Raw genomic sequence first — 46,048 nt, 5'->3', positions numbered from 1 at the left:
CCACCCGCCCTCCCCCCCCCCACCCCCCCCCCCCCCCCCCCCCCCCCCCCCCCCCCCCCCCCCCCTCTCCCCCCCCCCCCCCCCCCCCAACCCCCCCCCCCCCCCCCCCCCCCCCCCCTCGAGGACAACGCTTGAGGACGCCGAGCGGCCGTAGGGCCCCGCACTCCCGGAGGAGTGCGGGGCCCTACGCATGTCTGCCGGGGCGGCGAGCCCTACCGCAACCGAGCCATCAGCGCATGCTCCACCAGCGTGATCAGCGCACTCTTCGCATCCGCGCGGTGCCGCGCGTCCGTCGTGAGAATCGGGGTGTCGGGTCCGATCTGGAGCGCTTCGCGGACCTCGTCGGGGGTGTAGGGCTGGTGTCCGTCGAAGCCGTTGAGGGCGATGACGAAGGGGAGTCCGCTGTTCTCGAAGTAGTCGACGGCGGGGAAGCAGTCGGCGAGGCGGCGGGTGTCGACGAGGACGACGGCGCCGATGGCACCGCGGACCAGGTCGTCCCACATGAACCAGAAGCGGTCCTGTCCCGGCGTACCGAAGAGGTACAGGATCAGGTCCTGGTCCAGCGTGATGCGGCCGAAGTCCATCGCCACCGTCGTGGTGGTTTTGTCCCCGGTGTGCGTCAGGTCGTCGATGCCCGCGGATGCGGACGTCATCACGGCTTCGGTGCGCAGCGGATTGATCTCCGAAACGGCACCGACGAACGTGGTCTTACCCACGCCGAAGCCCCCTGCCACCACGATCTTCGCGGAGGTAGTGGAGCGGGCTGCTCCGCCGCTAGAGCTTGCGAAGTCCACTGAGCACCCTTTCGAGCAGTGTCACATCTGGCTGGCCGCCGGCGGACTCTTCGCCGCCGGGCTGATGGATAGCGACGAGTCCGGCCTCTGCCAAGTCGGCTACGAGGATCCGGGCAACGCCGAGCGGGATCGAGAGCAGTGCCGAAATCTCGGCGACCGACTTGATCTCGATGCACAGCCGGCAGATCCGCTGGTGCTCGGGCAACTGCCCTTGCAGCCGGGACGGATCGGCCGTGGTACTGACCAACGCCTCAATGGCGAGTTGGTAGCGCGGTCGGGTCCGGCCGCCGGTCATGGCGTACGGACGGACCAGCGGATTGTGCGCGGCCGGTGCGGCCGGCTCGGGGGCCTGCCGCGGCTGTACGGGCTGAATGCGGGGCGACTGGGGCGAGTCGTAGCGGTGCGGCCGCTGCGGAGGCCACCCGGGACCCTGCTGGGCGCTTTGCGGCGGCTGCGAAAAGGGCTGATACGGCTGGTACGGCTGCTGTGCGCCCTGCCTGCTGGGTGTGGAGGGGAAGTTGAAACGATTGTCCCCGTGCTCACCCGGCACGTTCTGGCCACCGTCGTACCGGTGTCCGCCTTGGGGTGTTGCCACGATTCCTCCTCCGCTTGCCGGTCCCGATTCCAGTGGGTCCGCGCCACCGCACCTTATGACTCGGTGGCGCGAAACGCACTGTCCGTCTACTAGTTAAGAAGACTTCCCTGAAGTTCGGCGCGGAGGTCCGGGGTGAGGACGGTGCCCGCACGGTCGACAAGAAGGGCCATTTCGTACCCGACCAGACCGATATCGGCGTCCGGGTGGGAGAGAACGGCCAGCGAAGATCCGTCGGAGATGGACATGATGAAGAGGAACCCGCGCTCCATCTCCACAACTGTCTGATTCACGGCGCCGCCTTCGAAGATCCGCGAGGCGCCCGCGGTCAGCGAGGTCAGACCGGAGGCGACAGCCGCCAGCTGGTCCGCGCGGTCGCGCGGAAATCCTTCGGACATGGCCAGCAGGAGTCCGTCGGCGGAGACCACCACCGTGTGCGACACCCCGGGGGTGTTGTCCACGAAGTTGGTGATCAACCAGTTCAGATTCTGCGCCGCCTGGCTCATCGGGCTCACACTAACGCTCCTGGTTGTAGGTATTACTTGTGTCCGAACCCGCGTTACGTCCCCGCAGCACGCCCCGCCGCAGGTTGCTCAACCTGCCGCGGACGTCCTCCGGGGCGCGGGAGACCTGAGGGCCGTCCTGCCGGGTCTGCTCCGCCGTGCCCTCGACCAGATTGGCCTTGGGCACCCGCCGGGGAAGTCCGGACGGGGTGACCCCGCCCGCCTTCGGCTCCCGGAGCTTCTCGGCCCGCTCCCAGCGCTCGTCGTTCGCCGAGCGCCAGTCGTCGGAGCCGTTCCCGTCCTGCTGCGCAGACGACTGCCGCTGCAGCGCTTCCTGCTGCGGCTGTTGCTGCTCGGCGACGGGCCGGTTGTTCCCGCGGCCGGTGGGCTGCCAGTGCTGCTGACCGCCCCGGCGCGGCAGACCGGCTTCGGTCATCTCGTGGCCGGGGTTCGGGGTGGGCCCGGGACGGTCGAAGCCTACGCGTTCCTGCGGCTCGGCGGGGGCGCTCGGGGCAGATTCCGCTTCGACCTCTGCCGACGGCTCGTACGCGCGCTGGTAGGCGCTCTGATCCGCCCACTCGTCCTGGTGGGGCTGGGGGGCGAACTGCTCCTCGTACGACGGCTGCGGGACCTCGCCGGCCGCATAGGCAGCCTCCGCATAGCCGCCCTGATGAGCGTGGTCGGGCTGTTCGGCAAAGCCCGCGTCGCCGCGGTAGGGGTCGTAGCCGCCCTCGTACGAAGCCTGCTCGTACTGCTCCTGCTGCGGCTCCTGGGCGTACCCGCTCTCGGCGTAACCGTTGTTGGCGTACTCGTTCCCGACGGGCTGGTTCGCGGCGTACTGCTCCTGCGGGAACTGCGGGCGCTCGCCGGCCGTCTGTGCCTCCAGCGCGGCCCGGCGCTCCTCACGCATCAGCGAGCGGCCCACCGGGTCCAGCTGCGCGGCGTCCACCGACTGCTGCTCATAGCGCGAGTCGTCGAAGCCGAGCTCCGCCGCCGTGCGCATCTGGGGCTGGTGCGGCAGCTGATCGAAGGTCTGCTGCTGCGGAATGATCGAGGAGACGGTGAAGTCGTCCTGCGCGGCGACCGGTTCGCCACCGCCACCATGGGTGATGGCGTCCGGCAACATGACCAGCGAGGTCGTTCCGGCCTGCTCGCCCGAGGGGCGCAGCTGGACCCGGATGCCGTGCCGGTCGGAGAGCCGGCCGACCACGAACAGACCCATCCGCTGGGACACCGCGGCGTCCACGGTCGGCGGGTTGGCCAGCTTGTGGTTGATGTCGGCGAAGTCTTCGGCGGTGAGGCCGATGCCCTTGTCGTGGATCTCGATCATCACGCGGCTGTCGGGCAGCCGGGTCGCCGTGACCCGCACCTTGGTCTGCGGCGAGGAGAACGTGGTGGCGTTCTCCAGCAGCTCGGCCAGCAGGTGCACGAGGTCGGTGACGGACTGGCCGTGGATCTCGGTCTCCGGTACCCCGGAGAGCTCGATGCGCTCGTACGACTCCACCTCGGAGGAGGCAGCCCGCAACACGTCGACCAGCGGGACCGGCTGGTTCCAGCGGCGGCCCGGCTCCTCGCCGGCGAGGACGAGGAGGTTCTCGCCGTTGCGGCGCATACGGGTGGCCAGGTGGTCCAGCCGGAAGAGGTTCTCCAGCTGGTCCGGGTCGGCCTCGTTGTTCTCCAGGTCGGTGATGAGGGTCAGCTGGCCCTCGATCAGCGACTGGTTGCGACGCGACAGGTTGGTGAAGATCGCGTTGACGTTGCCCCGCAGCATGGCCTGCTCGGCTGCCAGCCGGACCGCCTCGCGGTGCACCTGGTCGAAGGCGCGGGCGACCTCACCGATCTCGTCGCGGCTGTCGATCGGGATCGGCTGGACGCGGGTGTCGACCCGGCCCGGATCGGTCCTGGAGAGCTGGTCGACCAGCATCGGCAGCCGCTGCTCGGCGATCCCGAAGGCGGCCGTACGCAGCCGGCGCATCGAGCGGCTCATCTGCTGGGCCATCAGCCCGGCCAGGATGAAGGCGGCCAGCAGGGCGACGATCACGACGGCGGCGTTGATGACGGCGTCGTTCCTGGCGCTGGACGAGATGCCCGCGGCTTCGGTCACGGCCTTGTCGACGAGCTCGTCCTCGACGGTGGTGTAGCCGTCGAACTTGGCGGTGGCGGCCGCCATCCAGGTCTCGGGCGTGATGCCCTTCGCGGCCAGCTTCTCGGGCGACTTGCCCTGCCCGATCTGCTGGGCCATGCCGTCGAAGACCGAGCCGTCGACACTGGGGGGCGCGACGAACGGGACACCCGCGGCGTCGGCCTGCTCCTTCGCCTTCTTCAGCTTCTTCGCGCCGTCGGCCGACTTGGCGGCCATGACCTGCTTCAGCCGGGCTGCGTCGGCCTCCGTGCCACCGGAGACGAACTCGCCGAGCGCGATCTGCTCCAGGTAGTTGTACGAGCCGAAGGCCTTGACCTGGGCGTCGAACTTGGCGCCCTCCTGGCTCGGACGCACCAGCAGATGCATACCGATGGAGCGCTGAAGCGATTCTGCAGCCTTGGCGAGCTCGATCGCGTAGACGGTACGGCCGTAGCTGGTGACGTTGCCGGTGCCCAGCCCCAGCTCGTTGCAGAACTCCATCAGGGAGTGCTGCACCTGGATGTAGCCCTCTTCCGTCTTCACCGGGTCCATGGCCTCGGCGTAGGCGGCCTTGCGCAGCTCGGGGAGCTTGGGCTCCTCCAGCCGGAACAGCTGAAGACGCCGCTCCAGGCCCTGCTTCTTGGGCAGGTCCTTCACGGCGGTGTCGAACTTGGCCGCGGCCGCGTCGGTGGTGGCCCGGGCCTGGCTGACAACGGCGGCGTCACGCTTGTTCGACAGCAGGGGCTGAGCGGAGAGGTCACGCTCATTGAGGAGCGCCTGACCGTACACGGAGGCCGCGCGCACGATCAGCGCGGTCTTCTCGGCGTCCTGCGCCTCTCGCCAGGTGTCGACCGACCCCTTCACCTGGAAGCCGCCCATGACCAGGCCGACCAGCACCGGGATCAGGAGGATCGCGTTCAGCCGAGTGGGTACCCGCCAGTTGCGCGGTGACATCCGGCTGCTGCTTCCACCGGACGTCACTGCCGCGGACACATCGGCAGGCGACGCCGCGGCGCGCGGCGGCGGGGTGAAGTTGCCCCGCTCCTGCTGCGCCGCGGAGCCCTCGTTGCTTCGCCTCACTCGACCAACAACCTCTCGGCGTCGGCACCTACGTTGTGCCGTTTTTGTTCAGGGCCGTACTACTGGGGAGTTCGTCGAATTCCAGCACGGGGACCGGCCGCGTTCCAAACAGTCGGAACCAGCCATTCCGAGTGGTCCAGGCCTCAGATAAAACGGGCATAAAGAGCGAGCCCCGTCAAAAGGCGGGGCTCATGTGAGCGCAGCGGTACCAATCGAATGCATCGGGTGCTGAACGCGGGCCAATTCTCTGTCGAAACGTTATGAACACGGGGGCGGATCGTGTCAAAGGACACAGTCCGCCCCCGTTTGGCCACGGTAACTGCCCTAAATCAATACAGACTTGTGCCTACTTCAGCCGCGCCATCAGTGCGTGTTCCACGAGCGTGATGAGGCCGCTCTTCGCATCCGCGCGGTGCCGCGCGTCCGTCGTGATGATCGGGGTGTCGGGTCCGATCTGGAGCGCTTCGCGGACCTCGTCGGGGGTGTAGGGCTGGTGTCCGTCGAAGCCGTTGAGGGCGATGACGAAGGGGAGTCCGCTGTTCTCGAAGTAGTCGACGGCGGGGAAGCAGTCGGCGAGGCGGCGGGTGTCGACGAGGACGACGGCGCCGATGGCACCGCGGACCAGGTCGTCCCACATGAACCAGAAGCGGTCCTGTCCCGGCGTACCGAAGAGGTACAGGATCAGGTCCTGGTCCAGCGTGATGCGGCCGAAGTCCATGGCGACGGTCGTCGTCGTCTTGCCGCCGGTGTGCGTCAGATCGTCGATGCCCGCGGACGCGGACGTCATCACGGCTTCCGTACGCAACGGGTTGATCTCCGAAACGGCACCGACGAACGTGGTCTTACCCACGCCGAAGCCCCCCGCCACCACGATCTTCGCCGAGGTAGTGGAGCGGGCCGCTCCGCCGCTAGAGCTTGCGAAGTCCACTGAGCACCCTTTCGAGCAGCGTCACATCCGGCGCGCCGCCGGCCTCTCCATTGCCCGGCTGGTGGATGGCCACCATGCCGGCTTCCGCCAGGTCCGCGACAAGGATCCGGGCCACACCGAGCGGCATCGACAGCAGTGCCGAGACCTCGGCCACCGACTTGACCTCACGGCAGAGGTGGCAGATCCGCTGGTGCTCGGGGAGCAGCGTCCCCAGATGCGCGGGGTCGGCCGTGGTGGAGACCAGCGCCTCGATCGCGAGTTGGTAGCGCGGCCGGGTCCGGCCGCCGGTCATGGCATACGGACGGACCAGCGGCTGGTCGCCTTCACCGTCGTACGACGCGTGGTGCAGTGCGCCGTACGGATCGGATGAGGCGGGTGGCGGGGTCATGAATCCTCCGGGCGTGACAGCAAGGGGTCGGCCTGCAGTCTGAAGGGGCCGGTGGGGGGCTCTAAGCGGCCGAACGGGCTGGGGATGAGGGCGTTACCTGGGGCAATCGAGTCTGTCATCGATCCATGGCCGCCTAGTGGAGCAGGCTGCCTTGGAGCTCGGCGCGGAGGTCCGGGGTGAGGACGGTGCCCGCACGGTCGACCAGGAGGGCCATTTCGTACCCGACCAGACCGATGTCGGCGTCCGGGTGGGCGAGCACGGCCAGCGAGGAGCCGTCCGAAATGGACATCAGGAAGAGGAACCCGCGTTCCATCTCCACCACGGTCTGGCTGACGGCGCCGCCTTCGAAGATCCGCGAGGCGCCCGCGGTCAGCGAGGTCAGACCGGAGGCGACAGCCGCCAGCTGGTCCGCGCGGTCGCGCGGGAAACCTTCGGACATGGCCAGCAGGAGTCCGTCGGCGGAGACCACCACCGTGTGCGACACCCCGGGGGTGTTGTCCACGAAGTTGGTGATCAACCAGTTCAGATTCTGCGCGGCCTGACTCATCGGGCTCAACTAACGCTCCTGCTGGTGAGTGGGGCCGAGGGGAAAACTTCCGGTCGACTGGCCGTTGTTGGCCTGCCGTCCTTGCTGGATGCCCCGGCGGAGATTGGTCAACCGCCCGCGCACATCATCGGGCGCACGCGACACCTGAGGACCGGACTGATGGTTCTGCTGCTGGGCGGTGCCCGGCACCAGATTGGCGCGGGGTACCCGGCGAGGCAGTCCGGAGGTGGTCACTCCGCCTGCCGCGGGCTTCTTGGCCCGCTCCGCCTGCCGTACGAGTTCGTCGTTCGGCGAGGGGCGCCAGGAGCTTGTGGTGGCGCCCGTGTCGTCTCCGCCGCGGCGCGGCGCGGCGGGAGCAGGGCGCTCCTGGGCCGGCTGCTGCGGGAAGGCGGGCGCCTGCGGCTCGGCGGGCGGCTGCTGGCCGCTCTGCTGCGGGCCGTGGAACCAGTTCGTCTCGAGGTTGTCGTACAGCGGCGTACGACCGTCCCCGGGCCCGGCCGGAGGCAGCGCCTCGGGCTGCGGCTGCGGCGGCAGGACCGGGCGGTATTGCGCGTCACCGTTGGGCACGGCGGGCGGACGCGGGGCACCGAAGTCCCCGTTGTCCCGGCCGCGCTGACGCGGTGCCGGCAGGCCCTGGTCCTGCGCCCGAGCGGGCTGCGGCTGGCCGAAGTCGGGGCGGGCGAACTGCGCGGTGCTCGCCGGGTCCTGCGGAGCCGGGGCCTGCGGGGCCGGGGCCGAGAAGTCCGGGCGGGCGAACTCGGCGGTGGAGCCGGGGCCCTGCCGGTCGTCCATGGGCGGCCGCGGGGTGAGCGGCGGGCTCGTCGGCCGCTGGAAATGGCCGGTGGACTCGGGCTCCTCGTGGCCGCGCGGGGCGTCCAGCGGAGCACGCCGCGGCGCGGACGGCTCCTCGGTGCCCCAGCTGGTGGTCTGCGGGCGCTGCGGCTGCGGGTTGCCACCGGGCAGCTCGGCACGCGGACCGCCGACCGGGGGCAGCTGACGACCGGGGTCGACCGGGCCGCCGGACTGCTGGAAGCCGCCCTGGCCGCCCGGGTTCTGCCGGGCCTGCTGCGGCTGCGGGGACTGCCACGGGACCGGGCCGTTCGACCGGCCCTGCTGGTCGCCGCGGTCCTGGCGGCTGGAGCCGAACATGTCGGGCTGGGACGAGTCCGTACGGCCCGTTCCGTCGCCCTGGCCGCGGGCGCCGAGCCGGGCACCGTTGCCGAAGGCACCGGCGAGGCCGCCGCCCTGACGCTGCGGCTCCCGGCGCGAGGTGTCCTGCGGGCCGGTGTCGGACAGCCCGGCGGACTGGAAGCCGGCGTCCTGCTGGCCCTGCTGGCCCTGCTGGTTCTGCGGCCGGTGGGGGCCGCCGTCACGCGAGGGCAGCGCGGCACGCGGACCGGAGCCCGCGCCTACCTGACCGCGCGCGGCACCCGGGCCCGCGGCGAGCCGGCCGGCCGGGGCCGACGAAGCGCCTCCGAGGCCGGGACGGGAGCCGTTGCCCGCGCCCGTACCGCTGCCACCGCCGAGCAGACCGCCGGGGGCGGAGGGCTGCTGCCCCGGTCCCGGCTTGGGGGCCGGCTGCTTGCCACCGTGCGCGACATCGACGGGGAGCATGACCAGCGCGGTCGTGCCACCGGAGTCCGAGGGCCGCAACTGGATCCGGATGCCGTGACGCAGAGACAGCCGGCCGACCACGAACAGACCCATGCGGCGGGAGACCGAGACGTCCACGGTGGGCGGCGAGGCGAGCCGCTCGTTGATCGCCGCGAGGTCCTCGGGGGAGAGGCCGATGCCGGTGTCGTGGATCTCGACCAGCACCCGCCCGTCGGGCAGCGCGTGACCGGTGACCCGGACCTTCGTCTGCGGCGAGGAGAACGATGTGGCGTTCTCCAGCAGCTCGGCGAGCAGGTGCACGAGGTCATTGACGACGCGGCCCGCGACCTCGGTGGCGGGCACCGCGGCCAGTTCGATGCGCTCGTACTGCTCCACCTCGGAGGCGGCAGCACGGAGCACGTCGACCAGCGGGACGGGGCGGGTCCACCGGCGGCCCGGCTCCTCGCCCGCGAGAACGAGGAGGTTCTCGCCGTTACGGCGCATACGGGTCGCGAGGTGGTCGAGCTTGAAGAGCGAGGACAGCTGGTCCGGGTCGGCCTCGCGCGACTCCAGTTCGGAGATGAGCGAGAGCTGACGCTGGATGAGGCCCTGGCTGCGGCGTGAGAGGTTGGTGAACATCGCGTTGACGTTGCCCCGCAGGAGGGCCTGCTCGGCAGCGAGACGGACGGCCTCGCGGTGCACGTCGTCGAAGGCCGCGGCCACCTTGCCGATCTCGTCCCGGGAGTGCACACCGACCGACTCGACCGAGGTGTCGACGTCCTGCGGGTCGGCCTCGGAGAGCTGCTTGACGAGCTCGGGCAGCCGGTCCTGGGCGACGCGCGTAGCTGTGTCCTGCAGTCGCCGCAGCGAGCGGATCATCGACCGGGCGACGACGAAGGCGCCGACCAGCGAGACGCCGAGCACCAGCAGGATGAGCGCACCGCTGATGATCGCTTCGCGCTTCGACTGGTCGCGGAGCTCGCGGGCCTTGCCCTCCATGTCGCTGAGGAGGGTCTCCTCGATGGTCTTCATCGCCTGGATCTTGGTGGAGCTCTGGTCGTACCAGTCCAGATAGGAACGCCGAGGCATGCCTTCCATGCCCGAGGGGCTGTCCAGGACCTTCTTCGCATAGGTCTCGGAGGCCTTGATCTCCGGGTTGCCCTCCTGCAGCGTGGCCATCAGCTCTTCGGCGTTGTTGCCGGTCGCCGTGTAGACCGCCTTGAAGGAGCGGAGCGCAGAGTCTTCCTTGCGCAGCGCGGCGCGGCCGAACTGCTGGTCGTTCCGGTCGAGGTGCGACTGCTTGTCGTTGCCGCCGGGCAGTGCCGCGGCGATGACCGCCCGCTGGACCGAGGCGTACTCCTTGGCGGAGGAGAAGGCCGCCAGCGCCCGGGTCCGCTTGATCATCTCCGAGTTGCTGGTCGACTGAGCCATGTCCTGCGAGAGGCTCAGCAGCGAGGTGATCAGCTGGCTGTACTGGTCGACGGTCTGGAGGCTGGGGGAGCCCTTGGCGTACGCCGTCTTGCGGATCTCGCGGATCGAGGTCAGCTGGCTGGCGATGTGCTGGACGCTCGAGTAGATGCCCTCAAGGGCCTCGTCGCCCGACGGGTCGCCGATCGCGTCCGTCGCGTCCAAGAAGGCCGTCTTCGCCCGGTCGGTCTTCTTGCGGGGCTCGGTGACCTTGAAGTCGTCGGCCTTCACCCCGTTGGACAGCGGACCGGCCGAGCGGTCGCGCTCCTCCTGGAGCGCCTGGGCGAGCGTGGTCGCCTGCTTGGTCATCTTGGTCAGCAGCTGCATGTGATCCAGCTGCTGGATGTCGTTCATGGAGTCGTTGATCCGCAGTCCGCCCAGCGTGGTCGCGGCGACCACGGGAAGGGCGAGCAGGGAGACCAGACGCGTGCTGATCCGCCAGTTGCGAAGAGCCACTCGTGAGCCCGTGCTGACGGGGCCCCGGGGCTTGAGCGACGAGATCGGATCGGTGCCGCTGCTCGCCGTGGCACCGGGGTGCCGGTCGCGGTCACCGCTTTCGCCGGCCGAGGCCGGTCCGGGGTTCTGGGCGTGCTGGGGCGAGGAACCGCGGTCGGTCCCGCCGTGCGGCTCCTGTTCCGCCGCCGCGCTGCCATCCCTCTTGAAACGTCCCTGCACTAGCGTCGCAACCTCTGGACCAGGCGTCCCCTCCGCGCGAAGCGGGTGGGACGGTGTCGGCGTCGTGGGGCGTCGTGTCCGCCCCCTGGTGGTCGTTGAGCGACCGGCGCTTCTCCCCTTCCCGCCGCCACTCGGCGCTGCGTTGCGCCCCTGCGCGCCGGTTTGAAAACCCGCGGCGGTGCGTGGAATTCCAGCACAGTGCCGGATCTCCAACAAGGGCCCCCTGCCGGGCCGTGGCCTGAGTGACGCGTTGTGATGGCTGAGTAACAAGCCGTGGAGCGCGTTCGCGGGCAAAACGGATGATTGAGGGTGAATCGACAGAGGGTGGAGGGTGTCCCAGTCGACATGATCAGGAGCGGAATGGCTCATTCAGTGGCACAATGTCCGTTTCTGCCGGAGTGGTCGGCCGCCTGAATTGAGGCAATTGTCGATGCCGTCGTGAGGAAACTCACATGATGATCGTCGTCTCATCCGGGCTCCTGAAGGGAATTGGATGTTTAGCCTGACGCTTTACAGGGATGGCAAATCCGACAACCGGCGCCCCTCCGGGCGGCGCCCGTACCGACAGGGTCCGAACGGCAGATGAAGACGACGATGATGTTCCGCAACATTGCCAACCCCCGGCGCACCACGCTGGCGCACCTCAAGGACGCCGACGAGCTGCAGACGCCGGAACTGCCGGAGCGCACCGTCGAGCTGCCCACCCAGACGGCCAACCCCCGCCGCACCATCCTCATGGAAGCCCCGGTCACGGCCCCGGCCGCAGCAGCCGAGTAATGCGCGGTTGTCCCCCCTCGCCCGCGTTAGCCTGGAGCGTCAGTCTTCAGCCAGCCAGCAAGTGAGGGGCGACAGCATCCCGTGCGCATCGCCAGGTTCTCCATCGACGGCAATGTCGCCTTCGGCGCCGTCGAGGGCGAGGGGCCCGATGGTCTCGTCCTCGACATCATCAAAGGCATCCCGTACGCCGAGTTCGAGCTCTCCGGCACCAAGGTCCCGCTGAGCAAGGTCCGCCTCCTGCCGCCCGTGCTCCCCAACAAGGTCGTGGCCATCGGCCGTAACTACGCGGAGCACGCCGCGGAACTCGGCAACGAGGTACCGGACGTCCCCGTCGCCTTCTTCAAGCCCACCACCTCGGTGATCGGCTCCGGCGACGCCATCGAGTACCCCTCCTTCTCCAACGAACTCCACCACGAGGCCGAACTGGCCGTGGTCATCGGCCGCATGTGCCGCGAAGTGCCGCGTGAGCGCGTGAAGGACGTCATCTTCGGCTACACCTGCGCCAATGACGTCACCGCCCGCGATGCCCAGAAGCGCGAGAAGCAGTGGGCCCGGGCCAAGGGCTTCGACACGTCCTGCCCGCTCGGCCCCTGGGTGGAGACCGACCTCGACCCCAGCGACCTGACCATTCAGGCCACGGTCAACGGCGAGCAACGCCAGCTGGGCCGTACGAGCGACATGATCCGCTCGATCGAGGATCTGGTCGTCCACATCACGGAAGCCATGACGCTGCTCCCGGGCGATGTGATCCTCACCGGCACTCCCGCAGGGGTCGGACCCCTCCATGTCGGCGACGAGGTCGCCGTCACCATCGAAGGCATCGGCACTCTCACCAACAAGGTGATCAAGCGTGGTTAACGCACCCTCCCCCAAGCTCTCGGCTCCGCTCGAGCAGGTCCGCGTACGTTTCTGTCCCTCCCCGACCGGCAACCCCCATGTGGGCCTGGTCCGCACCGCCCTCTTCAACTGGGCCTTCGCCCGGCACCACGGCGGCACCCTGGTCTTCCGCATCGAGGACACCGATGCGGCCCGCGACTCCGAGGAGTCCTACAACCAGCTCCTGGAGTCGATGCGCTGGCTCGGCTTCGACTGGGACGAGGGCCCCGAGGTAGGCGGCCCGCACGCCCCGTACCGCCAGTCGCAGCGCATGGACATCTACAAGGATGTCGCCGAGAAGCTCCTCACAGGCGGGTACGCGTACCACTGCTACTGCACCACCGAGGAGCTCGACACCCGCCGCGACGCCGCCCGCGCCGCCGGTAAGCCGTCCGGCTACGACGGCCACTGCCGCGACCTCACGGCCGAGCAGATCGCCGCGTACGAGGCCGAGGGCCGCACCTCCATCGTCCGCTTCCGGATGCCCGACGAGGCGCTCACCTTCAACGACCTGGTCCGTGGCGAGCTGACCTTCCAGCCGGAGAACGTGCCGGACTACGGCATCGTCCGCGCCAACGGCGCCCCGCTCTACACGCTGGTCAACCCGGTCGACGACGCGCTGATGGAGATCACCCACGTCCTGCGCGGCGAGGACCTGCTCTCCTCCACCCCGCGTCAGATCGCCCTGTACAAGGCGCTCATCGAGCTGGGCATCGCCAAGGACACCCCCGCGTTCGGCCACCTCCCGTACGTCATGGGCGAGGGCAACAAGAAGCTCTCCAAGCGCGACCCGCAGGCCTCGCTCAACCTCTACCGCGAGCGCGGCTTCCTGCCGGAGGGGCTGCTCAACTACCTCTCCCTGCTGGGCTGGTCGATCGCCGAGGACCGCGACATCTTCTCGATCGAGGAGATGGTGGCCGCGTTCGACATCGAGGACGTCAACGCCAACCCGGCGCGCTTCGACCTGAAGAAGTGCGAGCACATCAACGCCGAGCACATCCGCAAGCTGGATGTGAAGACGTTCACCGAGGCGTGTGGCCCCTGGCTGAAGGCGCCGTTCGCCCCGTGGACCCCGGAGTCCTTCGACGCGGAGCAGTTCGCGGCGATCGCCCCGCACGCCCAGACCCGTGTCACGGTCCTCTCGGACATCACGGCCAACGTCGACTTCCTCTTCCTCGACGAGCCGGCCATCGACGAGGCGTCCTGGGCCAAGGCGATGAAGGAGGGCTCCGACGCCCTGCTCGTCACGGCCCGCGCCAAGCTGGCCGACGCCGAGTGGAACGCGGACGCCCTGAAGAACGCCATCCTCACTGCAGGCGAGGAGCACGGCCTGAAGCTCGGCAAGGCCCAGGCCCCGGTCCGCGTCGCGGTCACCGGCCGCACGATCGGCCTGCCGCTTTTCGAGTCCCTGGAGATCCTGGGCCGCGAGAAGACGATCGCCCGCATCGACGCGGCACTGGCCAAGCTGACCGCGTAACCGTCCAGATCACGCCTTGAGGGGGCGGCCACCGGTTCGCTCCGGGGGCCGCCCCCTCCGCCGTTTCTCGGTCATGAGAAGCGTTTCAGCCGGGGTGGGGTGCGGGATTCAGCCGAATGTCGCCGTTCGCTTACGGGAACCTCTGGCGCGACTAGGATCGGTCGCTATGGCCCGACAGGGGTGCGCGACGCAGGAATGAAGGGCAGATGGCAGAGGATCTCAACGTCTCCGTAACCGAGTTATACGCCTCCGCGGGCGCCGCAGACACGCTTGTCACAGATTTGCAGGGGCCTTTGCGGAAGGCGATCGATGACACGGCTGCGGCGGCTGCCGCATTCCGGGCATGGGACGACAAGGGCCGTGTCGAGGCTGTCGGTACCGGCTGGGGTGACGCCCTGACCACCCTGAAGGACCGTCTTGCGGAACACGCGAACGGCCTACGGCTGGTGGCCGATGGCCACAGCATCAACGAGGCGGACGTCCGCGACTGCTTCGAGGGCTGGTGAGCCCGGAATGCCAGAACTCTTCGCACAACTCTTCCGCCAGGACTTCTCCGACCTGGAAGCGGCCACCGGCTCGTGGCAGAAGCTGGCCGAGATCCTCGGCGACACCCGGATCGGCAGCGGGAAGCGCGTCTCGGGACCGCTGCACAAGGCAAGCTGGTCGGGCGTTGCCGCCCACTACGGCTTCAACGCGCTCGAAGCCACCGAGAGCAAACTGAAAACGGCGCAGACGAACGCGCAACTCATCCACACGGTCCTGGACACGCTCAGCACCCGGATGCAGGCCGCGCAGCGCAAACTGCGCCATGCGGTGTCGGATGCCGAGGCGGCCGGTCATACCGTCACGGAAGACGGCTGGGTCGAGCCGAAGCAGGCGGTCGACCCGAAGTATCACAACGACCCGGACTATCAGGGCGTTCAGCAGCAGGCCAACGCCGGGCTGGGAGGCTACCGGGCCCGAATCGACGAGGCGGTGGCGGAAGCGGAACGAGTCAGTAGCGACGCGACCGAACTCCTCCATCAGATCGATCCCTTCGACCTGGACAAGCAGTACGGCGGTGCCAACGCCGCAGAGGACGCCGCACGGATCGCCGAGTTCGCCGGGCTCGGCGGGAAGAACATTCCGGACGGGAAAGATCCGCAACACACCGCCGACTGGTGGGCGGGCCTCACCTCTGACCAGCGCGACTTCTACCTGGCGGCCTTCCCCGACCAGATCGGCAAACTGGACGGCCTTCCCACAGCCACCCGCGACGACGCGAACCGAGCGGTACTGGACATGCAGCTCAACGACTATGCGCTGCGCGAGGGCGACCTTGGCTACCACGAGCGCGACAGCTACCGCTCACTGAGCGCCCTCAAGGACCGCCTGGACAAAGAGGACGTGGCGCCCGCAAGCAAGCAGCTGTATCTGCTCGGCTTCGACACCTCGAAGGACGGCCGCGCGATCGTCGCCGTCGGCAACCCGGACACGGCTCGGCACACCGCGGTCCAGGTCCCGGGGACGAGTAACCAGCTGGACAACGTGGGGGATCAGATCAATCGTGTCAGTAAACTCCAGGACTCCGCCGCTGACTGGAACGGAGCTGCCGGGCCCGACGGCGTCTCGGTCATCTCCTGGCTCGACTACAACGCGCCGGAGGCGAACGGCGATTCCGTGGGGGAAGCGGAACTGAACCTGGGGATCGCCACTCAGGGCCGTGCCCAGAACGGGGCGGAGGACCTGCGTGACTTCACCCATGGTCTGCGAGCGGCTCATCAAGGTGAGCGGAGTCATCTCACGGTCCTGGCCCACAGCTACGGATCGACCACCGCCGGTGCGGCCGACGCCGGCGGGCGGGGACTGGACGCCGACGACATGGTGGTGGTCGGCAGCCCCGGACTGACGGTCGACCGCGCCGACCAACTGCACATAGATCCCAAGCACCTGTATGTGGGCGCGGCGGACAACGACTCGGTATCCAACGTGTTCTCTGACGCGACGCTCGGCGCGGACCCGAAGACATCAGAGTTCGGGGCGCAGCACATGTACGTGGACACCAAGGACCACGGCGGCTACTGGAACGACGGCAGCAAGAGTCTGGAGAACCAGGGCCGCATCATCGCCGGTCTCCGTCCACGGGACGGAGGGGCAGGCTGATGACGCGAATATCGACCGCATACGTGATTCCCCGGCGCCGGAGCATCGCGGCGCTGGCCCTGACGCTGCTGCTGGGAGGCTGCATGTCCGACGACGGAGTGAACGACCCGCTTCCGCGCATGAGCAGGGAGAAGGCGGAGAAGTGGGCCAAGCACTGGACCGATTCCATGGTCGGTACCGCGCATGCACGGCTCGACCCGAAGACGGCCCGCCCCACCGCGAGCTTCACGGATTGCACGGGTGAGAAGGGCGAGACGGCGGACGACGGCAGATTCACCCTGCGCTACTCGGTCCGGGGAACCCTTCCCCGGACCGCCCATGCCGGAGCGGTCACCGCCATCAAGGACACTCTCAAGGACAAGGGCTTCGAGATCCAGACCTTCGAAGTTGATCTGGACACAGAGCCGGCAAACGTGGTTGACGCCAAGCACCCGAAGGATCAGCAGTTCGTCTCTGTGGGGTCCGTGGACAAGGACCTCCTGGTCTTCATCGTCAGCACCCCCTGCCTCCTGCCGCCGGGTGTCGAGCAGCAGAAATTCTGAGTTGTGAACCCTTGGTCCTGGGACACCCTGGATACGGCGGCGGTGATCGAAGTCCACGGGCCGCCTCTTCCGCGTTCTAGAGGGCGTGTGGAGTGGTGCTGCTGTTCGTCTGCTGCCGTGGGATGACCCACGACAGTGGGGCGGCCTTGTGTGGCCCGGACATCAGGCTGGAGGGCTGTGCTGTGCGCCGGTCGGAGACCACGACCTGAAGATTGTCTTCATCGGTCTGCAGAGCACTGCGAAGCCCACCGCGTTCGCCGCGTAGGAACCTAAGCTGGGCCGCATGACGATCCGCGCGGTCCTCTGGGACATCGACGACACGATCTTCGACTACACGGGCGCCGACCGCGCCGGCATGAGCAAGCATCTCGAACACGAGGGCCTGCCCGACGGATACGACTCCGTCGAGCAGGCCCTCGCTGCGTGGCGGGCGATCACCGATGTGCACTGGGCGCGGTTCGCCGCCGGGGAGACGGACTTCCAGGGGCAGCGCCGGGACCGGGTCCGGGAGTTCCTCTCGCGGGCGCTGGACGACGTCGGGGCCGACGACTGGTTTGCTCGACACGCGGCCCACTACGAGGCCGCCTGGTCGCTCTTCCCGGATGTGCTGCCCGTACTGGATCTGCTGGCGGGCGGGTTCCGGCACGGGGTGCTGTCGAACTCCAGCATTCACAACCAGGACCGCAAGCTGCGCACGCTCGGGGTGCGGGACCGGTTCGAGGCCGTGGTGTGCGCCGTGGAGCTGGGCGTCTCCAAGCCCGAGGCCGGCGCCTTCCACGCCGCCTGCGACGCGCTGGCGCTGGAGCCGCAGGAGGTCGCGTACGTGGGGGATGAACCGGACATCGACGCGGTTGGCGCGGTCGCCGCAGGGCTGATGGGCATCTGGCTCGACCGGGGCGGCCGTGGTGGCCGCCCCGAGCTCGTCCGTATCAGCGGGCTCGATCAGCTGCCCGGCCTGCTGAGGCCTGCCCGACCCTGATCCGCCGGACAAGCCCTGGCGGGCAATACCCGTTTTGGAGCGCCGGACACCTTCGGGTAATGTTCTTCCTGCGCCGCCCGAGCGGGACGAAAGATCCGAACGGGAAGCGCAAACCGAACAAAACCCCTTCCGGGGGTTGAGTTTTGGTGGGCTATGGTGTAATTGGCAACACTACGGTTTCTGGTACCGTCATTCTAGGTTCGAGTCCTGGTAGCCCAGCGCAGAAATGCAACAGCAGTAACAAGCCCCCGTTGTGTAGCGGCCTAGCACGCTGCCCTCTCACGGCAGTAGCGCCGGTTCGAATCCGGTCGGGGGTACAGATCCTTCCCGCGAGATCATCTGGGTCGCACCCACGCTCTCGATGCAGGATCGCTAGGGCCCCCGTTGTGTAGCGGCCTAGCACGCTGCCCTCTCACGGCAGTAGCGCCGGTTCGAATCCGGTCGGGGGTACTTGTAACACCATGGGCTATGGTGTAATTGGCAACACTACGGTTTCTGGTACCGTCATTCTAGGTTCGAGTCCTGGTAGCCCAGCGCAGAAATGCAACAGCAGTAACAAGCCCCCGTTGTGTAGCGGCCTAGCACGCTGCCCTCTCACGGCAGTAGCGCCGGTTCGAATCCGGTCGGGGGTACAGCAGAGCGACAGACAAGGGCCCTTCACCTCGGTGAAGGGCCCTTCTGCTTATCCGTCAGAGTCCGTACCGCCGGGCCGACTTCTCCTCCTGAGCCATCCTGCGCAGCGCCATCAGCAGTGGCTCGCAGAGCACCGTCGATGTGACCGTCGTCTCCACGTGTTCCGCCTCCGTGCGGTACGCCTCCTCGTCATGACCAGCTCCTGGACGGCGACTTGGTGCATGAGGCGGGCCTGCTCGGATGCACGCTGCTGTCCGGCTCGCCGCGCACGTACTGCGTCGTCCAGTACTGGGAATCGAGGGAGAAGCCGTACGCGTACGCGAGTGCTCCCGACATGTTCCACCGCAAGGCCTGGGCGTGGGGCTGTGGCACGAGACGTACATAGTGCCCGAGAGCGGCTACGAATCGATCTACGCCGATATGCCGGCCTACGGGCTGGCCGCGGTGACCGGCGTACTGCCGATCGAGGGGCGGGGCCGCCGGGCGGCGGACCGTCTCGCGCACCGCTCGTCCGCGAAGTGAGGTGCTGAGAGGGGGCCGCCACGACGCTGGGGCGGCCGGAAGGTATTTCTTGGGTACGTCAGCCGTTGCGGCGCAGGGCCTCGCTGAGCCTGGCCGCCGAGTCGATGACCGCCTGGGCGTGCATCCGGCCCGGGTGCCGGGTCAGCCGCTCGATCGGTCCGGAGACCGAGACGGCGGCGACCACCCGGTTCGAGGGGCCGCGCACCGGCGCCGAGACCGACGCGACGCCCGGCTCGCGCTCGCCGATCGACTGGGCCCAGCCCCTGCGCCGTACGCCCGAGAGCGCCGTCGCCGTGAAACGGGCGCCCTGGAGGCCGCGGTGGAGGCGCTCCGGCTCCTCCCAGGCCATCAGGATCTGGGCCGACGAGCCGGCCTTCATGGTGAGCGTGGAGCCGACCGGCACGGTGTCCCGCAGGCCGGACAGCCGCTCCGCCGCTGCCACGCAGATCCGCATCTCGCCTTGTCGCCGGTAGAGCTGCGCGCTCTCGCCGGTGATGTCACGGAGGTGGGTGAGCACCGGTCCCGCCGTGGCCAGCAAGCGGTCCTCGCCCGCCGCCGCCGCCAGTTCCGCCAGTCGGGGGCCGAGAATGAAACGGCCCTGCATGTCCCTCGCCACCATGCGGTGGTGTTCGAGTGCCACGGCCAGCCGGTGAGCCGTGGGTCGTGCGAGCCCGGTCGCCGCGACCAGCCCGGCGAGGGTGGCCGGACCGGACTCCAGGGCGCTCAATACCAGAGCTGCCTTGTCGAGAACGCCGACGCCGCTAGAGTTGTCCATACGACGATACTCCCGTCTCACTCTGTGAAACGCAAGTTCAATTTTCGGCGGAAGTTGCGAACCTGTAGGGGCGGCCACACAACGGCCCGTAGCCACCGCCCCGCACGGGGGTCCGGACGGCGGCGCACCGAATCTCTAGTTGGGCCGGCGAAGACGCCGGCCGGAGGGAAAGCGATGGGTAGGACACTCGCGGAGAAGGTCTGGGACGACCATGTCGTCCGGCGCGCCGAAGGTGAGCCCGACCTCCTCTTCATCGATCTGCACCTGCTGCACGAGGTGACCAGCCCCCAGGCCTTCGACGGCCTCCGTCAGGCCGGACGCCGGGTGCGGCGCCTCGACCTCACCATCGCCACCGAGGATCACAACACCCCGACCCTCGACATCGACAAGCCCATCGCCGACCCGGTCTCCCGTGCCCAGTTGGAGACGCTGCGCAAGAACTGCGCGGAGTTCGGTGTACGGCTGCACCCGCTGGGCGACGTCGAGCAGGGCGTCGTGCACGTGGTCGGCCCGCAGCTGGGGCTGACCCAGCCCGGCACCACGGTCGTCTGCGGCGACTCCCACACCTCCACACACGGTGCGTTCGGCGCGCTGGCGTTCGGCATCGGCACCAGTCAGGTCGAGCACGTGCTGGCCACCCAGACGCTGCCGATGGCCCGCCCGAAGACGATGGCGATCACCATCGACGGCGAACTGCCCGACGGCGTCACGGCCAAGGACCTGATCCTCGCGATCATCGCCCGGATCGGCACCGGCGGCGGCCAGGGCTACATCCTCGAATACCGCGGCTCGGCCATCGAGAAGCTCTCGATGGAAGCCCGGATGACCATCTGCAACATGTCGATCGAGGCCGGTGCCCGGGCAGGCATGATCGCCCCGGACGGGACCACGTTCGACTATCTGAAGGGCCGCGACCACGCCCCGCAGGGCGAGGACTGGGACGCCGCCGTCGCGTACTGGAAGACGCTGCGCACGGACGACGACGCGGTCTTCGACGCCGAGGTCGTCATCGACGCCGCCGAACTGGCGCCGTTCGTCACCTGGGGCACCAACCCCGGCCAGGGCGCGCCCCTGTCGGCCAACGTCCCCGACCCGGCTTCGTACGAGGACGCCTCGGAGCGCAACGCCGCCGAAAAGGCCCTGGAATACATGGGGTTGACCGCCGGCCAGCCGCTGCGCGAGATCAACGTGGACACCGTCTTCGTAGGCTCCTGCACCAACGGCCGGATCGAGGACCTGCGTAACGCCGCCGCGATCCTGGACGGCCGCGAAGTCGCGAGAGGCGTACGGATGCTGGTCGTCCCGGGCTCGGTCCGGGTTGCCCTGCAGGCCGTCGAGGAGGGCCTGGACAAGGTCTTCACCGCCGCAGGCGCCGAATGGCGTCACGCGGGCTGCTCGATGTGTCTCGGCATGAACCCCGACCAGCTGGCCCCCGGCGAGCGCTCCGCCTCCACCTCGAACCGCAACTTCGAGGGGCGGCAGGGCAAGGGCGGCCGTACGCACCTGGTCTCCCCGCAGGTCGCCGCCGCCACCGCCGTGCTGGGCCACCTGGCCTCGCCGGCCGACCTGTCCGACGCCCGTACGCCCGCCGGAGTCTGAGAATCATGGAAGCTTTCACCGCACACACCGGCCGGGCCGTCCCGCTGCGCCGCAGCAACGTCGACACCGACCAGATCATCCCCGCCCACTGGCTGAAGAAGGTCACCCGCGACGGCTTCGAGGACGGACTCTTCGAGGCCTGGCGCAAGGACGAGAACTTCGTCCTCAACCGCCCGGAGCGCAGCGGCGCGACGGTGCTGGTGGCCGGTCCCGACTTCGGCACCGGATCATCCCGCGAACACGCCGTGTGGGCGCTGCAGAACTACGGTTTCAAGGCCGTCATCTCCTCCCGGTTCGCCGACATCTTCCGGGGCAACTCGCTGAAGAACGGGCTGTTGACCGTCGTCCTCGACCAGAAGGTCGTCGACGCGCTCTGGGAGCTGACCGAGGCAGACCCGACCGCCGAGATCACCGTCGACCTGGAGGCGCGCCAGGTCCGTGCCGAGGGCATCACGGCCGACTTCGAGCTCGACGAGAACGCGCGCTGGCGACTGCTGAACGGGCTGGACGACATCAGTCTCACCCTTCAGAACGAAGCGGACATCGCGACTTATGAGGTGGCAAGGCCGACCTTCAAGCCGCGTACAATTAACACCTGAGCAGCGCGTTTCCAGGACTGCGCCCCTTGCCATCTGGTAGGGGGCGCAGTCGCTTGTTGAGACCCCGTCGGGCGACAACTCGCCCCAGATGGCACAATCGGTGCATGGAACGCGACAGCCAACTCAAGCTTTACGGCCAAGTCGCCGACCGATTGAAGGAAGCGCACACAAGAGTGCGCGCACTGCAAGTCCCGGAGGGCGTAAGGATGGCGCTGTCCCGGAAGCTGTTGGTCATCACGGCCGCGGCTAAGCACGATCTCCCGGATGCGGCAAGGCGTCTGGACCGGTTGATGAAGGACCTCGATGAGGGCCGATTCCCCGAAGGTGACTGACTCTGCGGAACTGCGCAGCGGTCGACTTCGTTGCGGCACTAGGGTGATTAGCCCGTTTCGTGTTTGATTTGCGGTATATATCTGCCTAACGTGCGAAAACGCTTGAACACTTTCGTTCTGGCAATGTCTCCGAAGGGGAAGACGTGAACAAGGCGCAGCTCGTAGAAGCGATTGCCGACAAGGTCGGCGGCCGTCAGCAGGCCGCAGACGCCGTCGACGCGGTGCTCGACGCGATCGTCCGTGCGGTTGTCGCGGGGGACCGTGTATCGGTCACCGGCTTCGGCTCGTTCGAGAAGGTCGACCGCCCCGCCCGCTACGCCCGCAACCCGCAGACGGGTGAGCGGGTGCGGGTCAAGAAGACCTCGGTGCCCCGCTTCCGCGCGGGACAGGGCTTCAAGGACCTGGTGAGCGGCTCGAAGAAGCTCCCCAAGCACGATGTGGCCGTGAAGAAGGCGCCCAAGGGCAGCCTCTCGGGCGGTGTTGCCCGTACGACGGCCAAGGCCGCGGCCAAGAAGGCCACCGCCAAGAAGGCCGTTGCGAAGAAGGCCACCGCCAAGAAGGCCGTGACCGCCGCGAAGACCACCGCAGCCAAGAAGACCACCGCGAAGAAGACCACCGCGGCGGCCAAGAAGACCACGGCGGCGGCCGCTAAGAAGACCACCACCACCGCCGCGGCGGCGAAGAAGACGACGGTCGCCAAGAAGGCCGTCGCCGGCAAGACCGCGCCCGCCAAGAAGGCCACGGCGAAGAAGGCGCCCGCGAAGAAGGCCACGGCACGCAAGACCACGGCGAAGAAGGCCACTGCACGGAAGAAGTGAGGCCGAGCAGCGCAGGGCTACTCACGCGCCGGGCCGGGCTCCCCTCGGGGAGCCCGGCCCGCGGGCTGTTGTGGGCAGTGTGCGGAGTTGTTCAGAACGTCTGCAGCGTCACCAGCGTGATCCGTAGATCCGCGCCCTCGCCGGTGACCTCGATCCGCACCCGCTGCCCCGGACGCAACAGCCGCAGACCGCCGGCGTCGAAGGCCCGGGCGTCGAATTCCACCGGGGTGCCGTCGTCGAGCAGCACACTGCCGGTGCGGGTCTCGGGGTCGTACGTGTACGAGGTCGCCTGCATGAACGGCAGCCTATCGGTCCCCGAGGGGCGCTCCGGCGGCCCAGCGCCCCGTCGTGTGCGGGCCGACGCCCAGGGCCAGGGCCGCCCGCAGATCGTCGCCGGTGTCCACGTCCTGGCGGACCGAATCGATGCCGGTCAGGCTGATTTCCACCGCCCCCGAGTCCAGATGCCGGGCCCGGGAAGAACCGCCGAAAGCCGGTCGCAATTCCACTCCCGGCGCAGCCGACAGAAATGTTGTACCGATTCCCGCCGCATCGGTGACAAATGCGCGGGGAAACGCGGCGGAAAAATTGAGTACCCGGGACAATTCTCCGGGGCGCAGCGCGGGAAGATCCGCGTTGAGAGCGGCGAGAGCCGCCCCTGGCCGCTCGGCCCGCACGGTCCGCTCACCGTGCGCGAGGGCGGCGTTGAGCCCGTGGTCCGGTTCGTCGGGAACGATTCGCGCCCCGAGCGCCGCGAGAGCCGCCCCGGCCTCCGTGTCGTCCGTGACGACCACCACATCCCGTACCGCTGGGCAGGACAGGGCGGCGGCCACGGTGTCCCGGGCGAAGGCGAGGGCGAGCCGCGGGCGCAGCGCGGCGCCCGTCGCAGGCGCGAGCCTGCTCTTGGCCCGTGCCAGGGGTTTCAACGGGACGACCAGCGACCAAGGACCGGCCGGGTCGGTGTTCGTGGCGATCTGCCTCTCGATGCGCATCGCCGCTTATTCTCGCCTGCCGGTGCGAGAACCCGGGGGTTCGGTCCCGAAAGCGGGGCGTACGGTGTTCTCGACAGAGCAGGGGCCTGGGGCGAGACTTGACCGTCGGTAGCCAGGCAGCAGTCAGGTCCTTAGAGGAAGGTGTCCGAGTGTCCCGCCGCAGAATCGGCTTCTGGTACCGCCTGGCGGCGGTCATCGTGAAACCGCCGTTGGTGGTTCTGTTCAAGCGTGACTGGCGGGGAATGGAACACATTCCGGCCGACGGCGGATTCATCACTGCGGTCAATCACAACTCGTATCTGGACCCGCTTTCCTACGGTCACTTCCAGTACAACACCGGCCGGGTGCCGCGGCTTCTCGCGAAGGCGGGCCTCTTCAAGACCCCCTTTGTCGGAATGATGCTGCGCGGTACCGGACAGATCCCCGTATACCGCGAGACGACCAATGCGCTGGACGCCTTCAGGGCCGCCGTCGACGCCATCGGGCGCGGTGAATGCGTCGCCTTCTACCCGGAGGGCACCCTCACCCGCGACCCCGACATGTGGCCGATGGCCGGCAAGACCGGTGCGGCCCGCGTCGCGTTGATGACGAAGGCCCCGGTCATCCCGGTCGCCCAGTGGGGCGCCAACCTGGTCATGCCGCCGTACGCCAAGGAGAGCAAGCTCCGGCTCTTCCCCCGCAAGACCCTTCAGGTGCGGGCCGGACCGCCCGTCGACCTCTCCCGGTTCTACGACAAGGATCCGACGCCGGACATCCTGCGCGAGGCGACCGAGGCCATCATGGCTGCGGTGACCGCGCAGCTGGAGATCGTGCGGGGCGAGGAGGCGCCCGCGGAGCCGTACGACCACCGCAAGGCCCGTGCAGAACAGCGGCGCAAGGCCGAAGGAAAGGAACCCAAGTGACGCACCCCGCAAAGGCAGCCGTCTTCGGAACCGGCTCATGGGGTACGGCCTTCGGCGTGGTTCTCGCCGACGCCGGCTGCGAGGTCACCCTCTGGGGCCGTCGCGCCGAAGTCGCCGAGGCCGTCAACACGACCCGTACCAACCCGGACTATCTGCCGGGAATTGAGCTCCCCGAATCCATCAGGGCCACCACCGACGCCGCCGAGGCGCTGCGTGGCGCCGACTTCGCCGTGCTCGTCGTGCCGTCGCAGACGCTGCGTGCCAACCTCGCCGACTGGACCCCGCACCTCGGCTCCGACACCGTCCTCGTCTCGATGATGAAAGGCGTCGAACTCGGTACCGCGAAGCGGATGAGCGAGGTCATCGAGGACGTCACCAAGGTCTCCGCGGACCGCGTCGCCGTCATCACCGGCCCCAACCTGGCCAAGGAGATCGCCGAACGCCGCCCCGCCGCGGCCGTTGTCGCCTGCCAGGACGAGTCGGTGGCCCGTCGCCTCCAGGCCGCCTGCCACACCTCGTACTTCCGCCCGTACACCATCACCGATGTGGTCGGAGCCGAACTCGGCGGCGCGGTCAAGAACGTCATCGGTCTCGCCGTGGGTATCGCCGACGGCATGGGTCTCGGTGACAACGCCAAGGGCTCGCTCATCACCCGCGGTCTCGCCGAGACGACCCGTCTCGGCCTCGCCATGGGCGCCGACCCGCTGACCTTCTCCGGACTCGCGGGCCTCGGCGACCTGGTGGCGACCTGCTCCTCGCCGCTGTCGCGCAACCACACCTTCGGTACCAACCTCGGCCGCGGCATGACGCTGGAAGAGACCATCGCCGTCACCAAGCAGACCGCCGAGGGCGTCAAGTCCTGTGAATCAGTGCTCGATCTGGCGCGCAGGCACGGCGTCGACATGCCCATCACCGAGACGGTCGTCGGCATCGTTCATGAGGGCAAGCCGCCGATGGTCGCACTGGGCGAGCTGATGTCGCGCAGCGCGAAACCCGAGCGACGCTGACGGGTTCGCCGGGGGAGGACCTGAAGGGGGCGCAGGCCGGTGAACGTTCGCGGTCGTCGCTCCAGCGGCCCCGGCCACGCTGACGCGAGTGGTACCAGCAGGTACGCTCAACGCGATATGAGCAGCGAGAACCTCCCCCAGAGCCCGGAGCAGCAGCTCCGCAAGCCGCGCGTGGCCGTCGTGTTCGGCGGCCGCAGCTCCGAACACGGCATCTCGGTCGTCACGGCGGGTGCCGTCCTGAACGCCATCGACCGGACGAAGTACGACGTCCTGCCGATCGGCATCACGACGGACGGCCGCTGGGCGCTCACCGCCGACGAGCCCGAGCGCATGGCCATCACGGACCGGAAGATGCCGGATGTGGCCCAGCTGGCCGAGTCCACCGAGGGCGGCGTGGTGCTCTCCGTCGACCCCGGCAGCCGTGAAGTGGTGTACAGCGAGCCCGGCTCGGTCCCCAAGGCGCTCGGCGAGGTCGACGTCGTCTTCCCCGTGCTGCACGGCCCGTACGGCGAGGACGGCACCCTTCAGGGTCTCCTGGAGCTCTCCGGCGTGCCGTACGTCGGCGCCGGGGTGCTCGCCTCGGCGGTCGGCCAGGACAAGGAGTACATGAAGCGGGTCTTCACCTCGTTCGGGCTGCCGGTCGGCCCGTACGTCGTGGTACGTCCCCGCGAATGGGACACGGACCCCTCCGCTGCCCGCAAGCGCATCGTGGACTTCGCCGGTGACCACGGCTGGCCGCTCTTCATCAAGCCCGCCCGGGCCGGCTCGTCGATCGGCATCACCAAGGTCGACGATCTCTCCGGTCTCGACGAGGCGATCGAGGAAGCCCGCCGCCACGACCCCAAGTTCCTGGTCGAGTCGCTGCTGCGCGGCCGCGAGATCGAGTGCGGGGTGCTGGAGTTCGAGGACGGACCGCGCGCCAGTGTGCCCGCCGAGATCCCGCCGGTGACCTCGCACGACTTCTACGACTTCGAGGCCAAGTACATCGACTCGGCCTCCGGGATCGTGCCCGCCCCGCTCACCGAGGAGCAGACGGCCGAGGTTCAGCGGCTGGCGGTCGACGCCTTCGAAGCCGTGTCCTGCGAGGGCCTGGTGCGGGCCGACTTCTTCCTCACCGAGGACGGCAGCTTCGTGATCAACGAGATCAATACCCTGCCGGGCTTCACCCCGATCTCCATGTACCCGCGGATGTGGCAGGAGAGCGGCGTGAGCTACCAGGAGCTGGTGGACCGGCTGATCCAGGCCGCGTTGAACCGGCCGACCGGCCTGCGCTGAGAAGACGCGAACCGGGCCGTAGGGCGTGCGCTCCCGGGCGGGAGCGCACGCCCTACGGGCTGCTGGGAACTGTCTTGCGGACGGCCGGGCCGAACGCGGCCAACGGGCTCGCGTCGTGCGCGTACGCCGTGGACAGGCTCACCTCGACGTACGCCTTGCGGTAGGTCGTCGTAAAACGCGGACCGGCGTCTTCCGGCTGCTCCAGCAGCCAGTTGACGCCGTCCGCCTCGACCCCCTTCGCCATGGGGTCGTCCATCTTCGCGGGCCGGGGGACACCGCAGCGCAGTACGATCGCTCCGTCCCCCCACTCGGCGGTCAGTTCGGACTTCGTCCCGGTGTCACCGCGGTCGAGTCCGGCAACGGTCTTCGGCAGCTCCTTGTGCAGTGCACGGCAGTAGGCTGCGGCTTCCGGTGACGGCGTGGGAACCGTGATCGACGCCGCGGCGTCCGTTGAGGAGCAGCCCGCCGCGGCCAGCAGCAGCGCGGCAACGGACGGACCGAGAAACACGGGGTGGCGGAACCGGCGCAATGATGTCACCGGCCCAGCGTAGACGGGGACTACAGATGAACGACCGGGCAGGTCAGGGTTCTGGTGATGCCTTCCACTTGCTGGACCTTGGCGACCACCATGCGGCCGAGTTCATCGACCGTGTCGGCCTGGGCGCGCACGATCACGTCATAGGGGCCGGTGACGTCCTCTGCCTGGATCACTCCCGGAACTTTGGCGATGGTCTCGGCGACGGTCGACGCCTTGCCCACCTCGGTCTGAATAAGGATGTACGCCTGTACCACGGAACCTCCAGGGCGGCCACGAGGATCATGTGGGGGAAAGGGACGCCACGGTATCGCGTTGCCGCGGGCCGCGGGGAGACCTACGGGGCGGTTGACGTCCACAGCGTGGCGCACGCAAGACACAAGTTGACGTATCTCTTGACAGTACCGACAGCAGTGACGGCCCGCGACCGCGAGCGCAGCGGTGCGAAAGGGGGACAGACATGCCGATGAGAACCGGTGCAGACTGCTCCCTGCGGCGGCGGCCGGTCCACGATCCGGACCCCCGGCCGCTGAAGCAGCCCGGACGAACGTCCGGGGCGATAGATGAGAGGTGAGACTCGGTGAAGGGAACCGTGGGCGAGTTGGGGGAGTTCGGGCTCATCAGGGAGCTCACTTCCCGGCTCACCACCACTCCGGCGGTACGGCTCGGCCCCGGCGACGACGCCGCGGTCGTGTCCGCTCCCGACCGCAGGGTCGTGGCCAGTACGGACATCCTGTTGGAGGGACGGCACTTCCGTCGCGACTGGTCGACGGCGTACGACGTCGGCCGCAAGGCCGCCGCCCAGAATCTCGCCGACATCGCCGCCATGGGCGCCGTGCCCACCGCGCTGCTGCTCGGCCTGGTCGTCCCCGCCGAACTCCCGGTCACCTGGGCCGGCGAGCTGATGGACGGCATCCGTGACGAGTGCCAGGTCGCCGGCGCGGCCGTGGTCGGCGGCGATGTGGTGCGCGGCGAGACGATCACCGTCTCGATCACCGCACTCGGCGATCTGCGCAACCATGAACCGGTCACCCGGTCCGGCGCCCAGCCCGGCGACGTCGTCGCCGTCACCGGCTGGCTCGGCTGGTCCGCTGCCGGATACGCCGTGCTCTCCCGCGGCTTCCGCTCGCCCCGCGCCTTCGTCGAGGCCCACCGGCGCCCCGAACCGCCGTACCACGCAGGCCCCGCGGCCGCCGGACTCGGCGCCACCGCGATGACGGACGTGAGCGACGGACTCGTCGCCGACCTCGGGCACATCGCCGAGGCCAGCAAGGTCCGGATCGACCTGCGCTCCGGACTCATCGACATCCCCTCGCAGATGTCCGACATCGGGCAGGCCGTCGGTGTGGACCCGCTGCAGTGGGTGCTGACCGGGGGAGAGGACCACGCGATCGTCGCCACTTTCCCGCCGGACGTGAAGCTGCCCGCCCGCTGGAAGGTGATCGGCGAAGTCCTCAATCCCTCGGCGCTGCCGCAGGTGACGGTCGACGGGGCGCCCTGGACCAGCAAGGGCGGCTGGGATCATTTCGGGGACATCGAGGACGCTCAGTAGATTTCGGCGTATGCCCATATCCGCTGCTGTACCCGCCCGTGTACTCACCGTCGCCGGTTCCGATTCCGGCGGCGGTGCGGACATTCCGGCCGACCCGAAGACGATGCCGGCGCTCGGTGTGCACGGAACGAGCGTGCTGACCGCCGCCACAGCAAGCGGTGAAGACCGGCTTGCTGTCGTCGGCCGCCCTGGGTCCTCATCAAGGGCGGGCACCCGCCCGGCGAGCCCGTCGAACTGCTGACGGATGGCACCGAGGCACGACAACCACCACACCCGCGGCACCGGTTGCACGCTCGCCTCGGCGATCGCCTGCTCACCGGCCCTGGGCCAGGACGTACCCACGGCGGTACGGGGCGCGAGGTGTATGTCACCGGGGCGATCGAAGCAGGCCCCCCGCTGGGCGCCGGAATCGGCCCCGTCGACCACGTCGGCGGACGCGCACCGTGTGAGGGCCCAGGAGCACAGCAAAAAGCCGGTCCACCGAGGTGGACCGGCTTTTTGGGCAACCGGAAGGCTGCGCTACGACGGGAACGTCAGCGCGCGACCTTGCCGGCCTTGATGCACGAGGTGCAGACGTTGAGCCGCTTCGGCGTCCGACCGACCACGGCACGCACGCGCTGGATGTTGGGATTCCAGCGACGGGACGTACGGCGGTGCGAGTGCGAAATGTTGTTGCCGAAGCCCGGCCCCTTGCCGCAGACGTCGCAGTTGGCAGCCACGGGTCACTCCAAAGACTTCAGGTGCACTTACAGTGAATTCCGGCGCGCCGGATTCATTTGACTGAAGTGGCGGCACCGGAGGAATGGCCCGACTCTCATCGGGCAACCGCAGCAGCATACAACGGCTGCTTCGGTAGAACGAAACTACCATGGGTTCCGCCGCCCCCTGTCCCGCCCCTGTCCCCGACGGACCCGGCGCACGGGGCTACTCTGCGGTGCAGCCGGCCACCCACGGCCGATTTCGAGGAGGACCGACAGGTGCCGCAGACCGCCGACGACATGGACGCCGTCGCGGTGCGTACCTGGTGCTCACTGGCCCTGGAGGCACTGGGCCGGGAGCGCGAGGCGATCGACGCGATCAACGTCTACCCCGTCGCCGACGGGGACACCGGTACGAACCTCTATCTCACCGTGGAGTCCGCGACCCAGGCCGTCGAAGCGGTCTTCGCCGCCCATGAGACCGGTACGACCGTGCCCGTCGCCGCCGACGCGGTACGGGCCATGGCGCACGGAGCGCTGATCGGTGCGCGCGGAAACTCCGGCACGATCCTGGCCCAGCTGTTGCGCGGGATGGCAGGGGTGCTGGCCGACGGGCACGACGCGGACCATCTTCGCCGGGCGCTCACCAGGGCCGCCGCAGCCGCCCGGCAGGCCGTCGCCCACCCCGTCGAGGGCACCGTGCTGACCGTGGCCACCGCAGCCGCCGAGGCCGCCGGGCGCACGGCGGACGACGCCGGAACCGCGGCGGTCGCACGGGCGGCGTACGAGGGGGCGCGGACGGCCCTGGAGGCAACCCCCGGACAGCTCGCCGTCCTCGGACGGGCGGGCGTCGTGGACGCCGGTGGACGGGGCCTGGTGACGGTGCTCGGGGCGCTCGTCGAAGCGGCCTCCGGGCGGGCTCCCGAGCGCACATACGTGGCCGTGCCCGCGGCCGTGGTCCCTGTGCCGCAGGACTGCGCGGAGGGCGGACCGGCCTTCGAGGTCATCTACCTGCTGGAGGCCACGGACGACGCCGTGGACCGGCTGCGGACCCGGCTCGACGGGCTCGGCGACTCGCTCGTGGTGGTGGGCGGCGACGGGCTGTGGAACGTCCATGTGCATGTCGACGACGCGGGTGCGGCGGTGGAGGCCGGTGTCGAGGCGGGGCGGCCGTACCGCATCCGGATCACCCACTTCGGCGCGGACCGGGTGCACCCCCACACCGAACCCGTGCAGCGCGCGGTCGTGGTGGTGGTCCCCGGCGACGGGCTCCGCGGCCTGTGCAAGGAGGCCGGGGCGACGACGGTCCTGGCGCGCCCCGGGGAGCCGCCTGCCAGCGGCGAACTGGTCGACGCGATCCGCCGGGCGCACGCCCGCGAGGTGGTTCTGCTGCCCAACGACGCGGAGCTGCGCCACACCGCCGCTGCCGCCGCCGATCAGGCCCGCGCGGAGGGTGTCCGGGTCGCCCTGATCCCGACCCGGGCAGCCGTCCAGGGCATCGCGGCCCTCGCCGTCCACGAACCCGACCGCAGCTTCGACGAGGACGTGGTGGCGATGACCGCCGCGGCCGGTGCCACCCGCTACGCCGAACTGGCCGTCGCCGAGCGGCAGTCCTGGACCATGGCGGGTATCTGCCAGGCCGGCGACATCCTGGGCCTGATCGACGGCGATGTCGCGGTCATCGGCGAGGACGTACCGGAAACGGCCCGGAACGTGCTGGACCGCATGCTGGCGGCGGGCGGCGAACTGGTCACCCTGGTCCTCGGCGAGGACGTCCCCGACAGCCTGGCCGACGAGCTGGAGGAGCACGTACGCGAGGGCTATCTGGCGGTCGACACGGTGGTGTACCGGGGCGGCCTCCAGTGCGCTCCGCTGCTGATCGGGGTGGAGTAGGCCGGCGTGCGGCCGGCGCGGGTGTCCTCAAGTGCCGGGCGGGCCTGATTTCTGCATCTGTGCGTCGGGCGCGCGGGTCGGAGACTGTCCTCTCCGACCGGCCGATTCCGGTGTTCCGCGTGGTGCCCGGCGGACATCTGTCAGTGGTGTGGTGTGCAATGGATCGCGTGTCTGCGTTCGATGAACCCCTCAAGAAGCTGCTCGGCGGAGCCACCGCGAAGGTGATGGCCGAACACCTCGACCTGCACACGGTCGGTGATCTGTTGCACCACTACCCGCGGCGGTACGAGGAGCGCGGTCGGCTCACGGCGCTGACCGACCTTCCGCTGGACGAGCATGTGACGGTGGTCGCCCAGGTCGCCGACGCACGCATCATGATGTTCAACAACGGCCGCGGCAAACGCCTCGAAGTGACCCTCACCGACGGCAACGGCCGCCTCCAGCTGGTCTTCTTCGGCCATGGCGTCCACAAACCGCACAAGGAGCTGTTGCCGGGCCGGCGGGCGATGTTCGCGGGCAAGGTCTCGGTCTTCAACCGGAAGATGCAGCTGGCCCACCCCACGTACCAGCTGCTGGACGCCGAGTCCATCGACGGGGACGAGGCCACGGAGGCGGTGGACGCATTCGCCGGGCGGCTGCTGCCGATCTACCCGGCCTGCAAGCAGCTGGACTCGTGGCGGATCGCCAAGGCCGTCGACACCGTGCTGCCCAGTGCGCGGGAGGCCGTCGACCCGCTGCCGCCGAGTCTGCGCGAGGGCCGCGGGTTCACCCCGCTCCCGGAAGCGCTGCTGAAGGTCCACCGCCCACAGACCAAGGCGGACATCGCACAGGCCAGGGACCGGCTGAAGTGGGACGAGGCCTTCGTCCTCCAGGTCGCGCTGGCCCGCCGCAGATACGCCGACACCCAGCTTCCGGCAGTGGCCCGCAGGTCCAGGCCCGGCGGACTGCTCGACGCCTTCGACGCCAAGCTGCCCTTCACCCTCACCGAGGGACAGCAGAAGGTCGCCAAGGAGATCTTCGACGACCTGGCGACCGAGCACCCGATGCACCGGCTCCTCCAGGGCGAGGTCGGGTCCGGGAAGACCATGGTCGCGCTGCGCGCGATGCTCGGCGTCGTCGACGCGGGCGGGCAGGCCGCCATGCTCGCGCCCACCGAAGTGCTCGCCCAGCAGCACCACCGCTCCATCACCGAAATGATGGGCGAGCTGGCCGACAATTGGGGACTGTGGGGCGAAGCGCCCTCTCAGGAGGGGCGGCGGTCGGGCGACGGGCGGGCGCCCGGCGGCTCCGAGCAGGGGACGAAGGTGGTGCTGCTCACCGGCTCCATGGGCGCCGCGGCCCGCCGCCAGGCCCTGCTCGACCTCGTCACAGGCGAGGCCGGGATCGTGATCGGTACACATGCGCTGATCGAGGACAAGGTGCAGTTCCACGACCTGGGCCTGGTCGTCGTCGACGAACAGCACCGCTTCGGGGTGGAACAGCGCGACGCCTTGCGCTCCAAGGGAAAGCAGCCGCCGCATCTGCTGGTCATGACCGCGACCCCCATTCCCCGTACGGTCGCCATGACCGTCTTCGGCGACCTGGAGACGTCCGTACTGGACCAGTTGCCGGCCGGCCGCTCGCCGATCGCCAGCCATGTCGTACCCGCCAAGGACAAGCCGCACTTCCTCAGCCGCGCCTGGGAACGGGTCCGCGAGGAAGTGGAGAACGGGCACCAGGCCTACGTGGTCTGCCCCCGCATCGGCGACGACGCCGAGGACGAGGCGGCGGGCAAGAAGGGGAAGAAGAAGGCGGCCGAGGACGACGGCGAGAAGCGCCCGCCACTCGCCGTCCTGGAGATCGCCGAACAGCTCGCCAAGGGCCCGCTCGCCGGTCTGCGCGTCGAGGTGCTGCACGGCAGGATGAACCCCGACGACAAGGACGACGTGATGCGCCGCTTCGCCGCGGGCCAGGTCGACGTCCTCGTCGCCACCACCGTCATCGAGGTCGGGGTCAACGTCCCCAACGCCACCGCCATGGTGATCATGGACGCCGACCGGTTCGGGGTCTCCCAGCTCCACCAGCTGCGCGGCCGGGTCGGCCGTGGCTCCGCCCCTGGACTCTGTCTGCTGGTCAGCGAGGCCCACGAGGCCAGCCCCGCCCGCGCCCGGCTCTCCGCCGTCGCCGCCACCCTCGACGGCTTCGAACTGTCCCGGATCGACCTCGAACAGCGCCGCGAGGGCGATGTCCTCGGCCAGGCCCAGTCCGGGGTCCGCTCCTCGCTGCGGATGCTCACCGTCATCGACGACGAGGAGGTCATCGCCGCCGCCCGCGAGGAGGCCGCCACGATCGTCGCAGCCGACCCGGAGCTGGAACACCTGCCCGAGCTGCGGATCGCGCTGGACGCGCTGCTCGACAAGGAGCGCGAACAGTACCTCGACAAGGGGTGACAGGTGCGCGGGCCCCATCCGCCGTGACGCCATATCGTGGGTGGCACGGCGCCGCAGCATCCTGTGGGCCACCCACGAACCGAGGATCAGACACCCATGACCCGCGTGATCGCCGGCTCGGCCGGCGGACGCCGCCTGGCCGTCCCGCCAGGCACCGGCACCCGCCCCACCTCCGACCGTGCACGCGAGGGCCTCTTCTCCACCTGGGAAGCCCTCCTGGGCAGCCTCCACGGCACCCGTATCGCGGATCTGTACGCGGGTTCCGGCGCCGTCGGCCTGGAGGCACTCTCCCGCGGCGCGGTCCACGCCCTGCTCGTCGAGGCCGACCCCAAGGCCGTGCGCACCGTCCGGGACAACGTCCGCACACTCGGCCTGCCCGGCGCCGAAGTCCGTACCGGCAAAGCAGAACAGATCGTGACGGGACCGGCGCCCGCGGAGCCGTACGACGTGGTGTTCCTGGACCCGCCGTACGCAGTGACCGACGACGATCTTGGCGAGATACTCCTCACACTCCGTGCCCAGGGGTGGCTCACGGCCGACGCCCTCGTCACCGTGGAACGCAGCACCAGAGGCGGAGAATTCAACTGGCCCAAGGGATTCGAGCCACTGCGGGCCCGTCGCTACGGCGAGGGAACGCTTTGGTACGGTCGCGCCGCCTCTACGTGTGAAGACGCACGATGACCGGACCGGAGAGCGAGGGAACCAAGTTGCGCCGCGCCGTCTGTCCGGGGTCATTCGACCCCATCACCAATGGACACCTCGACATCATTGGCCGTGCCTCGAAGCTGTACGACGTCGTACATGTCGCGGTGATGATCAACCAGTCCAAGAAGGGCCTGTTCACGGTCGACGAGCGGATCGACCTGATCCGCCAGGTCACCGCGGACTTCGGCAACGTCGAGGTCGAGTCCTTCCACGGTCTCCTGGTCGACTTCTGCAAGCAGCGCGACATCCCGGCGATCGTGAAGGGCCTGCGGGCTGTCAGCGACTTCGACTACGAGCTGCAGATGGCCCAGATGAACAACGGCCTCTCCGGCGTCGAAACGCTCTTCGTGCCGACCAATCCCACCTACAGCTTCCTGTCGTCCTCCCTGGTCAAGGAGGTCGCCACCTGGGGCGGCGACGTCTCCCACCTGCTGCCCCCGGTGGTCCATGAAGCCCTCACCGAACGCCTCGCCCAGCGCTGAAGAACTGACGGACCGTCAGCAGGTGTCGGGCGGGCGCCGACTGGCCGTACAGTCGTCCCGTCCGTCTCCAAATCGGCTGTAGAGAGTGGCGAGCACACGGTGGACGTGCAGAAGAAGCTCGACGAGATCGTCGAGTCGGTCGGGAGCGCCCGGTCCATGCCCATGTCGGCTTCGTGCGTGGTCAACCGCGCCGAGCTGCTTGCGATGCTCGAAGAGGTGCGTGAGGCCCTGCCCGGCTCGCTCGCCCATGCCCAGGAGCTCATCGGCGGCCGGGAGCAGATGGTCGAGCAGGCCCGTCAGGAGGCCGAGCGGATCATCGAGACCGCACATGCCGAACGCACCTCGCTGATCTCCGGGACCGAGATCGCCAGGCAGTCCCGCAGCGAGGCCGACCGCATCCTCGACGAGGCCCGTCGGGAGGCCGAGGAGGTCCGTACCGAGGCCGACGAGTACGTCGACAGCAAGCTCGCCAACTTCGAGGTCGTCCTCACCAAGACCATCGGCTCCGTCGACCGGGGCCGCGAGAAGCTCCTCGGCCGTGGCCAGGCCTTCGACGAGCAGGGATACGAGGACCCGGACTTCGCCGAGGCCCCCGAGCGCAGCACCGACCCGGCCACGCTCCAGCGCCGTGCGGACGAGTACGTCGACACCAAGCTCGGCGCCTTCGAGGCCGTGCTCGCCAAGACCCTGGAGGCGGTCGGCCGCGGCCGGCAGAAGCTGCACGGCCGGGTCGCCACCGACGAACTCGGCGCGCACGTGGCTGCCCAGGACGCGGCGGGCAATCAGGGGCACGTGAGCGACGAGGACCACTGGGCCGGACTCGCCGGGCTCGCCACCCCGGAGCCGCAGCCGGTGCACCAGCAGGTCCAGCCGGACTTCCCCGCCCAGGCCCAGCCGAGCTACGCGGAGACGTACGCGTACCAGGAGCAGCCGCAGCAGGACGTCTACGGGTACCAGCAGCAGCCGGACCCGTATGCCGCCTATCAGCAGCAGGGCTACGACCAGGGCCAGGCGCAGATCCCGGTCCAGGGGTACGACGGCTGGCAGCAGCAGCCCATGCAGCCCCAGCAGGCGCTCCAGCCGCAGGGTGAGAGCGCCCTCGACGAGACCAGCCTGTTCGACACCAGCATGATCGATCTGGACCAGCTCCGCCGGTACGAACAGGAGCGCTGACCGGGCGGTACGGAGGCGGGGCGGACCGGATTGGGACCTGGGCGGCGCGTCCAGTATCCTGGCTCTTCGGTCGCGCGTATGTCCGCGATCCCGGCTGCCCGTTTCGAATCCGAATCCGGACGGCCCTCCCCACGATGCGCGATGCACATGATCTCGAAAGCAGGAAAAGCCCTGAACGGCCACCTCGACCACCGAAACCCCCTCGTGTTCGATACGCACGAGCTGGGTCGGCGTCCCGGTGCCCTCCAGCGGCTGACCCGCTCGGTGGACGCACCCGGTTCACCGGCCCTCGGCATCGACGGGGTCATCGGTGTGCCGGAAGGCGCACCCTTGGAGCTGGACCTCCGTCTCGAGTCGGTCATGGAAGGGGTGCTTGTCACAGGCACCGCCCGTGCGTCGGCCGAGGGGGAGTGCGTAAGGTGTCTGGAGCCGCTGCGCCAAGAGGTTGTGGCGGACTTCCAGGAGATGTTCTCGTACCCTGACGCCGATGACCGGGGCCGCATCAAAGCGGAACCGGCCGACGACGCCGAGGACGACGAGGACAGGTTCTTCATCGAGGACGGCCTGTTCGACCTCGAACCAGTGCTGCGCGATGCGGTGGTGCTCGCACTGCCGATGCAGCCGGTGTGCCGGGAGTCCTGTGCCGGTCTGTGTTCCGAATGCGGAATCAGGCTGGACGAGAACCCCGGTCACCACCACGATGCCGTCGACATCCGTTGGGCGGCATTGCAAGGACTCGCCGAGACCGTTTCGGACGGCGAGAAGGACAACATGGGCGGCGCCGAAGCGGGCGTCGACGAGAAGCAGGAGAAGTAGCCGTGGCTGTTCCGAAGCGGAAGATGTCGCGCAGCAACACGCGCCACCGCCGGTCGCAGTGGAAGGCTGCGGTCCCCACCCTGGTTTCGTGTGAGCGTTGCCAGGAGCCGAAGCTGCAGCACATCGCGTGCCCCAGCTGCGGCACGTACAACAAGCGCCAGGTCCTCGAGGTCTGAGCGGCTGGTGAGAGGCCCGATGTCTGAGTTGTCCAACGCCAAGAAGCAGGCAGACAACGTCAACACAGCCTCGTCCCACACGCTTCTGGAAGGGCGGCTCGGGTATCACCTCGAGTCCGCCCTTCTGGTGCGTGCGCTGACCCATCGTTCGTACGCATACGAGAACGGCGGTCTGCCCACCAACGAACGGCTCGAATTCCTCGGGGATTCGGTGCTCGGCCTGGTGGTCACGGACACGCTGTATCGCACCCACCCCGACCTGCCCGAAGGCCAGCTGGCCAAGTTGCGGGCCGCGGTGGTCAACTCGCGTGCACTTGCGGAGGTGGGCCGCGGCCTCGAACTCGGCTCCTTCATCCGGCTCGGCCGTGGTGAAGAGGGCACGGGCGGCAGGGACAAGGCGTCCATCCTCGCCGACACCCTTGAAGCGGTGATCGGCGCGGTCTACCTCGACCAGGGTCTCAGCGCGGCCTCGGAGCTGGTCCACCGGCTCTTCGACCCGCTGATCGACAGGTCCTCGAACCTCGGCGCCGGCCTGGACTGGAAGACCAGCCTCCAGGAACTCACCGCGAGCGAGAGCCTCGGCGTCCCCGAGTACCTCGTCACGGAGACCGGCCCGGACCACGAGAAGACCTTTACTGCTGCTGCTCGCGTCGGTGGTGTCTCGTACGGCACCGGCACCGGCCGTAGCAAGAAGGAAGCGGAGCAGCAGGCGGCGGAGTCCGCCTGGCGCGAGATCAGCGCCGCCGCGGAAGCGCGGGAGGCTGCGGCGAAGGCCGCCGCCGACGCAGGGGTCGCCGACACCCCTGCCAACCCGTCGCCGTCCACGGACGCCGCTCCGGCCTGACCCGAGAACCCCCTCGGTGCCCCGCGCACCGAGGGGTTTTTCCTGCCCGGATATTCTTTTCATCTCTCCAGTTCACTTCTCCAGGAGCGACACCGTGCCCGAGTTGCCCGAGGTCGAAGTCGTACGACGCGGTCTTGAGCGCTGGGTCACCGGCCGCACGGTCGGCGAGGTCGAGGTGCTGCACCCGCGTGCGGTCCGCCGCCATCTCGCGGGCGGCGTGGACTTCGCGGCCCGGCTCGGCGGCGCCCGCTTCGGAACGGCCATGCGCCGCGGCAAGTACCTCTGGGTGCCGCTGAACGATGCGTCCAGTTCACTGCTGGGCCACCTCGGCATGAGCGGCCAGCTGCTCGTGCAGCCGCAGGACACCCCCGACGAGAAGCATCTGCGCGTCAGGATCCGCTTCGACGACTCGCTCGGCACCGAGTTGCGCTTCGTCGACCAGCGGACCTTCGGCGGGCTCTCTCTCCACGAATGCGCCGCCGACAGCGTGGACGGGCTGCCCGACACCATCGCGCACATCGCCCGCGACCCCCTGGACCCGGCGTTCGACGACGACGCCTTCCACACCGCGCTGCGCCTGCGCCGTACGACGGTCAAGCGCGCCCTGCTCGACCAGTCGCTGATCAGCGGCGTCGGCAACATCTACGCGGACGAGGCGCTCTGGCGCACCAAGCTGCACTACGACTGGCCGACCGCGACCCTCACCCGCCCCAAGTCGACCGAACTGCTCGGCCATGTCCGCGACGTGATGAACGCGGCGCTCGACCAGGGCGGCACCAGCTTCGACAGCCTCTACGTCAATGTGAACGGCGAGTCCGGCTACTTCGACCGCTCGCTCGACGCGTACGGGCGAGAGGGTGAGCCCTGCCACCGCTGCGGTACGCCGATGCGCCGCCGCCCGTGGATGAACCGCTCCAGCTACTTCTGCCCGCGCTGTCAGCGACCGCCGCGCACGGCTTCCTGAGCGCCGGTCTCCGGACTCGGGTGGGCCTCGTCGTAACGGTCACGGGCCTGGAGCACGTCGGGCATCCGGCCCTCGACGAGCTCGATCAGTCCGAGCAGCCGCTCGGCGACCTGCCGGCCCAGAGACGTCAGCTCGTAGTCGACGCGCGGCGGATTGGTCGGCTGAGCCTCGCGGTGGACCAGACCGTCCCGCTCCAGGGCGTGGAGCGTCTGCGAGAGCATCTTCTCGCTCACCCCGTCGACCCGGCGACGGAGTTCGTTGAAGCGGAAGCTGCCCTCGTACAGCGCTCCCAGCGTCAGACTGCCCCAGCGCCCGGTGACATGCTCCAGGGTGCCGCGTGAGGGGCACTGTCTGGAGAACACATCAAAAGCGAGCGCGTCCAGACGGGTGTTCTCGTCCATGCCGACCAGCGTACGCCGCACAGCGCTTACCAATGGGGTGCGCTTTCTCCCAGTGAGCATGCCCGGGACTGCTCAGAAGCCGAAGTCCTGCGTCCACCAGGGGCCGCCCGCACCGAAGTGCACGCCGACGCCGAGCGTCTTGTAATCGCAGTTGAGAATGTTTGCCCGATGGCCGTCGCTGCTCATCCAGGAGTCCATCACGGTCTGCGCGTCGGCCTGGCCGCGGGCGATGTTCTCGCCGCCGAGCCCCTGCGCACCGGCCTTCGAGGCGCGGTCCCAGGGGGTCCGGCCATCGGGGTCGGTGTGGTCGAAGAAGCCGCGGGCAGCCATGTCGTCGCTGAAGTCCTGGGCCAGCGAGGCCAGTGGGGCGCTGGCCGTCACGGGGCTGCAGCCGACCTTCGCGCGCTCCTGGTTGACCAGGGTGAGCACAGCGGCCTGCGCGGAGCCGACGGCGGCCGGCGCCGGCTCCACGGACCTGCGGGCGGTCGGAGTGGAGGCCGCGGCCGTCGGTGCGGCCGACGACTTCTCGACCGCGGCCGGGGCGGTGCTCTTCCCGGCTTCCGTCGCAGCGGACTCGGGCGATTCCGGAGACTCGGACGGTTTCGCCTGGCCGGTCGGTCCGGACGTCTTCGACGGGGAGGCGGACGACGGGGACCCGGTGGGGGACTTTGCCTTCGTCCGGCCGTCGGCGCGCCCGACGCCGCGGCCGGCCGCGGCGGACGCGGTGGCACGGTCGGCAGGGGCGGTGGTGGAGGCGCCCTGGGTCAGCAGGTCCGGGGCCCCCTTGGTACGCACCTGGCCGGCAGCCGTGTCGCCGCCGACCGTGTAGGTGTCGCCGGGCAGCAGACCGGAGGCGACCGCCGCGGCCCCCACAGCAAGGGCCGCGGAAACGCCGATCAGTCCCGTACGAACAGGTATCCCGGACCGCTTCCTGCGACGCGTACCCCGGTGTCGGCCTGCGTCCCCCGCCGCCTGGTGCTCCGCGGCAGGAGTTGCGGCGGAGCGTCGATGGCGTCCCATCTACCGAGCCCTTCTGGGGGTCTGGACGCCGCTCACGGCGCCAACATGGTTCACCCGATGGGGTGAAGCTATTGCGACGGGACTGTAGCCCATGCCCTATTGGCAGAAAGTGTTCCGAGAGCAATTGGCCGGTTAGCGTTCGGGCATGAACGAAGATGTACGACTCACCGCCTGGGTACGCGGCCGAGTACAGCAAGTAGGGTTCCGCTGGTTCACCAGGGCAAACGCTCTGGAGATCGGTGGCCTCACCGGATTCGCCCTGAATCTCGACGACGGCAGGGTGCAGGTCGTCGCCGAGGGTCAACGTGAGAATTGCCACCGTTTGCTGGATTGGCTGCGCTCGGACGACACACCCGGGCGCGTTGACGGAGTCACTGAGATCTGGGACACCCCGCGCGGCGGATACGAGGGTTTCGCGATCCGCTGATCCGGGCTCGATCCGGGGTCGTCCCGGGAGGCTTTGTTCGGACCGTGTTCGATGGGCGGCGTGGGGTGACGGAGCGGGCGCTCATCTGCGTACACATGAAATGACCTGCGGAATGACCGGGTGGTTGCCAAGATTCGGTCGGCGTGCCAGGCTGCGGCAGTAAGGATGATCTCCACGCCCCCGAGGGTCCCGCAGGAGAGTCGCGCCGCATGGTCGTCAAGCCGCGCGCCCCGGGCCGCCCGTCTCTACAGGGCGTGATCGTGTTGACCGTCAAACTTTTTGGTGAGACGCTGAAATCCCCGCGCACCTTAGCTGTTTGGCAGAGCTGTTTGGCAGCAGAACAGCAGTGGATACAGAGCACTGTCGAGCACCGCGGGTGCGATTCCCTCACGACCCACACCGCATCGGTCGGTCACTCAGTGTGGAGGACCATCCATCATGGCAAAGGCGCTTCTCGGTTACGTCGGCGGTTCCGACCCGCGACTCCTCGCCGAGATGCGACGGCTCCAGCAGCGCGTCCAGGACCTCGAATCCGAGCTCGTACGGATTCAGGACGAGAACGACGCACTCAATGCCGCCGCCCAGCACCAAGAGTCGCTGCTCGACAGCATCGACATCGACGTACCTCAGGCGGAGCCGGCGCTGACCTGACCGATGGCCCCCAGGGCCGGTCGGGCTGTCCGCGTCAGCCGTCCGAGATCATCGCCCGGATCATTGAAGATCACTGCTCTTGATCTGTCACCACCGTGACATGTCCTTGATCCATCATGCGCTGCATCAGTAACACCGCACACGCAACACCGCACAAGATTTACAAGGGGCGCTTCGGCGTCCCTTCTTTCTTTTCCGCTCGGACCTGTGCGGGACCCGCCCCGGACGTACACCCCTTCCCTTACCGTCTGATGTGCCCTGCACCTTCATCAGCGAAACCGAGAGTGAAAGGTAGAGTCCGGCGGCGTGCACCTCAAGGCCCTGACCCTGCGTGGTTTCAAATCGTTCGCCTCCGCCACGACGCTGCGGTTCGAACCCGGTATCACGTGCGTCGTCGGTCCCAATGGGTCGGGTAAGTCCAATGTGGTAGATGCGCTCTCCTGGGTCATGGGGGAGCAGGGTGCCAAATCCCTGCGCGGCGGCAAGATGGAAGACGTGATCTTCGCCGGCACCACCGGGCGGCCGCCGCTCGGGCGGGCGGAAGTTTCGCTGACCATCGACAATTCCGACGGCGCACTGCCCATCGAGTACGCCGAAGTGACGATCACTCGGATCATGTTCCGCAACGGCGGCAGCGAATACCAGATCAATGGCGACACCTGCCGGCTCCTGGACATCCAGGAACTCCTCTCGGACTCCGGCATCGGCCGCGAGATGCATGTCATCGTCGGCCAGGGCCAGCTGGACTCCGTACTCCATGCCGATCCGATGGGGCGGCGCGCATTCATCGAGGAAGCCGCTGGCGTGCTCAAGCACCGCAAGCGGAAAGAGAAGGCGCTGCGGAAACTGGACGCGATGGGGGCCAATCTGGCCCGCGTCCAGGATCTGACCGACGAGCTGCGACGGCAGCTGAAACCTCTGGGCCGGCAGGCAGCAGTGGCGCGCCGGGCCGCCGTCATCCAGGCCGACCTGCGCGACACCAGGCTGCGGCTGCTCGCCGACGACCTGGTGCGGCTGCACACCGCGCTGCGCAGCGAGATCGCCGACGAAGCGGCGCTCAAGCAGCGCAGAGAGGCCGCGGAGGCGGAGCTCAAGTCCGCCCTGGCGCGCGAGGCGGAGCTGGAGGACGAGGTACGGCGGCTGGCGCCGCGGCTCCAGCGGGCCCAGCAGACCTGGTACGAGCTGTCGCAGCTGGCCGAGCGGGTGCGCGGCACGATCTCGCTGGCCGATGCCCGGGTGAAGAGCGCTTCCGCCGTCCCCGACGAGGAGCGGCGCGGCACGGGATTCAGGGACCCTGAAAGCATGGAGCGCGAGGCCGCCCGGATCCGTGAGCAGGAGGCGGAGCTGGAGGCCGCGCTGGAGGCGGCGGAACACGCACTGGAGGACACCACCGCCCACCGGGCCGAACTGGAAAGGGAGTTGGCGGCCGAGGAGCGCAGGCTCAAGGATGCCGCCCGCGCCATCGCGGACCGCCGCGAAGGGCTCGCCCGGCTGAACGGTCAGGTCAACGCGGCCCGCAGCCGGGCCGGTTCGGCACAGGCGGAGATCGACCGGCTGGCCGCCTCGCGCGACGAGGCGCAGGAGCGGGCGGTCGCCGCACAGGAGGAGTACGAACAGCTCAAGGCCGAGGTCGAGGGCCTGGACGCGGGCGACGTGGAGCTGGGTGAGCGGCACGAGGCCGCCAAGCGGGAACTCACGGAGGCGGAGGCGGCGCTCTCCGCGGCCCGGGAGGCCGCCACCGCCGCCGAACGGAAGCGGGCGGCGGTCGCGGCCCGCCATGAGGCACTTGCTCTCGGTCTGCGCCGCAAGGACGGCACCGGTGTCCTGCTCGGCGCGCGGGACCGCCTGTCGGGCCTGCTCGGCCCGGCCGCGGAACTCCTGACGGTGGCGCCGGGGCACGAGGTGGCGGTGGCGGCGGCACTGGGCGCGGCGGCGGACGCGGTCGCGGTGACGGACCCGGCCACGGCAGCGGACGCGATCCGGCTGCTGCGCAAGCAGGACGCGGGGCGGGCGGCGCTGCTGTTGGGCGGGGCGCGGGATGGGGTGCCCGATCAGGGTGGTGCCTCTGGTGCCTCTGGTGTCGGTGTGGCCGGAGCGCCCGCCGGGGATCCGCCCGCAGTGGCCGACCTCGTCCGCGGGCCTGCCGAACTGGTGGGCGCCGTACGGAGGATGGTGCGGGACATGGTGGCCGTCGGCACCCTGGAGGATGCCGAGGATCTCGTCGCCGAACACCCGGAACTGACGGCCGTGACCGCCGAGGGTGACATCCTCTCGGCCCACTTCGCGCACGGCGGTTCCGCCGGGGCGCCGAGCCTCCTCGAAGTGCAGGCATCGGTCGACGAGGCCGCCGCCCAGTTGGAGGAACTGGCCGTGCGGTGCGCGGAGTTGACCGAGGCCCAGCGGCGCGCGGGGGAGCGCCGCAGCGCGAGCGCCGGGCTGGTCGAGGAGTTGGGGGAGCGGCGTCGGGCCGCCGAGCGGGAGAAGTCCGGGGTGGCTCAGCAGCTCGGGCGGCTCGCCGGGCAGGCCCGTGGCGCCGTGGGCGAGGCCGAGCGGATGACCGCGTCCGCCGCCCGTGCCCAGGAGGCGCTGGAGCGGGCGACCGAGGAGGCCGAGGAGCTGGCCGAGCGGTTGCTCGTCGCCGAGGAGATGCCGGTCGAGGAGGAGCCGGACACCTCCGTACGCGACCGGCTCGCCGCCGACGGTGCCAACGCCCGCCAGACCGAGATGGAGGCCCGCCTCCAGGTGCGTACCCATGAGGAGAGGGTCAAGGCGCTCGCGGGCCGCGCGGACTCCCTCGACCGGGGCGCCCGCGCAGAACGCGAGGCCCGTGCCCGCGCCGAGCAGCGCCGCGCCCGACTGCGGCACGAGGTGGCGGTGGCCTCCGCCGTCGCGTCCGGCGCCCGTCAGCTGCTGGCCCATGTCGAGGTGTCCGTCGTACGGGCCGAGCAGGAGCGGGTCGCGGCCGAGGCGGCGAAGGCGGAGCGGGAGCGGGAACTGGCGGCCGAGCGCAACCAGGGCCGCGAGCTCAAGAACGAGCTGGACAAGCTCACCGACTCCGTCCACCGCGGCGAGGTGCTCGGTGCCGAGAAGCGGCTACGGATAGAGCAGCTGGAGGCGAAGGCGCTGGAGGAGCTGGGCATCGAGCCGGCCGGGCTGGCCGCCGAGTACGGCCCCGACCAGCTCGTACCGCCGTCACCGGCCGCCGAGGGCGAGGAGCTGCCGGAGGACCCGGAGCACCCGCGCAACCAGCCGAAGGCGTTCGTCAGGGCCGAGCAGGAGAAGCGGCTGAAGTCGGCCGAACGGGCGTATCAGCAACTCGGGAAGGTGAATCCGCTTGCGCTTGAGGAGTTCTCGGCGCTGGAGGAGAGGCACAAGTTCCTCTCCGAGCAGCTCGAAGACCTGAAGAAGACCCGGGCCGATCTGATACAGGTCATCAAGGAGGTCGACGAGCGGGTCGAGCAGGTGTTCACCGAGGCGTACCGGGACACGGCCCGTGAGTTCGAGGGCGTCTTCTCGCGGCTCTTCCCGGGCGGCGAGGGGCGGCTCATCCTGACCGACCCGGAAAACATGCTCGCGACCGGCGTGGACGTCGAGGCCCGGCCGCCCGGCAAGAAGGTCAAGCGGCTCTCCCTGCTGTCCGGCGGGGAACGCTCGCTCACGGCGGTGGCGTTGCTGGTCTCGATCTTCAAGGCCAGGCCGAGTCCGTTCTATGTGATGGACGAGGTCGAGGCGGCGCTCGACGACACCAATCTGCAGCGGCTGATCCGGATCATGGAGGAGCTCCAGGAGAGTTCTCAGCTGATCGTGATCACGCACCAGAAGCGGACGATGGAGGTCGCCGACGCGCTGTACGGCGTCTCGATGCAGGGAGACGGCGTCTCCAAGGTCATCAGCCAGCGGCTGCGCTGAGCCTTTACTCAATCTTCAATACTTCAACGTACCTTTTGGGCGTTCCTGGGTAGGTGTGCGCCAATGGCAAATCTTGACTTCGAAACTTGAAGGCATACTCTCTGAAACGTCGTCTTCACGTTCAAGTGGTGTCAGTTGTGAAGTTATGCGCCACTTGGAAGAGCTCGCTCCCCCCACAAGAGCTCGTCCCCCACACCTGACGACGCGGCCAGGCATCAGGAGTACATGTGACCAGCACATCGCAGGGACCGGCGTCCGGAGCCCGAGAGGCCCATCCGGACCACCTCGGCTATGTCATCTTCATCACGGCAGCCGCTGCGATGGGTGGCTTCCTGTTCGGCTACGACAGCTCGGTCATCAACGGCGCCGTCGAGGCGATCCGCAGCCGGTACGACATCGGCTCGGGAACACTCGCCCAGGTCATCGCCATCGCCCTGATC

45 protein-coding genes, 5 tRNA genes and 2 pseudogenes (1 of these 52 cut by a window edge) are annotated in these 46,048 nt (G+C 69.1%); 36 read left to right on the top strand and 16 right to left on the bottom strand.

From position 1 onward, the window contains the following. Positions 1-212 precede the first annotated feature (212 nt). The 8 genes from ACZ7IB_RS27085 to ACZ7IB_RS27050 all read right to left on the bottom strand — a co-directional run bounded on the left by ACZ7IB_RS27085 (position 213) and on the right by ACZ7IB_RS27050 (position 10,689). Positions 213-794 carry a GTP-binding protein gene (locus ACZ7IB_RS27085; protein ID WP_014048542.1) on the bottom strand — a complete coding sequence of 194 codons (582 nt, stop codon included), beginning with the start codon at positions 792-794 and terminating at the stop codon, positions 213-215. After that, positions 775-1,389: a DUF742 domain-containing protein gene (locus tag ACZ7IB_RS27080; protein WP_470916427.1), complete on the bottom strand. Its 615-nt coding sequence runs from the start codon at positions 1,387-1,389 to the stop codon at positions 775-777. Before ACZ7IB_RS27080 ends, ACZ7IB_RS27085 begins: the two co-directional genes overlap by 20 nt. 89 nt (positions 1,390-1,478) lie before the next feature. After that, positions 1,479-1,892, bottom strand: coding sequence for a roadblock/LC7 domain-containing protein (locus ACZ7IB_RS27075; RefSeq protein ID WP_267007938.1), 414 nt, complete (start codon positions 1,890-1,892; stop codon positions 1,479-1,481). A 10-nt stretch (positions 1,893-1,902) separates the two neighbouring features. Further along, a complete protein-coding gene (locus tag ACZ7IB_RS27070; protein WP_470916426.1) occupies positions 1,903-5,091 on the bottom strand; it encodes a sensor histidine kinase in 3,189 nt (1,062 codons plus the stop codon). 346 nt (positions 5,092-5,437) lie between these two features. Then, entirely contained in the window at positions 5,438-6,019 is a 582-nt protein-coding gene (locus ACZ7IB_RS27065; RefSeq protein ID WP_405684291.1) for a GTP-binding protein, read from the bottom strand. Further along, the gene (locus tag ACZ7IB_RS27060; protein WP_020679255.1) at positions 6,000-6,407 is read right to left on the bottom strand and encodes a DUF742 domain-containing protein; all 408 of its coding nucleotides are present in this window, start codon (positions 6,405-6,407) and stop codon (positions 6,000-6,002) included. Before ACZ7IB_RS27060 ends, ACZ7IB_RS27065 begins: the two co-directional genes overlap by 20 nt. Positions 6,408-6,540: 133 nt before the next feature. Then, entirely contained in the window at positions 6,541-6,963 is a 423-nt protein-coding gene (locus ACZ7IB_RS27055; protein ID WP_003966009.1) for a roadblock/LC7 domain-containing protein, read from the bottom strand. After that, a complete protein-coding gene (locus tag ACZ7IB_RS27050) occupies positions 6,964-10,689 on the bottom strand; it encodes a sensor histidine kinase (RefSeq protein WP_470916425.1) in 3,726 nt (1,241 codons plus the stop codon). A gap of 582 nt (positions 10,690-11,271) precedes the next feature. Between ACZ7IB_RS27050 and ACZ7IB_RS27045 the strand changes: the two genes are divergently transcribed. From ACZ7IB_RS27045 to ACZ7IB_RS26985, 13 genes and pseudogenes are all read left to right on the top strand, one after another. Next, positions 11,272-11,466, top strand: a complete 195-nt coding sequence (locus tag ACZ7IB_RS27045) for a hypothetical protein (protein WP_114246866.1) — start codon at positions 11,272-11,274, stop codon at positions 11,464-11,466. Between the two features lie 81 nt (positions 11,467-11,547). Continuing rightward, complete coding sequence (locus tag ACZ7IB_RS27040; protein WP_114246867.1) at positions 11,548-12,324, top strand: fumarylacetoacetate hydrolase family protein; 777 nt, start codon at positions 11,548-11,550, stop codon at positions 12,322-12,324. Continuing rightward, complete coding sequence (gltX, locus tag ACZ7IB_RS27035; protein WP_470916424.1) at positions 12,317-13,819, top strand: glutamate--tRNA ligase; 1,503 nt, start codon at positions 12,317-12,319, stop codon at positions 13,817-13,819. The genes ACZ7IB_RS27040 and gltX overlap by 8 nt, the downstream gene beginning before the upstream one ends. A gap of 206 nt (positions 13,820-14,025) precedes the next feature. Next, a complete protein-coding gene (locus ACZ7IB_RS27030; protein ID WP_470916423.1) occupies positions 14,026-14,325 on the top strand; it encodes a hypothetical protein in 300 nt (99 codons plus the stop codon). A 7-nt stretch (positions 14,326-14,332) separates the two neighbouring features. Next, complete coding sequence (locus ACZ7IB_RS27025) at positions 14,333-15,961, top strand: alpha/beta hydrolase (protein ID WP_470916422.1); 1,629 nt, start codon at positions 14,333-14,335, stop codon at positions 15,959-15,961. Then, positions 15,961-16,503, top strand: coding sequence for a hypothetical protein (locus ACZ7IB_RS27020; RefSeq protein WP_470916421.1), 543 nt, complete (start codon positions 15,961-15,963; stop codon positions 16,501-16,503). The genes ACZ7IB_RS27025 and ACZ7IB_RS27020 overlap by 1 nt, the downstream gene beginning before the upstream one ends. 283 nt (positions 16,504-16,786) lie before the next feature. Next, positions 16,787-17,482, top strand: a complete 696-nt coding sequence (locus ACZ7IB_RS27015) for an HAD family hydrolase (protein ID WP_470916420.1) — start codon at positions 16,787-16,789, stop codon at positions 17,480-17,482. A gap of 147 nt (positions 17,483-17,629) precedes the next feature. Further along, a tRNA-Gln gene (locus ACZ7IB_RS27010) sits at positions 17,630-17,701 on the top strand. A gap of 25 nt (positions 17,702-17,726) precedes the next feature. After that, a tRNA-Glu gene (locus tag ACZ7IB_RS27005) sits at positions 17,727-17,799 on the top strand. Between the two features lie 60 nt (positions 17,800-17,859). Continuing rightward, positions 17,860-17,932: transfer RNA gene (locus tag ACZ7IB_RS27000), tRNA-Glu, on the top strand. 12 nt (positions 17,933-17,944) lie between these two features. Then, positions 17,945-18,016 (top strand) — tRNA-Gln (locus ACZ7IB_RS26995). A gap of 25 nt (positions 18,017-18,041) precedes the next feature. After that, positions 18,042-18,114, top strand: a tRNA-Glu gene (locus ACZ7IB_RS26990). Between the two features lie 230 nt (positions 18,115-18,344). Beyond that, positions 18,345-18,637: pseudogene (locus ACZ7IB_RS26985) on the top strand (monooxygenase family protein); the annotation flags it as partial. Positions 18,638-18,695: 58 nt separating this feature from the next. Here the strand turns inward: ACZ7IB_RS26985 and ndgR are convergent. Then, the gene (ndgR, locus tag ACZ7IB_RS26980) at positions 18,696-19,412 is read right to left on the bottom strand and encodes an IclR family transcriptional regulator NdgR (RefSeq protein WP_072487274.1); all 717 of its coding nucleotides are present in this window, start codon (positions 19,410-19,412) and stop codon (positions 18,696-18,698) included. Positions 19,413-19,586: 174 nt separating this feature from the next. Between ndgR and leuC the strand changes: the two genes are divergently transcribed. The 4 genes from leuC to ACZ7IB_RS26960 all read left to right on the top strand — a co-directional run bounded on the left by leuC (position 19,587) and on the right by ACZ7IB_RS26960 (position 22,760). Then, positions 19,587-21,011 (top strand): 3-isopropylmalate dehydratase large subunit, encoded by a 1,425-nt coding sequence (gene leuC, locus ACZ7IB_RS26975; protein WP_470916419.1) that lies wholly within the window; start codon positions 19,587-19,589, stop codon positions 21,009-21,011. 5 nt (positions 21,012-21,016) lie between these two features. Further along, complete coding sequence (leuD, locus tag ACZ7IB_RS26970; protein ID WP_470916418.1) at positions 21,017-21,610, top strand: 3-isopropylmalate dehydratase small subunit; 594 nt, start codon at positions 21,017-21,019, stop codon at positions 21,608-21,610. A 104-nt stretch (positions 21,611-21,714) separates the two neighbouring features. After that, entirely contained in the window at positions 21,715-21,942 is a 228-nt protein-coding gene (locus ACZ7IB_RS26965) for an SCO5555 family protein (RefSeq protein ID WP_072487271.1), read from the top strand. Between the two features lie 143 nt (positions 21,943-22,085). Further along, complete coding sequence (locus ACZ7IB_RS26960) at positions 22,086-22,760, top strand: HU family DNA-binding protein (RefSeq protein WP_470916417.1); 675 nt, start codon at positions 22,086-22,088, stop codon at positions 22,758-22,760. Between the two features lie 91 nt (positions 22,761-22,851). Here ACZ7IB_RS26960 and ACZ7IB_RS26955 read toward each other — a convergent pair whose 3' ends face one another. Further along, positions 22,852-23,055, bottom strand: coding sequence for a hypothetical protein (locus tag ACZ7IB_RS26955; protein WP_093899138.1), 204 nt, complete (start codon positions 23,053-23,055; stop codon positions 22,852-22,854). A 10-nt stretch (positions 23,056-23,065) separates the two neighbouring features. After that, on the bottom strand, positions 23,066-23,749 hold the full coding sequence (cofC, locus tag ACZ7IB_RS26950; RefSeq protein ID WP_470916416.1) for a 2-phospho-L-lactate guanylyltransferase: 684 nt from the start codon (positions 23,747-23,749) through the stop codon (positions 23,066-23,068). Between the two features lie 149 nt (positions 23,750-23,898). On the opposite strand from cofC, the gene ACZ7IB_RS26945 reads away from it, so the two are divergent. The 3 genes from ACZ7IB_RS26945 (at position 23,899) to ACZ7IB_RS26935 (ending at position 26,933) form a co-directional block, all read left to right on the top strand. Further along, the gene (locus tag ACZ7IB_RS26945; protein ID WP_470916415.1) at positions 23,899-24,651 is read left to right on the top strand and encodes a lysophospholipid acyltransferase family protein; all 753 of its coding nucleotides are present in this window, start codon (positions 23,899-23,901) and stop codon (positions 24,649-24,651) included. After that, positions 24,648-25,658 carry an NAD(P)H-dependent glycerol-3-phosphate dehydrogenase gene (locus ACZ7IB_RS26940; protein ID WP_470916414.1) on the top strand — a complete coding sequence of 337 codons (1,011 nt, stop codon included), beginning with the start codon at positions 24,648-24,650 and terminating at the stop codon, positions 25,656-25,658. Before ACZ7IB_RS26945 ends, ACZ7IB_RS26940 begins: the two co-directional genes overlap by 4 nt. A gap of 117 nt (positions 25,659-25,775) precedes the next feature. Further along, entirely contained in the window at positions 25,776-26,933 is a 1,158-nt protein-coding gene (locus ACZ7IB_RS26935; protein WP_327272712.1) for a D-alanine--D-alanine ligase family protein, read from the top strand. A gap of 52 nt (positions 26,934-26,985) precedes the next feature. Here ACZ7IB_RS26935 and ACZ7IB_RS26930 read toward each other — a convergent pair whose 3' ends face one another. Then, positions 26,986-27,471 (bottom strand): DUF3515 domain-containing protein, encoded by a 486-nt coding sequence (locus ACZ7IB_RS26930; RefSeq protein ID WP_470916413.1) that lies wholly within the window; start codon positions 27,469-27,471, stop codon positions 26,986-26,988. A 20-nt stretch (positions 27,472-27,491) separates the two neighbouring features. Next, a complete protein-coding gene (locus tag ACZ7IB_RS26925; RefSeq protein ID WP_093899132.1) occupies positions 27,492-27,725 on the bottom strand; it encodes an Lrp/AsnC family transcriptional regulator in 234 nt (77 codons plus the stop codon). A gap of 323 nt (positions 27,726-28,048) precedes the next feature. Here ACZ7IB_RS26925 and ACZ7IB_RS26920 point away from each other — a divergent pair, with 323 nt between their 5' ends. The 3 genes and pseudogenes from ACZ7IB_RS26920 to ACZ7IB_RS26910 form a co-directional block, all read left to right on the top strand. After that, positions 28,049-29,020 (top strand): thiamine-phosphate kinase, encoded by a 972-nt coding sequence (locus ACZ7IB_RS26920; protein WP_327272711.1) that lies wholly within the window; start codon positions 28,049-28,051, stop codon positions 29,018-29,020. A gap of 10 nt (positions 29,021-29,030) precedes the next feature. Beyond that, complete coding sequence (locus ACZ7IB_RS26915; protein ID WP_470916412.1) at positions 29,031-29,261, top strand: bifunctional hydroxymethylpyrimidine kinase/phosphomethylpyrimidine kinase; 231 nt, start codon at positions 29,031-29,033, stop codon at positions 29,259-29,261. Then, a pseudogene (locus tag ACZ7IB_RS26910) lies at positions 29,204-29,446 on the top strand (bifunctional hydroxymethylpyrimidine kinase/phosphomethylpyrimidine kinase); the annotation flags it as partial. The gene ACZ7IB_RS26915 and the pseudogene ACZ7IB_RS26910, both read left to right, overlap by 58 nt. A 107-nt stretch (positions 29,447-29,553) precedes the next feature. Here the strand turns inward: ACZ7IB_RS26910 and rpmB are convergent. Further along, positions 29,554-29,739: a 50S ribosomal protein L28 gene (gene rpmB, locus ACZ7IB_RS26905; RefSeq protein WP_030928661.1), complete on the bottom strand. Its 186-nt coding sequence runs from the start codon at positions 29,737-29,739 to the stop codon at positions 29,554-29,556. Positions 29,740-29,997: 258 nt separating this feature from the next. On the opposite strand from rpmB, the gene ACZ7IB_RS26900 reads away from it, so the two are divergent. The 9 genes from ACZ7IB_RS26900 to mutM all read left to right on the top strand — a co-directional run bounded on the left by ACZ7IB_RS26900 (position 29,998) and on the right by mutM (position 39,200). Then, positions 29,998-31,611 (top strand): DAK2 domain-containing protein, encoded by a 1,614-nt coding sequence (locus tag ACZ7IB_RS26900; protein ID WP_470916411.1) that lies wholly within the window; start codon positions 29,998-30,000, stop codon positions 31,609-31,611. A gap of 158 nt (positions 31,612-31,769) precedes the next feature. Then, positions 31,770-34,040: an ATP-dependent DNA helicase RecG gene (gene recG / locus ACZ7IB_RS26895; RefSeq protein WP_470916410.1), complete on the top strand. Its 2,271-nt coding sequence runs from the start codon at positions 31,770-31,772 to the stop codon at positions 34,038-34,040. A 96-nt stretch (positions 34,041-34,136) separates the two neighbouring features. Then, positions 34,137-34,721: a 16S rRNA (guanine(966)-N(2))-methyltransferase RsmD gene (gene rsmD, locus ACZ7IB_RS26890; protein ID WP_327272708.1), complete on the top strand. Its 585-nt coding sequence runs from the start codon at positions 34,137-34,139 to the stop codon at positions 34,719-34,721. A 26-nt stretch (positions 34,722-34,747) separates the two neighbouring features. Then, on the top strand, positions 34,748-35,227 hold the full coding sequence (gene coaD / locus ACZ7IB_RS26885; protein ID WP_189279123.1) for a pantetheine-phosphate adenylyltransferase: 480 nt from the start codon (positions 34,748-34,750) through the stop codon (positions 35,225-35,227). Between the two features lie 99 nt (positions 35,228-35,326). After that, entirely contained in the window at positions 35,327-36,400 is a 1,074-nt protein-coding gene (locus tag ACZ7IB_RS26880) for an ATP synthase F0 subunit B (protein ID WP_470916409.1), read from the top strand. Positions 36,401-36,547: 147 nt separating this feature from the next. Further along, positions 36,548-37,216, top strand: coding sequence for a YceD family protein (locus ACZ7IB_RS26875; RefSeq protein ID WP_470916408.1), 669 nt, complete (start codon positions 36,548-36,550; stop codon positions 37,214-37,216). 2 nt (positions 37,217-37,218) lie between these two features. Next, entirely contained in the window at positions 37,219-37,392 is a 174-nt protein-coding gene (gene rpmF / locus ACZ7IB_RS26870) for a 50S ribosomal protein L32 (protein WP_003965982.1), read from the top strand. A gap of 19 nt (positions 37,393-37,411) precedes the next feature. After that, entirely contained in the window at positions 37,412-38,236 is an 825-nt protein-coding gene (gene rnc, locus ACZ7IB_RS26865) for a ribonuclease III (protein ID WP_470916407.1), read from the top strand. 94 nt (positions 38,237-38,330) lie between these two features. Continuing rightward, a complete protein-coding gene (gene mutM / locus ACZ7IB_RS26860; RefSeq protein ID WP_470916406.1) occupies positions 38,331-39,200 on the top strand; it encodes a bifunctional DNA-formamidopyrimidine glycosylase/DNA-(apurinic or apyrimidinic site) lyase in 870 nt (289 codons plus the stop codon). On the opposite strand, the gene ACZ7IB_RS26855 is transcribed toward mutM, so the two are convergent. Beyond that, positions 39,173-39,601 (bottom strand): winged helix-turn-helix transcriptional regulator, encoded by a 429-nt coding sequence (locus ACZ7IB_RS26855; protein ID WP_383077718.1) that lies wholly within the window; start codon positions 39,599-39,601, stop codon positions 39,173-39,175. The two genes, mutM and ACZ7IB_RS26855, sit on opposite strands and share 28 nt — an antisense overlap. Positions 39,602-39,673: 72 nt before the next feature. Then, the gene (locus tag ACZ7IB_RS26850) at positions 39,674-40,621 is read right to left on the bottom strand and encodes a CAP domain-containing protein (protein WP_470916405.1); all 948 of its coding nucleotides are present in this window, start codon (positions 40,619-40,621) and stop codon (positions 39,674-39,676) included. A gap of 145 nt (positions 40,622-40,766) precedes the next feature. Here ACZ7IB_RS26850 and ACZ7IB_RS26845 point away from each other — a divergent pair, with 145 nt between their 5' ends. The 4 genes from ACZ7IB_RS26845 to ACZ7IB_RS26830 form a co-directional block, all read left to right on the top strand. Then, the gene (locus ACZ7IB_RS26845; RefSeq protein ID WP_389657512.1) at positions 40,767-41,048 is read left to right on the top strand and encodes an acylphosphatase; all 282 of its coding nucleotides are present in this window, start codon (positions 40,767-40,769) and stop codon (positions 41,046-41,048) included. Between the two features lie 438 nt (positions 41,049-41,486). Continuing rightward, on the top strand, positions 41,487-41,699 hold the full coding sequence (locus ACZ7IB_RS26840) for a hypothetical protein (RefSeq protein ID WP_018551753.1): 213 nt from the start codon (positions 41,487-41,489) through the stop codon (positions 41,697-41,699). 306 nt (positions 41,700-42,005) lie between these two features. Beyond that, positions 42,006-45,608, top strand: a complete 3,603-nt coding sequence (smc, locus tag ACZ7IB_RS26835) for a chromosome segregation protein SMC (RefSeq protein WP_470916402.1) — start codon at positions 42,006-42,008, stop codon at positions 45,606-45,608. Between the two features lie 227 nt (positions 45,609-45,835). Beyond that, positions 45,836-46,048: the beginning of a sugar porter family MFS transporter gene (locus ACZ7IB_RS26830; RefSeq protein WP_470916400.1), read on the top strand. Its footprint extends 1,206 nt past the window's final position; only the first 213 of its 1,419 coding nucleotides appear in the window; the start codon lies at positions 45,836-45,838; its stop codon lies beyond the right edge, outside the window.

The sequence above is a fragment of the Streptomyces sp. NPDC037301 genome, assembly GCF_055602785.1.
Note: the sequence above shows the minus strand (reverse complement) of the source record. Positions and strands in the feature narration are given on the sequence as shown.

Excerpts from the sequence above, each read along its gene's own strand:
- ACZ7IB_RS27030 (WP_470916423.1), top strand. The coding sequence starts at position 14,026 with ATGGCAGAGGATCTCAACGTCTCCGTAACCGAGTTATACGCCTCCGCG.
- recG (WP_470916410.1), top strand. The coding sequence starts at position 31,770 with ATGGATCGCGTGTCTGCGTTCGATGAACCCCTCAAGAAGCTGCTCGGC.
- ACZ7IB_RS27075 (WP_267007938.1), bottom strand. The coding sequence starts at position 1,892 with ATGAGCCAGGCGGCGCAGAATCTGAACTGGTTGATCACCAACTTCGTG.
- leuC (WP_470916419.1), top strand. The coding sequence starts at position 19,587 with ATGGGTAGGACACTCGCGGAGAAGGTCTGGGACGACCATGTCGTCCGG.
- ACZ7IB_RS26935 (WP_327272712.1), top strand. The coding sequence starts at position 25,776 with ATGAGCAGCGAGAACCTCCCCCAGAGCCCGGAGCAGCAGCTCCGCAAG.
- ACZ7IB_RS26845 (WP_389657512.1), top strand. The coding sequence starts at position 40,767 with ATGAACGAAGATGTACGACTCACCGCCTGGGTACGCGGCCGAGTACAG.
- ndgR (WP_072487274.1), bottom strand. The coding sequence starts at position 19,412 with ATGGACAACTCTAGCGGCGTCGGCGTTCTCGACAAGGCAGCTCTGGTA.
- leuD (WP_470916418.1), top strand. The coding sequence starts at position 21,017 with ATGGAAGCTTTCACCGCACACACCGGCCGGGCCGTCCCGCTGCGCCGC.
- ACZ7IB_RS26840 (WP_018551753.1), top strand. The coding sequence starts at position 41,487 with ATGGCAAAGGCGCTTCTCGGTTACGTCGGCGGTTCCGACCCGCGACTC.
- ACZ7IB_RS27025 (WP_470916422.1), top strand. The coding sequence starts at position 14,333 with ATGCCAGAACTCTTCGCACAACTCTTCCGCCAGGACTTCTCCGACCTG.
- ACZ7IB_RS27045 (WP_114246866.1), top strand. The coding sequence starts at position 11,272 with ATGAAGACGACGATGATGTTCCGCAACATTGCCAACCCCCGGCGCACC.
- ACZ7IB_RS27060 (WP_020679255.1), bottom strand. The coding sequence starts at position 6,407 with ATGACCCCGCCACCCGCCTCATCCGATCCGTACGGCGCACTGCACCAC.
- ACZ7IB_RS26965 (WP_072487271.1), top strand. The coding sequence starts at position 21,715 with ATGGAACGCGACAGCCAACTCAAGCTTTACGGCCAAGTCGCCGACCGA.
- rnc (WP_470916407.1), top strand. The coding sequence starts at position 37,412 with ATGTCTGAGTTGTCCAACGCCAAGAAGCAGGCAGACAACGTCAACACA.
- ACZ7IB_RS26915 (WP_470916412.1), top strand. The coding sequence starts at position 29,031 with ATGCCCATATCCGCTGCTGTACCCGCCCGTGTACTCACCGTCGCCGGT.
- ACZ7IB_RS26855 (WP_383077718.1), bottom strand. The coding sequence starts at position 39,601 with ATGGACGAGAACACCCGTCTGGACGCGCTCGCTTTTGATGTGTTCTCC.
- cofC (WP_470916416.1), bottom strand. The coding sequence starts at position 23,749 with ATGCGCATCGAGAGGCAGATCGCCACGAACACCGACCCGGCCGGTCCT.
- ACZ7IB_RS26875 (WP_470916408.1), top strand. The coding sequence starts at position 36,548 with ATGATCTCGAAAGCAGGAAAAGCCCTGAACGGCCACCTCGACCACCGA.
- ACZ7IB_RS26955 (WP_093899138.1), bottom strand. The coding sequence starts at position 23,055 with ATGCAGGCGACCTCGTACACGTACGACCCCGAGACCCGCACCGGCAGT.
- rsmD (WP_327272708.1), top strand. The coding sequence starts at position 34,137 with ATGACCCGCGTGATCGCCGGCTCGGCCGGCGGACGCCGCCTGGCCGTC.
- ACZ7IB_RS27020 (WP_470916421.1), top strand. The coding sequence starts at position 15,961 with ATGACGCGAATATCGACCGCATACGTGATTCCCCGGCGCCGGAGCATC.
- ACZ7IB_RS27015 (WP_470916420.1), top strand. The coding sequence starts at position 16,787 with ATGACGATCCGCGCGGTCCTCTGGGACATCGACGACACGATCTTCGAC.
- ACZ7IB_RS26850 (WP_470916405.1), bottom strand. The coding sequence starts at position 40,621 with ATGGGACGCCATCGACGCTCCGCCGCAACTCCTGCCGCGGAGCACCAG.